The 42,205-nt window shown below is 47.8% G+C and carries 39 protein-coding genes; 22 read left to right on the top strand and 17 right to left on the bottom strand.

The window, feature by feature from the left end:
• Positions 1 to 757: IS66 family transposase (gene tnpC, locus H3001_RS11420; RefSeq protein WP_181214977.1), on the top strand; the 757-nt coding region annotated here is incomplete at its 5' end.
• Positions 758 to 1,136: 379 nt separating this feature from the next.
• Here tnpC and H3001_RS11415 read toward each other — a convergent pair.
• Positions 1,137 to 3,995 carry a TonB-dependent receptor gene (locus H3001_RS11415; RefSeq protein ID WP_178245534.1) on the bottom strand — a complete coding sequence of 953 codons (2,859 nt, stop codon included), beginning with the start codon at positions 3,993 to 3,995 and terminating at the stop codon, positions 1,137 to 1,139.
• A 266-nt stretch (positions 3,996 to 4,261) separates the two neighbouring features.
• Here H3001_RS11415 and H3001_RS11410 point away from each other — a divergent pair, with 266 nt between their 5' ends.
• The 3 genes from H3001_RS11410 (at position 4,262) to rny (ending at position 6,539) form a co-directional block, all read left to right on the top strand.
• Positions 4,262 to 4,555, top strand: coding sequence for a hypothetical protein (locus H3001_RS11410; RefSeq protein WP_178245536.1), 294 nt, complete (start codon positions 4,262 to 4,264; stop codon positions 4,553 to 4,555).
• 25 nt (positions 4,556 to 4,580) lie between these two features.
• Positions 4,581 to 4,883, top strand: coding sequence for a cell division protein ZapA (locus H3001_RS11405; protein ID WP_181214976.1), 303 nt, complete (start codon positions 4,581 to 4,583; stop codon positions 4,881 to 4,883).
• 120 nt (positions 4,884 to 5,003) lie between these two features.
• A complete protein-coding gene (gene rny / locus H3001_RS11400; protein WP_181214975.1) occupies positions 5,004 to 6,539 on the top strand; it encodes a ribonuclease Y in 1,536 nt (511 codons plus the stop codon).
• Positions 6,540 to 6,677: 138 nt separating this feature from the next.
• Here rny and H3001_RS11395 read toward each other — a convergent pair whose 3' ends face one another.
• The 3 genes from H3001_RS11395 to H3001_RS11385 all read right to left on the bottom strand — a co-directional run bounded on the left by H3001_RS11395 (position 6,678) and on the right by H3001_RS11385 (position 12,586).
• Positions 6,678 to 7,532: a patatin-like phospholipase family protein gene (locus H3001_RS11395; RefSeq protein ID WP_178245543.1), complete on the bottom strand. Its 855-nt coding sequence runs from the start codon at positions 7,530 to 7,532 to the stop codon at positions 6,678 to 6,680.
• 342 nt (positions 7,533 to 7,874) lie between these two features.
• Positions 7,875 to 9,503, bottom strand: coding sequence for a RagB/SusD family nutrient uptake outer membrane protein (locus H3001_RS11390; protein ID WP_178245545.1), 1,629 nt, complete (start codon positions 9,501 to 9,503; stop codon positions 7,875 to 7,877).
• Between the two features lie 38 nt (positions 9,504 to 9,541).
• Entirely contained in the window at positions 9,542 to 12,586 is a 3,045-nt protein-coding gene (locus H3001_RS11385; protein ID WP_178245547.1) for a SusC/RagA family TonB-linked outer membrane protein, read from the bottom strand.
• Positions 12,587 to 12,827: 241 nt separating this feature from the next.
• Between H3001_RS11385 and H3001_RS11380 the strand changes: the two genes are divergently transcribed.
• From H3001_RS11380 to H3001_RS11360, 5 genes are all read left to right on the top strand, one after another.
• On the top strand, positions 12,828 to 16,802 hold the full coding sequence (locus H3001_RS11380; RefSeq protein WP_181214974.1) for a response regulator: 3,975 nt from the start codon (positions 12,828 to 12,830) through the stop codon (positions 16,800 to 16,802).
• Positions 16,803 to 17,000: 198 nt separating this feature from the next.
• Positions 17,001 to 18,392, top strand: a complete 1,392-nt coding sequence (locus tag H3001_RS11375) for an aminopeptidase P family protein (protein WP_178245550.1) — start codon at positions 17,001 to 17,003, stop codon at positions 18,390 to 18,392.
• A gap of 42 nt (positions 18,393 to 18,434) precedes the next feature.
• A complete protein-coding gene (locus tag H3001_RS11370) occupies positions 18,435 to 19,628 on the top strand; it encodes a C1 family peptidase (protein ID WP_178245553.1) in 1,194 nt (397 codons plus the stop codon).
• 206 nt (positions 19,629 to 19,834) lie between these two features.
• A complete protein-coding gene (gene recJ, locus H3001_RS11365; RefSeq protein WP_178245555.1) occupies positions 19,835 to 21,556 on the top strand; it encodes a single-stranded-DNA-specific exonuclease RecJ in 1,722 nt (573 codons plus the stop codon).
• 42 nt (positions 21,557 to 21,598) lie between these two features.
• Positions 21,599 to 23,518 carry a RecQ family ATP-dependent DNA helicase gene (locus tag H3001_RS11360; RefSeq protein WP_178245557.1) on the top strand — a complete coding sequence of 640 codons (1,920 nt, stop codon included), beginning with the start codon at positions 21,599 to 21,601 and terminating at the stop codon, positions 23,516 to 23,518.
• Here the strand turns inward: H3001_RS11360 and H3001_RS11355 are convergent.
• The 5 genes from H3001_RS11355 to H3001_RS11335 form a co-directional block, all read right to left on the bottom strand.
• Positions 23,496 to 24,866: a HAMP domain-containing sensor histidine kinase gene (locus H3001_RS11355; protein WP_178245559.1), complete on the bottom strand. Its 1,371-nt coding sequence runs from the start codon at positions 24,864 to 24,866 to the stop codon at positions 23,496 to 23,498. The two genes, H3001_RS11360 and H3001_RS11355, sit on opposite strands and share 23 nt — an antisense overlap.
• Complete coding sequence (locus H3001_RS11350; protein WP_181214973.1) at positions 24,863 to 25,549, bottom strand: response regulator transcription factor; 687 nt, start codon at positions 25,547 to 25,549, stop codon at positions 24,863 to 24,865. Before H3001_RS11350 ends, H3001_RS11355 begins: the two co-directional genes overlap by 4 nt.
• Positions 25,550 to 25,630: 81 nt before the next feature.
• Positions 25,631 to 26,875: an ABC transporter permease gene (locus H3001_RS11345; protein ID WP_181214972.1), complete on the bottom strand. Its 1,245-nt coding sequence runs from the start codon at positions 26,873 to 26,875 to the stop codon at positions 25,631 to 25,633.
• A 2-nt stretch (positions 26,876 to 26,877) separates the two neighbouring features.
• A complete protein-coding gene (locus H3001_RS11340; RefSeq protein WP_178245566.1) occupies positions 26,878 to 28,128 on the bottom strand; it encodes an ABC transporter permease in 1,251 nt (416 codons plus the stop codon).
• Positions 28,129 to 28,138: 10 nt separating this feature from the next.
• Complete coding sequence (locus H3001_RS11335; RefSeq protein WP_178245568.1) at positions 28,139 to 28,858, bottom strand: ABC transporter ATP-binding protein; 720 nt, start codon at positions 28,856 to 28,858, stop codon at positions 28,139 to 28,141.
• Between the two features lie 169 nt (positions 28,859 to 29,027).
• Between H3001_RS11335 and H3001_RS11330 the strand changes: the two genes are divergently transcribed.
• The gene (locus H3001_RS11330) at positions 29,028 to 29,999 is read left to right on the top strand and encodes an ROK family protein (RefSeq protein WP_178245570.1); all 972 of its coding nucleotides are present in this window, start codon (positions 29,028 to 29,030) and stop codon (positions 29,997 to 29,999) included.
• A gap of 144 nt (positions 30,000 to 30,143) precedes the next feature.
• Here H3001_RS11330 and H3001_RS11325 read toward each other — a convergent pair whose 3' ends face one another.
• Both H3001_RS11325 and rsmI read right to left on the bottom strand, forming a co-directional pair.
• On the bottom strand, positions 30,144 to 30,998 hold the full coding sequence (locus H3001_RS11325; RefSeq protein WP_178245572.1) for a Cbp1 family collagen-binding glycoprotein adhesin: 855 nt from the start codon (positions 30,996 to 30,998) through the stop codon (positions 30,144 to 30,146).
• 27 nt (positions 30,999 to 31,025) lie between these two features.
• Positions 31,026 to 31,700: a 16S rRNA (cytidine(1402)-2'-O)-methyltransferase gene (rsmI, locus tag H3001_RS11320; RefSeq protein WP_178245574.1), complete on the bottom strand. Its 675-nt coding sequence runs from the start codon at positions 31,698 to 31,700 to the stop codon at positions 31,026 to 31,028.
• A gap of 199 nt (positions 31,701 to 31,899) precedes the next feature.
• Between rsmI and H3001_RS11315 the strand changes: the two genes are divergently transcribed.
• From H3001_RS11315 to H3001_RS11260, 12 genes are all read left to right on the top strand, one after another.
• Positions 31,900 to 32,499: a thymidine kinase gene (locus H3001_RS11315; RefSeq protein WP_178245576.1), complete on the top strand. Its 600-nt coding sequence runs from the start codon at positions 31,900 to 31,902 to the stop codon at positions 32,497 to 32,499.
• A 107-nt stretch (positions 32,500 to 32,606) separates the two neighbouring features.
• Positions 32,607 to 33,503, top strand: coding sequence for a class A beta-lactamase (gene bla / locus H3001_RS11310; RefSeq protein ID WP_181214971.1), 897 nt, complete (start codon positions 32,607 to 32,609; stop codon positions 33,501 to 33,503).
• A gap of 187 nt (positions 33,504 to 33,690) precedes the next feature.
• Positions 33,691 to 33,936: a hypothetical protein gene (locus H3001_RS11305; RefSeq protein ID WP_181214970.1), complete on the top strand. Its 246-nt coding sequence runs from the start codon at positions 33,691 to 33,693 to the stop codon at positions 33,934 to 33,936.
• A 675-nt stretch (positions 33,937 to 34,611) separates the two neighbouring features.
• Entirely contained in the window at positions 34,612 to 34,998 is a 387-nt protein-coding gene (locus tag H3001_RS11300) for a hypothetical protein (RefSeq protein WP_009126113.1), read from the top strand.
• A gap of 161 nt (positions 34,999 to 35,159) precedes the next feature.
• Positions 35,160 to 35,375: a hypothetical protein gene (locus tag H3001_RS11295; protein ID WP_004291535.1), complete on the top strand. Its 216-nt coding sequence runs from the start codon at positions 35,160 to 35,162 to the stop codon at positions 35,373 to 35,375.
• A gap of 11 nt (positions 35,376 to 35,386) precedes the next feature.
• Positions 35,387 to 35,608: a hypothetical protein gene (locus tag H3001_RS11290; protein ID WP_004291534.1), complete on the top strand. Its 222-nt coding sequence runs from the start codon at positions 35,387 to 35,389 to the stop codon at positions 35,606 to 35,608.
• 13 nt (positions 35,609 to 35,621) lie between these two features.
• Positions 35,622 to 36,038 (top strand): PcfK-like family protein, encoded by a 417-nt coding sequence (locus H3001_RS11285; protein ID WP_004291533.1) that lies wholly within the window; start codon positions 35,622 to 35,624, stop codon positions 36,036 to 36,038.
• Positions 36,035 to 37,366 (top strand): PcfJ domain-containing protein, encoded by a 1,332-nt coding sequence (locus tag H3001_RS11280; RefSeq protein ID WP_004291532.1) that lies wholly within the window; start codon positions 36,035 to 36,037, stop codon positions 37,364 to 37,366. The genes H3001_RS11285 and H3001_RS11280 overlap by 4 nt, the downstream gene beginning before the upstream one ends.
• A 24-nt stretch (positions 37,367 to 37,390) precedes the next feature.
• Positions 37,391 to 37,648: a hypothetical protein gene (locus H3001_RS11275; protein ID WP_004291531.1), complete on the top strand. Its 258-nt coding sequence runs from the start codon at positions 37,391 to 37,393 to the stop codon at positions 37,646 to 37,648.
• Between the two features lie 19 nt (positions 37,649 to 37,667).
• Positions 37,668 to 37,901 (top strand): DUF3873 domain-containing protein, encoded by a 234-nt coding sequence (locus tag H3001_RS11270; RefSeq protein WP_004304291.1) that lies wholly within the window; start codon positions 37,668 to 37,670, stop codon positions 37,899 to 37,901.
• On the top strand, positions 37,898 to 38,143 hold the full coding sequence (locus H3001_RS11265; RefSeq protein WP_004291529.1) for a DUF6956 domain-containing protein: 246 nt from the start codon (positions 37,898 to 37,900) through the stop codon (positions 38,141 to 38,143). Before H3001_RS11270 ends, H3001_RS11265 begins: the two co-directional genes overlap by 4 nt.
• A 53-nt stretch (positions 38,144 to 38,196) precedes the next feature.
• The gene (locus tag H3001_RS11260) at positions 38,197 to 38,505 is read left to right on the top strand and encodes a hypothetical protein (protein ID WP_004304290.1); all 309 of its coding nucleotides are present in this window, start codon (positions 38,197 to 38,199) and stop codon (positions 38,503 to 38,505) included.
• Between the two features lie 33 nt (positions 38,506 to 38,538).
• Here H3001_RS11260 and H3001_RS19695 read toward each other — a convergent pair whose 3' ends face one another.
• From H3001_RS19695 to traN, 6 genes are all read right to left on the bottom strand, one after another.
• Complete coding sequence (locus H3001_RS19695; protein WP_004291527.1) at positions 38,539 to 38,928, bottom strand: hypothetical protein; 390 nt, start codon at positions 38,926 to 38,928, stop codon at positions 38,539 to 38,541.
• A gap of 64 nt (positions 38,929 to 38,992) precedes the next feature.
• Positions 38,993 to 39,520, bottom strand: a complete 528-nt coding sequence (locus tag H3001_RS11250; protein ID WP_004291526.1) for a glycoside hydrolase family protein — start codon at positions 39,518 to 39,520, stop codon at positions 38,993 to 38,995.
• A complete protein-coding gene (locus tag H3001_RS11245) occupies positions 39,517 to 40,020 on the bottom strand; it encodes a DUF3872 domain-containing protein (protein WP_004291525.1) in 504 nt (167 codons plus the stop codon). The genes H3001_RS11250 and H3001_RS11245 overlap by 4 nt, the downstream gene beginning before the upstream one ends.
• The gene (locus H3001_RS11240) at positions 40,017 to 40,919 is read right to left on the bottom strand and encodes a toprim domain-containing protein (protein WP_004291524.1); all 903 of its coding nucleotides are present in this window, start codon (positions 40,917 to 40,919) and stop codon (positions 40,017 to 40,019) included. Before H3001_RS11240 ends, H3001_RS11245 begins: the two co-directional genes overlap by 4 nt.
• Before the next feature lie 7 nt (positions 40,920 to 40,926).
• Positions 40,927 to 41,502: a conjugal transfer protein TraO gene (locus H3001_RS11235; RefSeq protein WP_004291523.1), complete on the bottom strand. Its 576-nt coding sequence runs from the start codon at positions 41,500 to 41,502 to the stop codon at positions 40,927 to 40,929.
• A gap of 2 nt (positions 41,503 to 41,504) precedes the next feature.
• A partial coding sequence (gene traN, locus H3001_RS11230) for a conjugative transposon protein TraN (protein WP_246368565.1) occupies positions 41,505 to 42,205 on the bottom strand: 701 nt, incomplete at its 5' end.

Here is a 42,205-nt window from a genome sequence, read left to right as displayed (position 1 = left end):
ACTGGTCATCTTTCATTACGACGGAGGCTCACGGGCCGGAGCGGTCATCGAATCCCTGGCAAATCAATATAACTTCAAGGGATATCTTCAATGTGACGGTTTTGCAGGTTATGAAACAGCCTTCAAGACCAACCCCGACGTGCGGCTACTCAACTGCCTGGTGCATATACGCCGTCATTTTGAGCAGGCTTTGGATGAAAACAGGGAGATGGCCCAACATGCACTGACTCAGATACAGCATATCTATAAAATAGAACGCCAGTGTGACGAAGCCGGCCTGTCATATGATGAGCGCAGACAGACGCGTCAGGAACTGTCCAGGCCAATCATGGAGGCAATGAAGGTATGGATGGAGACAGAAGGGATTAAATACAGTCCAAGTTCTTTGACAGGCAAGGCCATTACATATGCCTATACCAAATGGGATAATATTATGAGATGCCTGGACGATGGCCGCCTGTACTGGGATAACAATCTGGCGGAAAACGTCCAACGGCCCATTACTTTAAGCCGAAAAAATTTTCTCTTCTGTGGTAATCACGAAGCAGCGGTTAACATGTCTGTCATATGTTCTCTGCTGGCCACATGTAAGGCACACGATGTAAATCCCAGGGTATACCTGAACGATGTGATCGCACAAATGCCTTATCACAAAAAGGCAACTCAAAAAGAACTTTTGAATCTACTTCCACACAAATGGAAGTTGAAACATCCGGAATGTATACTGACAAAACAAAAGGAGAAATCTTGTAACTAATACAAACTGTAACATATGGGGTTAACAAAACAATAGCGACTGATATACTATTAGGTTCATAGTGACAGTCGCTATTGTTGTATATAAAGGTTTAATACCTGTAGTTTGCCGAATGCTTACAAACATTCCGCCTCATTCATAGAAGAATTTCCCGTCCTGGGCTCTAATTTTCTTTGACCCTGATACGGAGGTTGTATGACCTCCGTATCAGGGTCAAACAACCCCGCCATGAGGGTCGGACGACCTGCGCTGGAAAGTTCAACCACCTAAAGGCAGACCGGCCCAATCCTCTGCTCGCCGGACAAAAAAATACGCTGTATGCTCCCAAAACCACAAGCATACAGCGTATTCTATTTTCTTCCAACAGTTCCAGGAAGACTTAGAAATGATGACGAGGCGGCATCATCGGGCCGTGTCCCATTCCCCGTCCAGGTCCAGGTCCCTTTCCTTTTCCGCCAAAGACATTCAGGCGATAGATGAAATGCACCATACAGTAACTGTAAATGGCATTATACTCTGTGTCCTGACGCATTGCCGAACTGATGGTACGGCTGATATTGCTCTGCTGCCGCAGGATATCATAGAACTGCACGCTGACCGTTGCCGCATTACCCTTCAGGAAATCCTGTGAAATCTGCGCATTCCATATCAGTTCATCGGTATTCATGGCACTTTCCACATATCCACGCCGCGAGTTCTGAGACAGGTCGGTCGAAATATTCATGTTCCATGGCAAGCGGACATTGGTACTGGCTCCGTACGAGAACTGGTAAGTATCCAGGTTATTCTGCTCCTGGAAATTATTTCTGGAGTGCGAATAGTCGAGCGAACCGTTCAAGGACAACTCCCACCAGTCATTACGGTAAGTTCCTCTGAGACGCTCTCCCAGCGAAAGACTCTTCGTCACGTTCTCTTCAGCATCGGCCTGTCCGCTGCTGATGTATCCCACCATATTCTGATAACGGCAGCGGGTAAACGTATTGATGGTATACTTCTTGTTGCGCAACGCCGTATTCGTTCCCACCATACCGAACAAATTCCAGTTGCCGTTGATGTTTTCCGGCATCGTCGTATATCCACCGGTATTTTCATCGTACGTTCTGCGGCTGCTCACACTGTTCAGTTCATTCTGATACTGGAAATGCGAGAACACTCCCCGCTGCGTCTCCGCATTGAAGCGGTTGAACATCATGCGCAGTTCGTTGGTGAACGAAGGCTTCAGTCCCGGGTTACCCTTCTTGATATTCAGCAAGTCCGTATCATCCGTAATAGGCAACAGGTCCAGCATGTCCGGCTGAGAACTTCTTCCCCGGTAAGTAAGACGCAACTGACTGGTTTTCGAGAAATTGTAACGGAAGTCCAGGGTCGGCGTAAAATTAAACACGTTTCTTACCGTATCGATATCATAATCGCCTTTCCGATAAGTCAGGTTCGAACGCTGCGGCTGCAGAGACACACCCGCATTCAGTCGCATTTTCTCACGGATCCAGCGGAAAGTCACGTCCACCTGATGGTTATAATACTTGTATACCGCCGTCTTGCTCAAATCCTTATTATAAACTCCCTGACTGCCGTCTCCCCATCCGTCACTGATGAGCCATCCTTCGGGCATGTCATAAGTCGAATTTTCGGTTGAAGAGTGCTTATACTGGAAGTTATAGCTGAACTGCAGGAACCCTCCTCTGAAAATCGGCTCACTGTAAGTCAGGCTGGCACTGTAGTCGCGCGTAGTCGTCGGAGTCGTGATGTAACGGTTCAGGATTTTCCAGCGTTCCTCCGGGGTTTTCTGGAAATATTCCGTCTCTGAGATAGAAGACTGTTCCGTATCCTGATTGGTATAATTGAACTTACCCCGGAAAGTGATGTTCCGTCCGGCGGTTCCCAGACGGCGGTTGGCAATCATCGAACCCCCTCCTTTCACTGTCTTTTTATGCGACAGCGAATTTTTCAGCACACGGTTCAGTACGTTTTCTTCCGGAACCAGCGAGGTAATATCCTCTGCCCAAAGCAGTTCGTCGGTTGCATATCCAGGGTCCTGACTGAAAGTGTACGACTTCTCGTCACTCAGGTTATCCGTCAGGCCGTAACTGACGCGCGGACGGAAAATAAAGGTAGTCATCGTGTCGGGTTTCCACTCCAGACGGAAATCGGCTACCAGGTTGGTATTCTCGTCATTGGCCCGTTTCATCAGGTTCTTGAACGAACTGCTTTCTGAAGAGACAAACGTTTCAGAAGACTGCTTGCTCACCTGGTCGGCATCCTTATAGTTAAAGTTCACACTACCTTCCGACTTAAATTTCTCGCTTTCTGTCGCAAAGTTCAGACCGCCCATCTTAATGGCTGTCAGTCCGTTGTCTTTCCGGCGGAATCCGCCGCCACCTCCCGGGAAGCTGTTGTCGTTGACGTTGTTGGCCGACCCGATGATGGTGAGCTGACTGCCGTCACGGAAATAATTGGCAAGTAACTTGCCGCTATAGCGGTTCTTCGAGCCACCGGCCACATCAGCATTACCGAACCAGCCTTTGTTCATGCCTGGCTTCACACTCAGGTCGAGCACCGTTTCTTCTTCTCCGTCGTCCACACCCGTCATACGTGCCATGTCCGACTGCTTGTCGTACGCCCTTACCTTATCAATGATATTTACCGGCAGGTTTTTCAATGCCACGTTTGGATCGTCGGCAAAGAACTCCTTACCGTCAATCATAATCTTTGAAATCGATTTTCCATTGATGGTTACCTTTCCATCATCGTCAATCTCCGCTCCCGGAAGTTTCTTCACCAATTCCTCCAGTGCCGAACCTTCAGGCAGACGATATGCCGAACTGCTGTAGACCAGCGTATCTGCCACAGCCGTCACCTCAGGAGCCTGAGCCACCACCACCGCTCCTTCCAGCATGATGGCATCCGATTCCAGAATTACCTGACCGACATTCACCCGACTGGGAGCCGGCTTTACCACCAGTTCCTTAAAATACGGAGTATATCCGACGTATGAAACCTTCAGCAAATATTTTCCCGGACGTACGGAAAGCTGGAAGTTACCGTTCATGTCAGACACGTTTCCTGCCACCATCGCACTGTCGGGCAAGGAAAGTATCTGCACCGTAGCCTGCATGATTGAGGACTTGTCCGCCCCATCTATCACACTTCCGGTAATCCTGTTCTTATTGTCCGCATTCCCCGAGAAAGCATCCGTAGCTGCCCAAACCAGCAGCATCCCCATAACCCATTTTTTCATTGTTTACTGTATCTTTCAAGCTAAAATCATTCGATTACGATTTGATGCCATACAAAGAAAAAGGTTTAATGAGACCCGCTGCTGATTTAACAGTTTATCACATTACAGGGGAAGAAATACTTAAAATCCAAACAATTTTAACACCCCGCGCTTTTTGAGGTACTTTCTTAAACAGAAAACGTTTACAAACCTATTAAAAAAATATTACCCGAAAATTTTCATGTTTATTTCTAATCCATTATATTTGTATAGAATTTTAGTATAAAATGACGGAAGAAGACAAAAAGTTACTCGACACCTTTGAAGGTAAATTGAGACACTTCATGTATTTGTACGAAAAGCTGAAGCAGGAAAATGCCTCTCTCCGGCAACTTCTTTCTGAAAAAGAGGACCAGTTGGAAGGCTGCAAGAACAGTTATAAAGAACTGGAAATCAAATATACGAATTTGAAAGCGGCTCGCATAATCAGTGTCAATGACAACGAACTCAGAGATACGAAACAACGGTTGGCGAAGCTAGTGCGTGAAGTCGACAAATGTATCGCTTTGCTGAATGAATGAATTTAATTTAAGTAAACGAATCATAATGGACGACAGCTTAAGAATACATCTGCTGATTGACAACAAACGGTATCCGCTCCACATCAAACGCGACGAGGAGCTGTTTTACCGGAATGCTGCCAAACAGATTGACAATAAACTGAACAAATACCGAGGTGCATTCCCCAATTTCTCCAACGAACAGTATTGGGCGATGGTTGCACTGGACCTGGCTTATGAAAATCAGCTTCTGAAGGACCGGAACGATACGCTCCCCTATCAGGAAAGGATCAAAAGGCTGCTGGAGGATGTAGAAGCCTGCATCGGACAGAAAGAGGAAATGGACTAGCTTCAGTCAGACCTGTCAATTTTTTAGATATATAAGAAAGTGGTTTTGCGCACAATTGGCATCAGGCGATTGCTTGATTTCCATTGTGCGTTTTTTATTTATATTAAAAATTAAATTATAATGTTGACAACAGTAATATTAACGGTTGTGGCCTTTCTGTTAGGAGGGGCACTCTCATATTACTTTTTCAAGTATGGCTTGAAATCGAAATATGACAAGATCATCAAAGAGGCGGAAGCAGAAGCCGAGGTAATGAAGAAAAACAAGTTGTTGGAAGTAAAGGAAAAATTCCTCAACAAAAAGGCGGACCTGGAAAAGGAAGTGGCCATACGCAACCAGAAAATCCAGCAGGCGGAGAACAAGCTGAAGCAGCGTGAAATGGTGCTGAGCCAGAAAAACGAGGAACTGCAGCGCAAACGCAACGAGAATGAGGCTATCAAGGAAAACCTGGATGCCCAGCTGGTAATCATCGAGAAGAAGAAGGAAGAACTGGATCAGTTGCAGTCGCAGGAACGCGAGAAGCTGGAGGCTTTGTCAGGCCTTTCGGCTGAAGAGGCTAAGGAACGTCTGGTGGAATCCCTGAAGGAAGAGGCCAAGACTCAGGCGCAGTCGTACATCAATGACATCATGGACGATGCGAAACTGACTGCCAACCGTGAAGCGAAACGAATCGTCATTCAGTCTATACAGCGTGTGGCTACTGAAACAGCCATTGAGAACTCGGTTACGGTATTCCACATTGAATCGGACGAAATCAAGGGCCGTATCATCGGACGCGAAGGCCGTAACATCCGTGCCCTGGAAGCTGCAACAGGAGTGGAAATCGTAGTAGATGATACTCCTGAAGCTATCGTACTCTCTGCATTCGACCCGGTACGCCGCGAAATCGCCCGTCTGGCATTGCACCAGCTGGTAACCGACGGACGTATCCATCCGGCCCGCATCGAAGAGGTGGTAGCCAAGGTACGCAAGCAGGTAGAAGACGAAATCATCGAAACCGGTAAACGTACTACCATCGACCTGGGTATCCATGGTCTGCATCCGGAACTGATCCGTATCATCGGTAAGATGAAATACCGTTCTTCATATGGTCAGAACTTGCTGCAGCATGCGCGTGAAACAGCCAATCTGTGTGCCGTGATGGCCTCTGAGCTGGGTCTGAACCCCAAAAAGGCAAAACGTGCCGGTCTGTTGCATGATATCGGTAAGGTGCCCGATGAAGAACCGGAATTGCCGCACGCACTGCTGGGTATGAAGCTGGCTGAGAAGTATAAGGAAAAAGCTGACATCTGCAACGCTATCGGTGCTCACCACGACGAAGTGGAAATGACCAGCTTGCTGGCTCCTATCGTACAGGTTTGTGACGCAATCTCAGGAGCCCGTCCGGGAGCTCGCCGCGAAATTGTAGAAGCCTACATCAAGCGTCTGAATGACCTGGAACAGTTGGCTATGTCTTATCCGGGAGTCACCAAGACGTATGCCATCCAGGCAGGCCGTGAGTTGCGTGTCATCGTAGGTGCCGACAAGATTGACGACAAGCAGACAGAAAGCCTGTCTACCGAAATCGCCAAGAAGATTCAGGATGAGATGACTTATCCGGGACAGGTGAAGATTACGGTAATCCGCGAAACCCGCGCAGTAAGCTTTGCAAAATAAGTTATGATACTATAAACGAAAAGGCCGTTCCAGCAGGAACGGCCTTTTTCATCAGGATATATCAACAATCGATATAAAAAACTTCCACATCAATTATGACCGCTTTCCACAAGCGTCACTCTGTCTATCCGCAATTTATCATTTGCTACCAAAAGCGGAAGTCATGACCTTCTCCGCACAGGCATATCCTTCCTCATACAGGGCTGTCAGCTTCTTCGTATCCCGTTCTATGCGGTCTACCTGAACCGGCTTCTCGGGTCTGATTGCAATGATCTTGCCCTCATCTTCCAAACGCTCCACCATTTCCAGCTGCTGGTTATATACCTTGCAGCGATTACTCAATACCACTCTCAGACGAGGATAGCGGGTATAGATGAAACGGGGCACCTTGATGTCCTTTTCCGATTTCCGGTATTCCCTGTTACGGGTCAGCACCACCACATTATGTTCATATCCCTGTTCCATGGCCCTCAAGACAGGAATGGAATCGATGATTCCACCGTCCAGCATCGGTTTACCGTCCACGTAAGTGATGGGACAGACATAAGGCAGACTGCTGGAAGCCTTGGCAATGGCCAGCAACCGGAACTTGTCTTTTTTCTCCTCCAGGTAGCAGGCACGTCCCGTCACACAGTTGGTGGTCACCATCTCGAAACGGGTAGGATTCCGGAAATAAGCCTCATAGTCATACGGAAGTATCTCTTCCGGGAAAAGTTCATACAGCAGACGCTGATCCAGAATACTGTGCTGATACCAAAGGTATTTCAGTCCGATATAATGGTATTTATCCAACAGATCGATGTTACTGTATTTGGCTCTGCCTTTCTGATGAGACAGATAAGAAAGTCCGTTACAAGCTCCGGCAGAAACGCCAATTGCATAAGGGAATTCGATCCCCTGTTCCATAAAGTAATCCAATACGCCACAGGTAAATACGCCACGCATACCTCCTCCTTCAAGGACCAAACCAGTGTTTTTAATATCCCAATCCATAGGCTACAAGAATTTAGACATGCAAAGATAACTTTTTAGTAAATTCATTTCAGAAATTATTCCATTTTATTTTCTTTTCCAATATAGCGATTTTCTTCATACCAAGAAAACAAAACTGAAGTTTGTTTTCTGACATGACTGTACAGCGTATTTTTCATGTGCTGCCGGTTGTTGAAAGTCAGAGGGAATCAACCGTTACACCTACGGCTACCCCGACAGACAAAAAAAAGAGCCGCATCATACATAAATGTAGATGCAGCTCTTTTGATAAGATGAGCACTAATTTCTATTTTCTATGAGTGTCCTTTTCAAGAGATGACCGGTGGACATTACCGGATTATATCAACGTCTCAAATTCGGATTTTTCTGTGAATCCGTATCCGGATAAGGCAAATACATCAGATCGTCGTTCCAGGTCTTATTGACAAGCAAGACTCCTTCGGTTGCAGTCACCCCGGAGACTATTTCCACAGGCGCATTCTCTGCACGTTCTGCGAATGTATTCTTCAACTCATTCATGCGGAACTGGTCGCTGCGACGGGTAACCAGTGCTACCCAGTAACCGGCCACTTCCCATCCATGTTCCTGATAAGCTGCATTGGCCAGCTGCTCGTTGGACATGTTATCGATGGCTACTCCATCTACCGTATTCACCTGGTCGGAATTGACTGCGCGGGCTCTTACACGCTTCAAGCATTGTTTAGCCATTGCCATGTCTCCCTTTCCACTACGTGCTGCAGCCTCAGCGTACCACAAAAGGACTTCAGAATAACGGATCAGGCGATGACGGTGTCCGTTACACATATTCTGGCTTTTAGGTAATTTATAATCATAAGGAGCATCGATGTTCTTTTTGGTTACCGGATCCCAGTTGACAGTAAATACGCTGAACATCGGATGATATTCATTGACATAAGGAGTGCCATCCGGCTTTTTGTCCCACCAGTTTACCAGTGTTCCGTCTGTCAACAGGATTTTCGGATCATAAGTGGCATCTTTACGAGGGCCTTCCGGGAAACGTTTCCAAAAACGGATTTCACCCCAGCCGTCTCCCCAGCCACCAAGAGACTCAAACACATTACAAGAAGTGAGCTGCGAGTCCTGAGACCAGTCTACAATCGGTGAGTAGTTAATTCCCAGAACCGTTTCTTTATTATAATTGTTACTCATGGCATACACATTCTTATAATCATTGTCCAGTTCCAGGCCGTATTCACTCTCTTTGCTGATAACCTCCAATGCTTTATCAGCAGCTTTTGCATAATATTCTGCCCCTTTGTTCAAAGGCCATCCTGCCATTGCCATGTATACCGCCGCCAGAGTCGACTTGACTGCCTGCTGTGTCACATACACATTGACTCCATTCATGAAACGGGGAGCAGCCGAATAAGATGACGGAAGACTTTCAGCAGCCTCCAGATCCTCCAGAATATACTTATAAACCGTTTCTACTGGTGAAAGTTCCAGCGTAAAATCATCATTTACGTTATCCATATTCATTGGCAGAGGTCCGAACAGGCGGACTAAGGTGAAATAAGCATAGGCTCTCCAATAGCGCGCCTGACCGATTGCCACATTCTTTTCCTCTTCCGTGGTCGGGGTTTTTCCACCATTGTTAATGATCATGTTGGCAGCCTTGATAATTTCATAATGACGGTTCCAGCAGTCCTTCACTCCTTTATTGGAATTAGTCGGAGCAAACCTATCCAATTCGGCAGCAGCCTGCTTGTTACTTCCCGGATTGGTAGTAATATCATCCCCCTGCCAGTGAGGATATTGCATATTCGTAAAAGTCTGCGAAGCGTTTACTTTATTATACAATGCATATACACTCATGTTCAATTCATCCTGAGTGGAGAAATAATTCTCAGGAATCAACATACCCTGAGGTTTTTCATCCAGAAAATCACTGCAGGAAGTAGACAAGACCGCTGCAGACAACAGACATCCTAACAATATATTATTTTTCATACTTCAACTATATAATAAGCTACAATTCGATTTATAAATTAGAAATTCATACGTACTCCAAACGTAAAGGTTCTTGGAGTAGGATAAGCTCCCATATCAATACCGGCATCCACATCGACATTCGAAGTCGAGAAGGTAGAACCGGCCGGATCCAATCCTTTATATCCGGTAATCGTGAACAGGTTCTGACAGCTGAACGACAAACGGATATCGGCAAACTTGGTCATTGAGCGGGGGAAGGTATACGACAGACTGATGTTTTCCAGACGGACGTAATCTGCATTTTCCATCCATTTGGTAGATACAGCCTGATAATTGTTGCCCGAACCGGTCAGACTCGGATATTCAGCACCCTGGCCGACCTTATCGAAACCGTTGAAATAAGCCTCTCTCAATGTCACGAAACGGGAGTCTCCCACCATGGAAGCCATGGTAAAACGAACCAGATTCAGGCGCTGTGCCCCAAACGATCCGTTCACAAATACATTCAGGTCCCAGTTCTTGTAAGTCAAGGTATTGTTCCATCCGAAAGTGAAGTCAGGCGTTGCCTTACCGATTACGGTACGGTCGGAACCATCAATGACTCCGTTGTTGTCACGGTCCAGATAAGTATCATTTCCGTTTTTATCCAGTCCGGTCCATTCATATCCGTAGAACGAACCGATTGCATATCCCGGTTTGATGATGGTCGCCTCATCCACCATTCCGGCAGCCGGTTTGGAACCGAAGAAGAAGTCGTTCTCACCTCCAGCCAGCTTTTCTACCTTGTTTTTAAGATAAGTTCCGTTCAATGTAGTCGACCAGCTGAAATTCTTATTCTGAATCAGGGCTGCATTGATAGAGATATCCACACCCTTATTACTGATTTCACCGTCGTTTACCCAATAAGTAGAGCCACCTTTATATCCCGGCACGGTTTTCTGCAGCAAGGCATCCGTAGTCCGTTTATTAAAATAATCCACACTTACATTCAGACGACGGTCAAACAGAGAGAAATCTACTCCCAAATCAAACTGGCGGGTCTTTTCCCAAGTCAGTTCTGGAGTCGCAATATCCGCAGCCCAATATCCGGTATAATCATTGGCAGTACCGAAATTGTATTTCAGTTTTGCCATCAATCCCAAAGTAGAATACGGGTTAATGGCCTGATTACCCACGATACCATAGCTGGAACGGATTTTCAAATCCTGTATCGCTGATACGTTTCTCATGAACTTCTCATTACTGATGGTCCATGCAGCAGCAATTGAAGGGAAATATCCCCATTTGTTTTTACTGAAGCGGGAAGAACCGTCGGCACGGAAAGTCGCAGTCAGCAAGTAACGCTCGTCGTAATTATACAATACACGTCCTACTCCAGACATCAATGCCCATTCCGTAATTCCGTTACTGGCCGAAATACTCTGTGACATATTGACATCCCACCATCCTACACTTTCCGTCAACAGGTTTTTGCCGGAAATTCCCATGGTACGTTCCTGGCGCTTTGTCACCTCATATACAGCCGTTGCGGTCAGAGAGTGCTTGTTCCACTGCCCCATGTAAGTAAGGTTGTTTGAACTCTGCAGCATCATACTGTACAGGTCGGTATTGCCCATTCCGTTACTTGGATTCACACGGGTAGAAGAAAATGAGTAAGATTTCGTATCGTTGTAATCCAGACCGTTTGTAGAAGTAAACGTCAGCCCTTTCAGCAGATTAAAACGAAGGTCAACATAACCGTTCAGGACATTCGCCATGGTTTCTCCTCCGTGCAGATTCAAAATACCCACCGGATTGCTGGCAATGGCATTATACTGGTCCTTATTGTAGTTGCCGTTGTCATCCATCATCGTCATGGTAGGCGAATAGTTCAGCGCAATCCAGATCGGATTTTCCTTACCGGTAGCAAAATTTCCTCCTTTGCGAAGACTGTGAGAGGCATTGATATCGGCTGCGACATGAAGCCATGGAGTCACATCGGAAGTCACATTCAGCTTAGCCTGATAACGTTCATTCTTAGAATTGATTACCACACCGGTCTGTCCCATGTAGTTACCGGAAATATAATACTGTGTCTTTTCATTACCGCTGCTCACTGACACTTTATAGTTCTGCGTAAGTCCTGAACGGAAGATTTCATCCTGCCAGTCGATACCGGATGTGCCGTCCTTATACGCATTCAGCTCTTTTTCAGAGAAATCAGTACCTTTTACTTCCTTCAGGGCCAAAGCATATTCATACGGACTCAAGACATCGTAGCGCTTATAGACATTCGAAACACCGAAAGAAGCATCAAGGGTTATCTGGGTTCTTCCGGCCTGACCGGTTTTTGTAGAAATCAACACCACTCCGTTCGAACCGCGGGAACCGTAAATAGCAGTAGAAGAGGCATCCTTCAGTACCTGCATCGACTTGATATCCTCCGGATTGATACCGTCCAAACCACTTTCTCGTACAATTCCATCCACTACATACAACGGGTCATTGCTCTTATTGACAGAACCGGATCCGCGCACACGGATTTTTACACTACCTCCGGGAACTCCGCTGCTTTCTACCTGCACACCGGCCACACGTCCCTGCAAGGCATCGGCCACACGTGTTACCGGCTGGTCCTTGAAGTTTTTATTATCAAGTACAGCAACCGATCCGGCCAGGTCAGCCTTCTTCACGGCACCGTATCCGATTACCACTACCTCTTCCAGTTTTTTGGTATCTTCCTGCAATACCACTTTCATGTCCTTTGCCTGTGAAGCAGGTACTTCAATGCTTTCATATCCGATATAAGAAAAAACCAGGACTGCCCCAGGAGCTACAGACAAGGAGAAATTACCGTCAAAGTCTGTAATCGTACCGTTGGAAGTCCCCTTTTCAAGCACATTCACTCCGATCAGTGACTCTCCGTTCGTACCTACCACATTACCTTTCACTGTTATGTTTTGTTGCTGAACAGATATCGTAGACGCATTACCGACAGCCGATACAGATGCCAGGTTTCCTACGGCCACCAGGCCACCTAATACTACAGGGAGCATTCTGCAACACTTCAAGTCGCGCAAGGTTGCACTTTTCCCGATGTTTGAAATGTTTTTATAATTCATAGATATTAAATAATTAAGGAATTAACAATAATCTCATGCGAGTATCTCTACTCGCGGCCAAAATTAGATTTTCAGACAATAAGGGACTTCCAAACTTGGCTAAATAACCTCCAAAAACAACTAATATTCAATTTTGGATGCATTATGAGCCATTTTTAGATGCGTCCCGCTTCTTTTTTCATTTAAGAATCATTAAATCAGATTATTTTACTATATTTGCTTATATAATAACACAAGAATTATGAATGGATTTATAAAACTAAAGATAGTTTTTATTTTATCTCTGACGCTTTCCTTATGCTTTTCGCTGAAGGGAGCCGACAATAAGAACTATAGTTTTAAGCAAATCAGCCTGCAAGATGGAATACCGCCCAAAATAAACTGCATACATTCGGAAGAAAATGGATTTATATGGGCAGGCACTCAAAACGGCATTATCAGATACGACGGAAAGGTTATCAGAACTTACAATGCGTTCAACCGGGAAGATTCATTGCCCAGCAACCGGATTATAGACATCATAGGAGACGATGAACAACAGGTATGGGTACTTACTGCTGAAGGCATCGCAAAATATTCCTTGAACTACGACCGTTTCTCGGTGCCTGCCTTCAACGGACATCCCTTAATCGCACAGTCAGCCTGCAAGGTCAAGGACGGAATTATTTTCGGAAGTTTCAGGAAAATCTATAAATATACTTATGAGACACACCGCTTTTCAGAAATTCTCACATTACCGGCAACCGAAAAATATCAGATACAATCCATACAGCTGTTGAATGACGAGGAAATAGTCTGCATCGACCGGCAGAAAGGTATGTACCGGGTAAATCTGCAGCACCGGAAAATCACCCCGATAAGGCTGTGTGAAGACGCTTACATCCTCGATATGAAAATAGACAGCAAGCAGAACTGCTGGCTCTCTCCTTACAACGAGGGACTGAAGTGTTATTCGAAAGACGGGCAACTGCTTGCGCATTATACCACAGAGAATTCCCGGCTCAACTGCAACGTCATTTTATACATTACCATAAGCGACGGACTGATATGGATGGGAACGGACGGAGGAGGGATCAACATCCTTAATCCGGAAACGGGAGAGATATCCGTGCTGGAACACATATCGGGAGACGAGCATTCTCTTCCGGTCAATACCATCCTGTGCCTGCATGAAGACCCGAACAACAAGGATATGTGGGCCGGAAGCAACCGGGGCGGCCTCATCAATATCCGGAAAGTCTCTATGAAAACCTATACGGGAGTCATTCTGGGATACAACAAAGGGCTGAGTGAAAATACCGTACTCTGCCTGTACGAAGATTCGGTAGAGAACAAAATCTGGATAGGTACAGACGGAGGAGGAATCAACAAACTGAATCCGGAAAATGAAACGTTTCAGCATTATCCCAATACATGGGGAGATAAAATAGTGTCCATCTGCGGATACAGCCAGGAAGAACTGATCATTTCCGTATTTTCCAAAGGTCTGTTTTTATTCAATAAGAAAACCGGCACTAAACGGCCGTTCCTGGACGACATCCCCAGTCTGAATAAAAGGCTGAAATACACCGGACTGTCGGTAAATGTATTCCAGGAGACCCCTCATTCGGTACTTATATTCAGCAATCCGGTATATCGCTACGACATCCGGAAAGATGAGTTGCAAGTCATCGAGAAACCGGACTCCATTGAACTGAATACAATGATCAGTACCATCAAACAGAACGAAAAAGGCATATACTTGCACGATTTAGATCACATTTACCGGATTAAAAGAGACAGCAAGGCGGTAGAAGTAATCTATCAGTTCAATGACGGAAATGAGATCAATGCAATCACGCAAGACCCCAAAGGAGTATTCTGGATCGGCTCTTCATCCGGACTGTCGGCCTATCATCCGCAAAGCAAACAGTATGAAAGTATACCGACTCCACTTTTTCACGAGGTCTACAGCGTTTTATGCGACAAAGATAACCGGATATGGATAGGCACGGAGAACAATCTGTTCACTTATCAGCCGGAAACCAGGCAGTTTGCCCTGTTCGACGAATCGGACGGAATTATCTCCAACGAATACATTTGCAAGGCACGCCTGCTTTCCCGCTCTGGAAAAATCTACCTGGGAGGTGTAAACGGATTGCTTTGTGCTGACCCTGAGGCTTTGCCCCGGAAGGTTTCCCCAGAACCGAACCTGCACCTGATCGGATTTGCCATAGGGGGAGAAAACCGGATGGACCGCATTGAGAAGATGCAGGTTCAGATACCGTGGAACAGCAAGAACATCAAAATCAGGATCATGCCATTTGGTGAAGATATTTTAAGAACTAAAATCTATAAATACCAAATAGGAAACAGTTCCATTGAAAGTTATTCTACAGAACTGGTTCTTCCTACATTATCGGTCGGTACCTATCCTATCTGGGTGAGCTACAATACTCAGGAGGGCACATGGACACAACCGCAAAAGGTTCTGACCCTGACCATTACCCCTCCCTGGTATCAGTCCGCATGGTTTACACTGACATGGGCAGCCACCGTCCTGGGGATACTCATTATGATACCCTTTTTCATTGTAAAGCGCCAAAAAAGCAAACTTGAAAAAGAGATAATCATTCACAAACAGAATGTGTATAAAGAGAAGGTACAGTTCCTGATAAATATCAGTCACGAACTGCGAACTCCCTTGACATTGATTTACACACCGCTCAACCGGCTGATAAAGAATCTGCCTCCCGACGATTCGAATTATTCTACCTTAAAACGCATCTACAAACAGACGCAGCGGATGAAGGACCTGATTAATCTGGTACTGGATATACGCAAGATGGAAGTGGGAGAAAGCAAATTTATCTTCGACAAATACCCTCTGAACCAGTGGATTCAAGAGACGGGGCAGGATTTCATGGATGAAGGCAATGAAAAACACATTCAGCTTTCGTTCCAGTTGGACCCTCATATCACCGAAGTCGTTTACGACCAGGACAAACTGATGATTGTGGTCAGCAATTTACTGATCAATGCACTGAAACATAGTCCTGAGCATAGCACTATCCGGGTGAGCACTCAGCTTTTCCCGTCAGAACAGTATGTCAAAATTTCTGTGTCCGACCAGGGCTGTGGAATCAAGGGACTTGACTCAGCCAAGTTGTTTACACGCTTCTATCAGGGGACCCCGAACAGAGAAGGAAACGGCATCGGACTGTCTTATGCCAAAATGTTGATTGAGCTGCATCATGGAGAGATCGGAGCCTATGACAATGACGAAGGAGGGGCTACCTTCTTCATCAAATTGCCTACCACCCTTACTCCCAGCGAAAAGACCTGCAAGCCGAAAGCCTACCTGAATGAATTAATGGGTGCGGATAAGATTGAAGAAAACAATCCCCCTACCCCCTCAATGGAAAAAGAAAAATTCCGTCAATGGAATATCCTGATAGCAGATGACAATCAGCACCTGACGGATTTTCTGCAGGAAGAACTGAAAGACCTATTCAAGTCCGTACATACCGCATCCGATGGAAAAGAGGCACTTGAGCTTCTGAAAAAAGAAAAAATTGACATCATCGTCAGCGACATAATGATGCCTTATATCAATGGATTTGAGCTGTGTAAGGCTGTCAAGGAAAATACTGAAATCAGTCATATTCCCATTATCCTGCTCACTGCCCAATGCAACGAAACGAGCAAATCGTATGGCTACAAACTTGGAGCCGATGCCTATCTGGAAAAACCATTCGAGATAGACCAGTTGACGGAAACGATATACAACCTGCTGTATTCCAGGGAGCAGATCAAGGCCCATTATCATAATGTGGGAGTGTTACCACAACCTTATGAAAGCACATTCAGCTCCGGAGACGAACAGTTTATGAAAAAGCTGAATCACAGTCTGGAGAAACACATCGCCAATGTAGAACTGGACATTCCTCTCTTGTGCAAGGAAATCGGTATCAGCAGGGCATCGCTTTACAATAAGTTGAAAGAAATTACCGGTATGGGAGCAAATGAGTACATCAACAAATACCGGCTGGAAAAGGCCATCCTGCTGATCAAGAACTCCTCATTGAATTTCAGTGAGATTGCAGACCAGACCGGATTTTCGACCGCCCGTTATTTCAGTACCCTGTTCAAACAGTATACCGGCAAGACTCCTACCCAGTATAAGGCCGAATACCTGGAAAAGACGGCACCTGCACCGGAACAGAATCAAAAATAATCCGGAGCACAAAGCTGAGGCGTTCCCGTCACTGCAGCTTGCAACTGAATATCCGCCGGAAGAAACCATGCACAAAGCCGATAATACTTCTGCCGCACTTCCTGCAGAAGTATTATTTTTCTTAAAATCATCAGTATTTGAGTGAATTTTCCTATTTTTGCAACAAATCCAATCAAAGAACGACAAAAAGATAGCATTATGTTCGAATCTTCAATCTACCAGAAAAGACGTCAGGCTTTAAGAGAAAAAATGAGCAGCGGCATTATATTGATTTTAGGAAACAATGAAGCCCCTGCCAACTATCCTGACAATACTTATAAATTCCGTCAAGACAGTTCTTTCTTGTATTTCTTCGGACATGCACATCCCGGATATGCCGGAATCATCGATATCGATGCCGGAGAAGAGTATTTCTTCGGAGACGATGTGACCATGGATGACATCATCTGGATGGGTCCCCAGCCCAGTGTCAAGGAATTGGCAGCCCGCGTGGGAGTAGAGAAGAGTTTTCCGTTCTCACAGTTGAGAACCATGGTGGGAAAAGCCATCTCACAAAGACGGAAAATCCATTTCCTGCCTCCTTACCGCTATGACAACATGCTGTTGCTGGAAGAACTGACCGGAGTACGTGCCTCAATGACCCGCCAGCATGCATCTGTAGAACTGATCAAGGCGGTAGTATCCCTGCGTTCGGTAAAAGAAGCGTGCGAAATTGCAGAAATCGACAAGGCCTGCAACATCGGATACGAGATGCACACGGCAGCCATGCGCCTGTGCAAGCCGGGAGTTTCCGAACAGTATATCGCAGGTGTCCTGGACGGTATTGCCTCTTCGTACGGTAACATGGTATCTTTTGCCACCATCCTTACACAGAACGGACAGACCCTGCACAATCATGACCACAGTCACATACTGGAGGCAGGACGGCTGATGCTGACCGATGCCGGTGCCGAAAGTACCACCAATTACTGTTCCGACCATACCCGTACCATTCCGGTAGGAGGCAAATTCACTTCCCGCCAAAGAGACGTTTACAGCGTCGTGCTGGCCTGCCATGACCGTGCCCTCGAACTGGCACGTCCGGGAGTGACTTATCAGTCCGTACACCTGGATGTATGCAAGGTACTGGCTCAGGGGCTGAAAGACCTGGGCATCATGAAGGGAGACGTGGAAGAAGCGGTTGCCGCAGGAGCACACGCACTGTTCATGCCACACGGACTGGGACACATGATGGGTATCGACGTACACGATATGGAAGACCTGGGACAGAACTATGTGGGATACGATGACGAAGTCCGTCCGTCGCAGCAATTCGGACTGGCCTCCCTGCGTATGGGACGACGCCTGGAAGAAGGTTTTGTCATTACCGACGAGCCGGGATGTTACTTCATTCCTGCCCTGATCGACAAATGGAGAGCCGAACATCTCCACACCGACTTCCTGAACTACGATGTCATCGAAACCTTCAAGGACTTCGGTGGAATCCGTCTGGAAGACGATATCCTGATTACTCCGGACGGATCAAGATTCACCGGAGAAAAACGGATTCCGATTACCCTTGAGGAAGTGGAACAGTTCATGAATGCATAATCATAATAATATTCATCATAACAAATAAAAACAACAAAAGAAATGAACAAATTTATTGCAGTTTTAGCCTTGGGAGTTTGTTTCAGCGGCGTATATGCCAAAGCTCCGAAAAAAGACAAAAAAGAAGAAGGTTTCATCTTCACTACAGTAAAGGAAAACCCGATTACTTCCATTAAAGACCAGAACCGCTCCAGCACATGCTGGTCATTCTCAGCCATCGGTTTCCTGGAAGCAGAATTGCTCCGTCAGGGAAAAGGTGAGTTTGACTTGTCTGAAATGTTTGTGGTACACAAGACAATGGAAGAACGTGCAGTAAATTATGTCCGCTACCACGGAGACGCTTCTTTCGCTCCGGGCGGAAGCTTTGAAGACATTGTAGTATGCTACGAAAAATACGGAATGGTTCCTCAGGAAGCTATGCCAGGCATTATGTACGGTGATTCTCTTCCTAACCACAACGAACTGGATGCCGTAGCTGAGGCTTATGTAAAGGCTATCGGTAAAGGCAACTACAAGAAACTGTCACCGGTATGGAAAAATGGCGTGACTGCGATCTATGACACTTACTTGGGAGAATGTCCGAAAGAATTCTCATACAAAGGAAAGACTTATACTCCGAGAAGCTTTGCCGACGAAGTACTGGGACTGAACATGAACGATTACGTGTCACTGACTTCTTATACACATCATCCGTTCTATACTCAGTTCAATGTAGAAGTACAGGACAACTGGCGCAACGCACTGTCATACAACCTGCCTATCGATGAACTGGTAGCGGTAATGGACAACGCCATCAAAACCGGTTATACATTTGCATGGGGTGCCGACGTAAGTGAACAGGGATTCACCCGTGACGGTATCGCTGTATGTCCGGATGCTGCAAGAGGTGCCGAACTGACCGGATCGGACATGGCTCACTGGTTGGGCATGAGCTCAGTGGACAAACGGAAAGAACTGACCAGCAAACCGCTTCCGGAAATCACTGTGACTCAGGAAATGAGACAGGAAGCTTTCGACAACTGGGAAACTACTGACGACCACGGTATGGTAATCTACGGTATCGCAAAAGACCAGAACGGAAAAGAATACTTCATGGTAAAGAACTCTTGGGGTACTGAAGGAAAATACAAAGGTGTATGGTATGCTTCTAAAGCATTCGCTGCCTACAAAACCATGAACATTCTGGTTCACAAAGATGCAATCCCGGCTGACATCGCTAAAAAATTGGGCTTGTAATTCGTTAATATAGAATAAATATAAATAAGGAAACGGCTGGTCCCTGAAAATTAATCACAGGGATTAGCCGTTTTTTCTTTCTTTTTTCCTAATTTTACAGATTGAATAGGCCTTCTTTTCAAGAGAAAGCCCGAGTGTTGTCAGGGCCGGATAAAGCAAGCTGCAAACACTCCTCATAAAACAGAAAAAAAGAAAAAATATATATAATGAATTACAAATGGAATTATCAACCTCCTACTCAAGAACAAAGAGAAGCAGCCAGGGCATTGGCTAAAGACATAGGGATCAGTCCGATTCTCTGCCGACTGCTGCAAGAGAGAGGAATCAATACTGCGGCCGAAGCCAAACGGTTCTTCCGGCCACAATTGAGTGAACTGCACGATCCGTTCCTGATGAAGGACATGGACCGGGCCGTGGAGCGCCTGAACCAGGCTATGGGACGGAAAGAGCGTATCCTGGTATACGGCGATTACGATGTGGACGGAACCACTGCCGTCACATTGGTATACAAGTTCCTGCAACAGTTCTATTCCAACATCGACTATTACATTCCCGACCGCTACAACGAAGGATATGGAGTCTCACAAAAGGGGGTAGACTATGCGTATGAAACGGGTGTGAAACTCGTAATCGTACTCGACTGCGGTATCAAGGCAGTGGAAGAAATAGGGTATGCCAAATCAAAAGGCATCGACTTCATTATCTGTGACCACCACGTACCCGATGAGGTGCTTCCTCCGGCCGTGGCGATTCTGAACCCGAAACGCTTTGACTCGACTTATCCTTACAGTCACCTTTCGGGATGTGGGGTCGGCTTTAAATTCATGCAGGCATTCGCCCTCAACAATGGAATCGATGTCAGTCAGCTGACACCTCTCCTGGACCTGGTAGCCGTGAGCATCGCTTCCGACATCGTACCGGTGATGGGAGAAAACCGTATCCTGGCTTACCATGGACTGCGGCAGCTCAACTCCAACCCGAGTGTCGGTCTGAAGGCCATCATTGATGTGTGCGGACTCTCGGAGCGGGAAATCAACATGAGTGACATCGTCTTTAAAATCGGACCGCGCATCAACGCTTCGGGACGCATACAGAACGGAAAGGAGGCAGTCGACCTGCTGATTGAAAAGGATTTCCAGACGGCCCTGGAGAAGAGTAATCTCATCAACAAATACAATGAAACCCGGAAGGACCTCGACAAAAACATGACGGAAGAGGCCAACCGCATTGTAGACAACCTGGAGAGCCTGGACCAGCAGCGTTCCATCGTCATTTACAACGAAGCCTGGCACAAGGGGGTCATCGGAATTGTCGCTTCCCGACTGACCGAGATTTATTACCGCCCCACCGTTGTACTGACACGGACCGAAAACATGGCTACCGGTTCGGCGCGTTCGGTTTCCGGATTCGACGTATACAAGGCCATTGAGCACTGCCGTGACCTGCTGGAGAACTTCGGAGGACACACCTATGCGGCCGGTCTGTCGATGAAGGTCGAAAACGTCGCTGAGTTTACCCGACGTTTCGAAGAATACGTCACCGAGCATATCCTGCCCGAACAGACAAATGCAACGATTGACATCAATGCCCAGCTGGACTTCCGGGACATTACGCCGAAGTTCTTCTTCGACCTGAAAAAATTCAGTCCTTTCGGTCCCGACAACCTGAAACCCATCTTCGCCACGCTGAACGTGTACGACTATGGTACGAGCAAGGTGGTAGGGCGTGACCAGGAGCACATCAAACTGGAACTGGTGGACAACAAGTCGAACAATGTCATGAACGGCATCGCCTTCGGACAAAGCTCCCAGGCAAGGTACATCAAGACCAAACAGTCGTTCAACATTTGTTATACCATTGAAGAAAATACCCACAAGCGTGGGGACATACAGTTGCAGATAGAAGATATCAAACCCAACCGTTATTAATGGCAAAGGCGGAGCACATCCGCCTTTTTTACTTTTCAAACTATGGATTATCAGCGCATATTGAAGCAATATTGGGGATACGATTCCTTCCGGGGCATCCAGGAGCAAATCATCGAAAGCATCGGAAGCGGAAAGGATACACTGGGACTGATGCCTACCGGAGGAGGAAAGTCCATCACGTTCCAGGTGCCCGCACTGGCACAGCCGGGACTGTGCCTGGTGGTTACCCCACTGATTGCCCTGATGAAAGACCAGGTACGCAACCTGAAGGAAAGGGGCATCAAGGCGACTGCCGTCTATTCCGGAATGAGCCGGGAAGAAATCGGCATTGCGCTGGACAACTGCATTTTCGGCGATTACAAGTTTCTGTACATCTCTCCCGAACGGCTTTCCACCGACCTGTTCCGCAACAAGTTGCGAAGCATGAAGGTATCGATGATTACGGTCGACGAGTCACACTGTATCTCCCAGTGGGGGTATGATTTCCGTCCTGCCTACCTGAAAATTGCCGAAATCCGGACCTGCCTGCCCGATGTACCGGTACTGGCCCTTACGGCAACGGCCACACCGGAGGTGGTGAAAGACATCCAGGAAAAACTTCAGTTCCGTGAACCCAACGTATTCAGGATGAGCTTCGAACGGCAGAATCTGGCTTATATCGTACGGAAAACCGAAAACAAGGCAGAGGAACTGATACACATTCTGCAGTACGTGGAGGGATCTGCCATCGTATATACCCGCAACCGGAAAGGAACGAAAGAGGTGGCCCAGTTGCTGAATTCACATCAGATTACGGCTACTTACTACCATGCCGGACTGACCAATGCCACGAAAGACGAGCGGCAGAAAAGCTGGCTTGCAGGTACCCACCGGGTAATGGTGGCCACCAACGCATTCGGTATGGGAATTGACAAGCCCGATGTCAGGATTGTGGTGCATCTGGATTTTCCGGATTCTCCGGAAGCCTATTTCCAGGAAGCCGGCCGGGCCGGACGAGACGGGGAAAAAGCGTATGCCGTACTACTGTATGCCCGCAGCGACAAGGCTGCCCTGCAGAAACGGATCTCGGATACCTTCCCCCCGAAGGAATACATTCTGAAAGTATACGAACACATCAACTACTATTACCAGATGGCAATGGGAGATGGCCTGGGCTGTACCTATGCCTTCAACATCGATGAGTTCTGCCGTAATTTCAAGCACTTCCCCATCCAGGTAGACAGTGCCCTGAAAATTCTGACTCAGGCCGGATACCTGGAGTACACCGATGAACAGGACAATGCATCGCGGGTGATATTCACCCTGCAGCGCGACGAGCTTTACCGCATCCATGAAGGAAGTGCCGAGGCAGAGAAACTGATCCGGGTATTGCTACGTTCATACACCGGACTTTTCAGCGAATATGCGTACATCAACGAAGATACCCTGGCACAACGGAGCGGACTTACTCGCCAGCAGGTGTACGACATCCTGATTTCACTGAGCCGGAAACGGATTCTTCATTACATACCCGGTAAAAAGACGCCATACATCATCTACAGTTGCGAGCGGAGGGATATCTCGCGCATCATCCTGCGGAAAGAAATCTACGAAGACCGGAAGGCCAGTTACGAAAAACGGATTCATGCCATGCTGGAATATGCAGACAGCAGCCTGCACTGCCGGAGCCGGATACTGCTCCGCTATTTCGGAGAAAAAAACGAACACAACTGCGGTCACTGCGATGTCTGTCTGGAGAAACATCGCTCCGGACTGCGGCAGGGCGAATTCGACAACCTGCGCGAGAAGATCTGCGGATTGCTGCAGGCTCAGCCTCTGTCCTATGCCGAGCTGATTGCCCGGACGGAAGCCGAACAGGAAAAAGCCGACCAAGTAGTCTCTTTCCTGCTTTCGGAAGAGCAGCTCTTGCAAAAAAACGGCAAGATATACCTTCCCGAGGCTACACGTGAGGAAGTTCAATGACGAAAGTCGTCCCCTTTCCCTGCTCGGAATGCACTCCGATCTTACCGGCGTGGAGGCGGATGATTTTCTGCGACAGCGCCATACCGATTCCGTGTCCCTCAATCGTCTTTTCCTGTTCTCCCCGATAAAATAAGGTAAAGAGGTTCTGCTTGTCGACTTCCGACATACCGATTCCGTCGTCCGACATACGGACAATGGTCCACTTGTCCCAATAGGAAATCTGTACGAACGAAGACTTGTCGGCCGAATACTTGCAGTTGTTTTCAATCAGATTGGAGAATGCGATATTCAACAGGTAGAGGTTGCCCATGACCGTAATCATGCGGTCGTCCTCCGCCGCCTCCTGCTCGAACAGCAATTCGATGTGATAATCTGGATGTGCCCTCAGAATGCACTCCCGGGTATCCAGCAGGAGTTCATCCAGACGAATCTCCTGCATCTTGATCTGCTCCTTCTGATAATCGGCCTTGGCAAGGTTCAGCAGTCCGTCAATCAGCCGGGTCATCCGCCGTGCATCCTGCAGTACATTCTCCATGGCTGTCCGGTACTGCTCCACGGTCCGCTCCTTCTGCAGTGCCAGATCCAGTTCGGCCATCAAGGCTGCCAGCGGCGTACGCAGTTCGTGTGAGACATTGCTGACAAACATCTTCTGGGAGTTGAAGGAAACCTCCAGCCGTTCCAGCAAGTCATTGAAGGCCGTACTCAGTTCCCCCAATTCATCCTTCTCATTCTTTACCGGCAAACGCTTTTCAATATGCTGGGCCGTCATGCTCTCTGCTTCGCGGACAATGTCACGGATCGGTTTCAGAGAAGCCCGTACCAGGAAATAACAGACCACAAACAGCAGGGTCAGGCCGATGATGAACAACACCAGCAAGGTTTTCCGCAATTCTCCCAGGTTATCATATCCGTACCCATCGTAGGCCGCAGCCGTGACCACATACGTTTTTCCCTCCCAGGAATAGAGCATTCCCACGCCCTGATAGTCGCCCACATAAAACTCGATTTCCCGATTCTTCAAGATGTCATCAATCATCTTCCGGTCTTCCTTCACGATGTCATTCTGAATCGCATCGTGATACAGCATCCGGAAATCGGTGGTATAGACAGCCACCTCCACCTCATTGATGAATTTACGGTTATTCAGATAAATGGACTGCATGGTAGGTGCGTCCACCTGCTCCTGAAGAAACAAATGCGCCTTGGTTACCGCCTCCTTCTTCAGGTCGTGAAAAAAAGTCCGGCTGCGCGTATGCTCGCTCACCAGATAAATCAATACCATACACAACAGGAATACCGTAGCAATCACTCCGGTATTCTGCAAAGTCAATCGGGTTTTTATCTTCATAACTTATCCGAGAATATGAAACCGACTCCGGGCTTCGTATGAATCAGTTTTGTATCAAACTCCTTGTCTATCTTCTTTCTCAGGTAATTGATATATACGTCAATAAAATTGGTTCCGGTGTCAAAATGCGTGTTCCATACCTTTTCGGCAATTTCCACACGACTGATTACCTTTTCGGCATTCTCCACCATGTACAACAGGAGGTTGTATTCTTTCGGAGACAACTTAACCAGAATGTCCTTCCGTCTCACTTCCTGCAGTTTCAGGTTGATGGAAAGGTCTGCATAGACAATCTGGTCCGGCTGTACCGCCACCGTCTCCGCACTCCGCCTCAACAGTACTTTCACGCGGGCTATCAGCTCCCTGAAATCAAATGGCTTTACCATGTAATCGTCGGCTCCGGCATCAAAGCCATCCAACTTGTCATCGGCCGATCCCAATGCCGTCAGCATCAGTACCGGAATCTTTTCGTTCAGCTTGCGTATCTCCCGACACAACTCAAAGCCGTCCAGTTTCGGAAGAATGATATCGGATATGACCAGCTGAAACACATTCGACTGAAACAGGCGAAGTCCCATGGCTCCGTCATAGGCCACCATGGTCTGATAGCCATTCTCCTCCAGTCCGATTTTCAACAAATCGGCCACCCTCTTCTCGTCTTCCACAATCAGAATTGTCTGCATGTCTTATTCAAAGTTTAATATGAGTCCGTTTCAAGTATTCAAGTCTCCAGTTTCTGTTTTTGTGCCTTTTTCATTCGTTTCTCACTCATCCCGGATAGCCTCTATGGGCTTGATTGCCATGGCCCGGTACGCCGGAGCAAGTCCGGCCAGGCCGCCCAGCACCAGCAAAAGCACACAGGCACCGATGGCTCCCCAGAAACTGATCTGAAAATGATTAATGGCTCCCGGAGAGGAAGTTGCCTGTTCCACAGCATTCAACAAGAATACCGCAAAACTGATGCCTCCCATTCCGGCCAGCACCGTCAGTACCATGCTTTCCGAAAGAATCTGATACAGAATATCGTTCGGACGGGCTCCGATTGCCCGGCGGATACCGATTTCCGAAGTTCTTTCCTTCACCGTTACCATCATAATATTGCTGACCCCGATTGCTCCGGCCAGCAACGTACCCAGTCCTACCAGCCATCCCAGAATACGGATTCCCGTAAACAGGTCGTCCATCATGCCAAACATGACTTCCGCATTCACACAGATCAATGCCTGTTCGTCTTCCGGATGAATGTAATGCGCCTGCTTCACTACCTGCTCAATCTGCTTCTGCACCTCACTGATGGTATATCCCTTCTTGGCGGTATAGCACAACATATTGACCCGCGTACCCCAGTTGTAATTCTGCTGCATGGTAGAAAAAGGAATGACCACCGAAGTCTCCGCCTGTCCGTTGATGGACATGTTTCCCACAGCCGCGTTCACTCCGACTACCTGATAATATATACCGTTGATCTCCACATATTTTCCGCAAGGATTTCCCTTCTCCGGGAAAAGCGTCTCATAAATCCGTTTACCGATGACACACACCTTGCGCAACTGTTGCACATCGATGTCATTCAGCGTACGCCCCCAGATGATGTTGGGTTCTTCGATACAGTCATAAATGGGATAATGCCCCTTAAAGGTACCCGATATCTTATTCTTCTCATACACGATATTCACTCCCCAGTTGTCTACCGTAGCCGTTACCACCTCCACTCCCGGAACCATTTGCCGGATGCGGTCCACATCCTTGTTTTCCAGGCTCCAGCTTCTTCCCTGCTGAAATCCCCGGTAAGGCTTACTGGTGTTCATGGCTCCCATAAAACCGGAGTTTGTGGCAAAGCCCTCGAAGTTGCGGGCCATCATGTCCTGCATGCCCTGTGCCCCTCCCATCAGGGCCACCAGCATGAAAATGCCCCAGAAGATTCCGAATGCCGTAAGCACACTGCGAGTCTTGTTGCGGGTAATCGTCACCCATATCTCTTCCCAAGTATCCCAATCCAGTTTTTTCATAATCAATCTGCTCTTAATGCCTCAATTGGCCTGATTTTAACTGCCTTCCGTGCCGGGAAAAGTCCCGCCAGCGTACCGGCTATCACCAAGGTCAGCGTAGCCTGTATGGCAATGCTGACATCGACCGTAGGATTCTCAAATACCGTCACACTGAAGGCGCCGGCATTGACCGTATGACTTCCTGCCACCTGATTCATGTACTCGGTAGCCAGGATGCCCAACACCATTCCGATATATCCGAAGAAGGTGGTAATCACCACACTTTCTGAAATAATCAGCCAGAGAATCGAAGCCGGCTTGGCTCCCAATGCCTTGCGTATACCAAACTCATGTGTCCGTTCGCGCACGGTAATCAGCATGATGTTGCTGACCCCTACAATGCCGCTCAGCAAGGTAAAGAGTCCGATTACCCAGATGGCAATATTCAGAAGTTTGGCTGCCGACTGCTGCTGCAGGTACTGCGTGAAACGGTTCCATATCCAGATAGCCCCCTCGTCGGACGCATCAAACTGCTTATGTCCGCCCAGCGTTCTCCGGAAGTCCACCTCAAAGGCCTCGTTTTTCACCATATCCGTCAGCCCTTGCGTAGTAAATGTCAGATTATCGATACTGTCTCCCTTTCCATATACCAGCTGAACCGTAGTAAACGGCACCAGGGCTGCCGGAGAGAAACTGTTCTGGTCCGTATAGATACCTACTACCTGGTAAACCACTCCCCGTGCATTCAGCAATTTTCCGACCGGATTTCCTTCAGGGAACAGAATACGGGCACTCTTCTCATGCAACACGATTACCTTTCTTCTTTCCTTCATGTCTTTCGGGTTGATAAAGCGCCCCTCTTTTAAAGAAATCGCCTCCAGTTCCGGATAATTCGGAAACACACCCTCCACCGAGATACTCAAATTCTCCTTCCCGTGTGTCAGGACAATGGAACCCGCTCCCACGGTAGCCCCCACGGTGATGACCCTTTCGGGAAAAGCCTTAGCCGTCAGTTTCCGGTCACTGTCATCCAGGGAGATCCTCCGTCCCTCCTGCAATCCCTGATAAGGCATCGAAGTTACTCCCGGATAAATCTTCACCGAGTTCATGATCATCCTTCCGCTCTGCCTTTCAAAAGCATGAATCAGACCGTTTCCGGCCCCCAGCAGCACAATCAGCATGAAGATTCCCCATGCCACGGCAAATCCGGTCAAGGCAGTACGCATCTTGTTCCGCTTGATCGTTCCGTAAATCTCCTGTATCAGATCAACCATAGTATTCGCGTTATTTCATAAAACCATCCCTGCCGAACGGAGAGGCATTGTGGTCGATATTGTCTTCTATCCGTTCAATGATACCATCCTTGATATGAATGATCTTATTCGTCTGATTCGCCACTCCACTTTCGTGAGTCACGATTACAATCGTCAGTTTTTCTTTCTCATGCAGCTCCTTCAGAATATCCATTACCTCCACCGACGTCTTGCTGTCGAGCGCTCCGGTTGGCTCATCGGCCAGAATAATCTGCGGCTTCGAAATCAAAGCCCGGGCAATGGCCACACGCTGCTTCTGCCCTCCCGACAACTCGTTCGGCATATGATGCGCCCACTCCTTCAGTCCCAGCCTGTCGAGATACTCCAGGGCAAGGGCGTTTCTTTTCTTCCGTCCCACCCCCTGATAAAAGAGCGGCAAGGCCACATTCTCCATGGCATTCTTGAAAGAAATCAGATTGAAAGACTGGAAAATAAAGCCAATCATCCGGTTACGGTACTCCGCCGCACGCGTCTCGCTCAAATCCTTTATCAGCACATCGTTCAAAAAATAATTTCCGGAGTCATAATTATCCAAGATACCCAAGATATTCAGCAACGTAGATTTTCCGGAGCCAGACGCCCCCATGATAGAGACAAATTCACCTTTATCTATTTCAAGATCAATTCCTTTCAGTACATGAAGAGGGGCTCCGTTATGATAGGTTTTATTAATTCCTTCCAGACGTATCATACCACTTTCAGTTTATACACTTATGAGTTATGGTTTCTAGTTTCATATCAAGAGTGCTAAGATATAAAAAGGAGGCGATTAGGTATAAATAAATCTGAAAAAATTTGTTCTATTTTTAATGTTTATATAATTTTGCCAATATAATTAACCCTTTAAACAAAATAATATCATGACTGTAAATATGGAAAAGCCCTATGTTGTGGGAATGGATATTGGCGGAACAAACACTGTATTCGGTGTAGTAGATTCTCGCGGTAACGTATTGGCATCTGACTCTGTAAAGACTCAGCAATATACTCAGATTGAAGAATATGTAGATGCAGTATGCAAGAAACTCCTCCCGCTCATCCAGCAGTTTGGTGGAGCTGAAAAAATCAAAGGTATGGGAGTAGGTGCTCCTAACGGTAACTATTACAGCGGAACAATTGAATTTGCCCCGAACTTGCCATGGAGAGGTATCATTCCTCTGGCTGCCATGTTTGAAGACAAATTGGGTATCCCGACTGCACTTACCAACGATGCCAACGCTGCAGCTATCGGAGAAATGACTTACGGTGCAGCACGCGGTCTGAAAGATTTCATCATGATCACATTGGGTACAGGTGTAGGTAGCGGTATCGTAATCAACGGTCAGCTGGTATACGGACACGACGGATTTGCCGGAGAACTGGGTCACGTGATTGTTAATCCGGAAGGACGTGTTTGCGGATGCGGCCGAAAAGGCTGTCTGGAAACTTACTGCTCGGCTACAGGTGTGGCACGTACAGCACGTGAATTCCTGGTAGCACGCTCAGAACCAAGTTTGCTGAGAAACGTTCCGGTAGAAGACATCCAGTCAAAAGACGTATACGATGCAGCAGTGAAAGGTGACAAACTGGCTCAGGAAATCTTCGAATATACAGGTAAGATCCTGGGAGAAGCACTGGCTAACTTCGTTGCATTCTCAAGTCCGGAAGCCATCATCCTGTTCGGAGGTTTGGCTAAATCAGGTGACTACATCACTAAACCTATCCAGAAAGCTTTGGAAGACAATGTTTTGAACATCTACAAAGGCAAGACTAAATTGTTGCTTTCACAGTTGAAAGACGCTGATGCTGCCGTATTGGGTGCCAGCGCACTGGGATGGGAAGTTAGAGAATAACTTTTTTCTGATAAGCATAAGGCACTCCCCGCTTTCCGAAGCGCGGGAGTGCTTTTTTTATGTACTTTCCACAAAAAATCCCTCTCAGCAGTTCCATAAGGAGACTCCTGAGAGGGATAAAAAATTTAAAAACAGTTTAAGTGATTATCTTACCTGGATCACCAGATAACGTGAAACACTCCAGAAAGTGTTCGGATTAGTAATTTTCAGCGTCAACTGTCCTTTGTCATCCTTCACAAACTCATAAGAACCTTCCGGATGAGTAGTCAACAGTTCGGCACGTTTTGAATACAACTTCACTTCCTTATCCTTACGGATATCGATTTCAGTAAAGTAATCCTTGTTGAATTCGTTGTTCTTTAGTACGTCTCCACGCTGCAGGATCTTCTGATCTTTCAGTTCCGACTTCGTACCGAATACATACCAGGCAGTATTCAATGCCTTATCCTGTACAGCTACTGTCTGAGCCTTTGCTTCATTTTCAGCAGCCAGTTCATCTACGTTCTGGTTCAAAGCAGATACCGCCTCATCCAATTCTGCAATACGGATATTCTTTGCAGCCAGTTCACTCTGCAAAGTCTCAATCTGCTGCTGCTTGGCATTCAGTTCGGCATTCAGGTTCTGGATAGCCTTCTTCAGCTGAGCCGACTGGTAATTGCTGTTCTTCAACTTAGCCTCCAACTGTGCAATCTGCTCACGGTTTGATTTCAGTTTTTCACTGATAAATCGAATGTCATCCTTAATCTTGTTGGCATTCGACTGTCCCTCGATGGCATCCCCGTTCAGGTCCACACGATTTTCCGCTTCATTAATCTCACGGAATCCTTCCTGGATCGCATTGAACGAACCCATAATCTCGTCAAGTTCAGCATCACGGTTCGACAACTCAATCATCAGAGAGTCATTCTGAGCCTGCAGCGCATCCTGATTTTTACCCGTATTCACACAGGAAGCCAGTGCGGCTGCTGTACATAATGAAAACAAAACAATTTTTTTCATATTCATTTTCAGTTTAGAGTTTATATTTTAGTTTTCCTTTCCTCCTAATACAATTACAATCTCACCGCGGGGCTCCACTTCCGTAAAATGTGCCACGACCTCCTGCAACGTACCTCTCACACTTTCTTCGTGTACCTTTGAAATCTCCCGGCATACAGATACCGGACGCTCCGGACCGAAGAACTCCATGAACTGCGTCAGCGTTTTCACCAGACGGTAAGGAGATTCGTAGAAAATCATCGTGCGGGTTTCCTCCTGCAGCGCCGTCAGCCGGGTCATACGTCCCTTTTTCTGAGGCAGAAAGCCTTCGAAGCAAAAGCGCTCATCGGGCAAGCCGGAAGATACCAGTGCAGGCACAAAGGCCGTAGCCCCGGGAAGACACTGTACCTCGATTCCGTTCCGGACACATTCTCTGACTACCAGAAAACCGGGATCGGAAATTCCGGGAGTTCCGGCATCCGAAATCAATGCCACGGTTTCTCCCGCCTTCAACCGGTTGACCACGCTCTCCACGGTCTTATGCTCATTAAACTTATGGTGCGACTGCATCGCATTCTTTATCTCGAAATGCTTCAGCAGGATTCCGGAAGTACGTGTATCTTCAGCCAGAATCAGGTCGGCTTCCTTCAGAATACGGATCGCACGGAAGGTCATATCTTCCAAATTTCCTACCGGAGTAGGAACCACATATAATTTTCCCATACAATTATCCAATGTAATGGAGGCAAAGGTAAAAAGTTTTTGTTTCCGTAAATGAATTTCTGCCAATATTTAACAGATGTTGTATATTCATTCGTCTTTTCCGTACAAATTCGGCAGAATCATGCCCGGATATTGCCCAAACAATTGTATTTTTGCATTCACAACCTATAAAAAACAGAATCGCTAATTCATAGAATATATGGTTTTATTTTCAGAAGATCATACGCTGGAGACCTGCCGCAGGGGCAGAATCGAAGTTATCTGCGGATCCATGTTTTCCGGAAAGACAGAAGAGTTGATACGCCGTCTGAAGCGCGCCAGCTTTGCCAAACAGCGGGTGGAAATTTTCAAACCCGCCATCGATACGCGCTATTCGAACGATGAGGTCATCTCGCACGACAGAAACTCCATCCAGTCGACTCCCATCGACTCTTCGGCCAGCATCCTGCTTTTCAGTTCGGAAATCGACGTGGTAGGCATCGACGAGGCACAGTTCTTCGACGAAGGCCTGGTGAATGTCTGCAACGAACTGGCCAACCGGGGCATACGGGTCATCATTGCCGGACTGGACATGGACTTCAAGGGAATACCGTTCGGCCCCATGCCTGCCCTCTGTGCCATAGCCGATGAGGTAACCAAGGTACATGCCATCTGTGTAAGATGCGGTGACCTGGCCTATATCTCTCACCGTATTATTGCCAGCGACAAACGGGTGCTGCTGGGCGAGAAAGAGGAATACGAACCGCTGTGCCGCTGCTGCTACCAGAAAGCCATCAAACAGGCTGAAGGATCCCGCTGACATATTGGCAACCGGAGTCTCTGTCCGGTTGCTTTCCTGCTCCATTTTTATCTGATACTACGATTATCCTGTTATCTCGCAATACTTATTTAATCTTGATTATCCCAATGAAAATATTCTTTCTGCTACTGACCACGCTGTGTTCCTTTCTGACCGTCTGCGGACAATCACCCAAGGAACGGCTTAAAGCCTCTTTGGAAGAACTGCTGAAGACACAAAAGGTACAGGCCGGAATCGCCCTTATTATTGACGGGGAGGACACTCTGGCCCTCCACAACGAGGTACACTATCCCATGATGAGTGTGTTCAAGTTCCATCAGGCACTGGCGGTAGCCGACTGCCTCCAGCGGCAAGGAATTTCCCTGGATACAACACTGTGCATCCGGAAAGAGGAATTAAAAGAAAACACATACAGTCCACTGCGTGACCGGTATCCGGAAGGAAATGTCGTACTGTCGGTAGCCGACCTGCTCACCTATACCCTGCAATGGAGCGACAACAATGCCTGCGACATCCTCTTCGACCGGATTATCGGAACAAAGGAAACCGAGGCATATATCCGCTCGCTGGGAATCGAAGACTTCCGGATTACAGCCAACGAAGACGATATGCACCGTGAATGGAAATTGTGCTACGAAAACTGGTCCACTCCTTTAGCGGCTGCGCGACTGCTGGAACTGTTTATTACTGAAAAGACAGTGACCGGACCTTATTATACCTTCATCCGCCGCACCATGACCGGTTGTACTACCGGAAAAGACCGGCTGCCGGCAGCAATTACGGACTCCCGGACCATCATCGGTCACAAGACAGGAACCGGCGACCGGAATCCGCAGGGAGAACTCATCGGAATCAATGATATCGGCTTCATTTTTCCGGCCGAAGGTCCCCGGTATACCTTGGCTGTTTTTCTCAAGGATTCGAAAGAGAGCGATGCTGATACAGCAGCCCTCATCGGAAAGATATCAAAAGTGGTGCTTGAATATGTCACCCAACAGAATTAATCACTTAAATAACTAGATTTATGAAACAGTTTGCTTTATTAATGATGTTGGACTTTGTGCCTGTACAGGAAACCAGAAATCCGGTAATGCGCAGGACGGAAATGCCACAGATTCTGTCCGCATAGAAGCAGCGACTCCTGCCGGCACGGAAAATTTACAGGAAGACAGCCTTGTCACTCTTTCAGGAATGGTACGCCTCGGACATGAAGTCCGCTCGTTCCAGCCGGAAAACAGCGACAAAGAATTCTGGATTGTAGACAAGAGCGGTCAGCTGGAGGAAAAATACAACAAACTGACAGGAGGAAACAAGAACGGAAAACCTGTCAAGGCTACGCTCAAGTTGAAATACGACGGACAATGGGAAGACGGATTTGCAGCCGAATATGACGGAGTGTATCTGGTCAGTGAAGTCATTCAGCTCGAAAAGCCTTAACATACATCCTGTTACTACTCTCTAAAAGGATATTACATAAACCGGCCGGACAAATATTTGCCGGCTGAGTTCCCTGTTTCACCGGCAGGCAGTCCATTTTCTACGTGGTTGCTGTCTGCCGGTGATGTACATTCTGCAGTCAGACATCGTTATCAGAAGAAAAAAGGCCGGTATCCCCCGACGTATGAAAAGAAATTTGTAAGTTTGCATACTGAAGTTACGAAAAGAGTGTAATTTATTGGAAATGAGCGTAGGTTAATTGCTCTTGATAGTAATAGGTTACGATTTAGTTAGTTATCTACTGCATTATCCTTCTGCGCGTTGCGTAACCTTCGAAGAACTCTTCGTATGCAAAAGTAGCTATTTAATTCGAGATTTTGATATAAACTCCCGTTTTTTATCCCCTCATTCATAAGAATTTTCCGTAAAAGCGGTATTGTCCGTCGGCACACCATTGCCCAAAACGAGTTTGGAACAAACGTGTGCCGACTACCGCATAGCTGGAGAAAAGGGCATTGCCTCACGCCTAAACGATGTTTAGACAGATGAAGCAATGCCCCTTTCTTTTGCGCCTATGCCAAGAGGTGCTTTTACGGGTTTTCAAATGATTTTTCTTTTTTCGCTGTCTCTTTTGCCGGAAGCGGAAAGTGAATGCAGAGTGTGTCAGCCTGCCCCATGAATGAAACAGGCGCCCACACACAGCCGGACAAACCGGGAAGAATGATTGTTGCCACCCGGCTGAACAAGTTCCGTCGGATCGGAAACAATCATACTTCCTTTGTTGTGGTTTGCCCTTTTCACGCTTCCGGTGATGTCTTTTTCCTTTTGGTGATTCTTTTTTTTACGGATTTTCCCCTGAAGTTTTTTTCTACACAATCTGCCTCTGTTTTCGTTTACCTCCATTTTGCGCCTTTCAGTAAGCCGCATCAGTCAGTCATTTTCGTTCTGGGCGCAAAGGTAATTCCGGGATTGGACGGGAAAGCAAGGTCAAGCCTCCTGTTTTCGGTAAAAATCTCCAGCCCTGCGGGTAGTATTTTGACCGAAAAACCTTGCATTCCCTAATCCCTACCTTTTCAAGCACCCGAAACGAAAACGACCGATGCGACAGAAAGACGCATAAAAAAAATGTCGGATAAACGAGAGGCAGATAAGATAGTTTGAAACTCAACTCCCTCAGCTCTTGAATCCGCATTAAAAACAAAAAAATCAAAAACAGCGAAGATATGACGGCAACGGCAAATTTCAGACAAATGGCGCAACACATCGGGTTGGCGATATGCGGCTTGATGATGCGCACCGCCTTCGGGGTGTTCGGCATCCTTTGGGGCATCATCAGAGAGATTGTAAACGGAGTGTTCCGAGTGGCGATAGGTGTAATCGTGGCTATCCTTTCCACCATTGCCTTCTTTGGCTTCATCCTTTGGTTATTCACCCTTTAACCCTTACCGACATGGCAAAAAGAAACAGCAAGACGGCAGCGCAGCAGTGCAGATATTACGAGGTGGACAACATCTTCGTGTATATGGTGGAAACGTACATCAACGGCAATTTTGAAACTTTCCGAAGATTGTACCACGAACTGAACAAGGACGCACGGAGGGATTTCATGGACTTCCTTCTCAGCGAGGTAGAGCCGACCTATTGGAGAGAGATACTGAAACAGATAATCTAAAAATGACAGCGATATGAAAGGAACAGACCATTTCAAGAGAACGATATATATGTACTTGGAACAGCGTGCGGAGGAAGATGCGCTATTTGCAAAGAAGTACCGCAACCCTGCCAAGAACATGGACGAGTGCGTGACCCACATTCTGAACTATGTGCAGAAAAGCGGTTGCAACGGTTTCACGGACGGAGAGATATTCGGGCAAGCCATCCACTACTATGAGGAAAACGAGATAGAGGTGGGCAAACCGATGGACTGCCAAGTGGTTGTGAACCACGTTGTGAAACTCACGGCAGAGGAAAAGGCGGAGGCACGTCAGAACGCTGTCCGCAAATACCAAGAGGAGGAACTCCGCAAGTTGCAGAACCGCCACAGACCGTCAGCGAGAAAAGAAAACCAACCCCAACCCTCATTATTTGATTTAGGCTTATGAAACCGAAGACCAAGATACAGAAAGAGGTGGCAAGACTTTCCGCCAACCTTCGCCCCATATCAGCGACACAAATAGATTGGGCATACCGCCACTGCGTTGAGCATATCGGCTACCGCACCAAGAAAGGGAACATCACCTGTTCCGACTGCGGTCACGAGTGGCACAGCGACAGCGGACTATGCGACACCCTTGAAGGCTGCACCTGCCCCAAATGCCATGCCGAACTCAAAGTGCAGGACACACGCAGACGCATCTACAAGGAAACGCAGAATTTCAGCGTGATAACCACCTGCAAAGGGTATCAGGTAATCCGCGTGGCGCAGGTCAGATGCGAGAGCAGGAAAGGCGAACCGATGCGTTTCTACTGCCACGAGGTCGTGCAGCGTTGGATTTCACCCGACGGCAAGGTTACGGACATGGCGTTGCTCCGTGGCTTCCTTTTCTGCTATTGCGATGTGTGGGCATTAGGCAGCGATATGGAGGTAAGACCGCACAACAGCCTATACGATGATGTGGTGGCAAGAAGCTGTGCATATCCAAAGATGAGGATATTGCCCCAACTCAGACGTAACGGCTTCAAGGGCGATTTCCACGGCATCTCCCCCGTGCGTCTTTTCAAAGCCTTGCTTTCAGACCCAAGAATTGAAACCCTTATGAAAGGCGGTGAGATTGAGGTCATGAAACACTTTCTTTTCAATACCCGTACTGCCGATGAATGTTGGGCATCATATCTGATTGCCAAGCGTCACAAGTATCAGATAGACAACCTCTCAATGTGGTGCGACTATCTGCGTATGCTCAAAAAACTCGGTCAAGACCTCCGTAACCCGAAGAACATCTGTCCCGAAGATTTCATGGCGGCACACGACAACGCAACCCGAAAAATTGAAGCCATACACGAGAAGGAAAGAGCCGCAGAGCAACGCCGTTGGGAGATTGAAAGGCGTGAGCGTGAGCAACAGCGACAACTCCAACGAAAGAAAGATGCGGAGGATTTCATCGCCAACAAATCCAAATTCTTCGGCTTGGTAATCACGGACGAGGAAATAATCGTCAAGGTGCTTGAAAGCATAGACGAGTATTACAACGAGGGCAAGACGCAGGGCATCTGCGTGTTTGGCAGTGGATACTACAAGAAAGCCGACACCCTCATACTATCGGCAAGGATTGGCGATGAGATTATTGAAACCGTAGAGGTGGACTTGCGAACCCTCGAAGTGGTGCAGTGCCACGGCAAGCACAACCAGGACACCGAATATCACGAGCGCATCATAGACCTTGTGAACAAGAACGCCAACCTTATCCGTGAGCGGATGAAAGCGGCATAGCATAACCCCTAAAACAACATTGATATGGAAGTAAGAATTGAAAGTATGATTTGTGTGTGGGATGATGCAATCCCCACGATGTTCCTTGAATTTGTGAACCTCCTCACTCTCACAACGAGTGAGGGGGAATTGAGAAAGAGCGTAAAGGAGTTTGCCGAGAAGCACGAACTTGACAAGTTTTTCCTTTACGGCTTCGGCTCACACCATTTCTACCTGCACCAACGCTACACAAGCAACCCCGAAATGGTGATGAAGAACAGAGTTCTGTCAGTACATTTTTAACCATCTAAAAAGCAACATTATGACAACACGAATGACCATCAACGGAGTAAGCACCTGCGCGGAAGCAGGTACGGAGAAATACGAGCGTTTCCAATCGGGTATCGGAAGACGCAGGCGGACACTTGTGCAGTACGACTACCGCCACCCCATAGACAGAGAATTGTTCTCTTGTGTCAAACCCACGTTGGACGAGTGCCGAGCCGCACGGGACAAGTGGCTGAACGCAAAGAAGGGAAAGGAGGACAGACTATGAACACGACCTATCAAACGCTGATAGTCAAGTTCAGCGAACCTATCACGGCATTGGACGGTATCTTTGACGATACCGGAGCGTGGGGAACGGACACCCTCAAGGGGTGGATAGATGATTACGAAAGCACACGTTTCACCGCCACCGACAGCCATACGGCAGTCATCACGAGCGAGTACAATATGGAATGTGTGAAAGAGTGGCTACAACGGCAGACCCCCATTTCCGAAATGCGAGAATTTTGAACGGGATGGCGGTGTCCGCACCGCCAATACTTAAAACCCTAAAAACAAAAGATATGATAGCCAAGACGATATTACAGCAGATAGGCGGAAAACGCTTCACCGCCATGACAGGTAGCCGTGATTTCATAGATATGGGCAACGGCTTACGGATGAGCCTTGCAAGGAACAAAACAAGTGCCAACCGCCTTGACATCATCTATGACGAAGGGGCAGACCTCTACAATATGCGCTTCTACCGCAGGACGTTCAGCAAAAAGACCTTTGAGTGCAAGACAAAGGACATTGCCGTACACGAGGGTATCTATTTTGATATGCTGGAGGAAATGTTCACGATGGTGACGGGACTTTACACACGCTTTTGAGTGGCGGGGCGGCGAGAGCCGCCCTACTTTCTTTCAGTGAGCATGATGGCGGACAAAGAAAGTAGCAAAGAAACCTTTGTCCAATCTGCGATAACTAAAAAATCCGCAAGTAAAACTTGCGGAGGCTATATATTGGGTCGTTATTTTTTGGTGGAGGGGAATGATAATCTCGAACCGTTGAACTACACATTTCTGCTTCGTCTCCATTTCCCCCAACGATTTGATACGTTCAATCATTTTTGTTGTTCCTTTCTGAATTTTCCTAAATACTTTCTTCATAATTTCGCTATACTTTTTATGGTTAATAACTATGTTTTGTATTGCTCTCACAACACTTACAACTTGAAGTGTTATTTGGAAACCGATAGGCAAAAATGGCTCAACGATGTCAATTAACGAGAAAATCCTACGATAATCTATCAAGTGATAGAGCAAAAGACGTGCCAAGTTAAATATGGCACGTCTTTTGCCAGTTTTGTCAGTCCTTTTATGGGATATACAACAGCGCAAACTCCGCCTTTCTCCGTTTGAGCAGCATGGCGTGGCGTTTTCCTTTGTAGTTGCAGAAGGCTATATACTCACGGTAGATGTTCCTGTCACCAGCTTCCAGCTTCTTGATTAAGGTGCTTTTGGGGATTGTTTTGCTGCCTAACAGCTTCGCCGGTCCCACATTGTAAGCTAACGTGCCAAGCAAAATCGAATCAACCCCGAATTTACGGAACATGGCGACAAATTTGCGCAGGTCTTTCCGCAAAAGTTCATCCGCATCCCGTTTTGTCATGGTTCGTGCCGAATACTTCTCGTTTGGCAAAAGTTTGTGACCCCAACCGACGTATGGGTAGTGTTTTTCTGAGTGCCAGCCTTCAAAGTAGCGGCAGCATAAAAAAGCACGTTCCATAAGCGGCAGTCGGTAGATTGCCGCCTGCCCGTCCGTTCCCTCTTGGCGGCTGATCTGCGCGGACACAGAACAGACCGTCAGAAGTGAACAGAGCATTGTCATGAATACACGCATCATTTCAACAAGGGGCTGAAGTTGCCGATGGGAACGATGGTAAGATCGTCGTCCTTTACATTCCTGTTGTTGAAGTCAAATTCCAGTTCGTAGGAGTTGCTAAAGTTATCCTCCACCACCACGATGAAATTATGCGCCTCATCACCCGCCGCCGTGTAGTACAGGCGGAATTTTTCGTTCTCCAGCAGGTAGCGGTCGTTAGGCAGGAAGGTGATGCCGTTATCCATTTTGAGCGAGCCTTCCCCCTCGAACTGGAAATAGCGGATGGTATAGAGCGTACCCGAAAAGTCGCCCTCCTTTTTCAGTTCACAGCGGATTTCCACTGTCTGCCCCTTTACTACCTTGTTCGGCACGGGCATGACCTCCACCGTGAAGGGATAGGACTGCTGGATGTCCATGTCATCGTCACATGACACGAGGGTGAATGACATGGCGGCTATCAGGCATAACGCCACTGCCTTGAATATTGATGTTCTCTTGTTTCTGTTGTTCAGTATGTTCATTGTTCTTCGATTTTTAGATGGTTGTTTTTCTGTTTTTTCGTTGTCAGTTGCAGGTACTCGTTCAAGTCCTTGCAACCGTCATAGAGGGAGGAACGGTCGGTGACACGTTCCCCGTATCGCATGGTAAGTGCGGCAAGCGTCCGCCGTCCGGCTTCGTCACGGTCGAGGAAGCAGCCGATGCGCCCGTATCCGTCCAGCAATCCCGCCGCCTTCTCCACGTTGGCGACTGAGTTCAGCACAAGACAGTCAGCGTTACCGGTTACACCAAGCGTCACGGCAGAGAGAAAGTCCATGAAGCCCTCGAACACGAGGCACTCGTCAGCCGGGATGTCATTCGCCTTTACCAGTGATACAGACTTCGGAGGTATGCAACCCTTGAAATATCGGCTTCTGACTTCATAGCCACCTGCCATGTTCGGAAAGCCAACGGCAAAATACCGTTTCCCACGCACACCGTAGTTCAAGCGGCAGCAGTGACGGGATGCGATGGCGTAAGGGATGCCCCGTTCCTCTAAATACTCCGTCAGCAGTGAGCGGAGCAGCGGAGCGACCTCCACATCCTCAAAAACGGATTCGGTCGGCTTCGAGAGATAGACGGGCTTTTCCCATCCGGCAACCGTCATATTGGCGGCTTCCGCTATGAACTTCGCTTGCTTCATGAAGTCATCGCTTTGCAGAAACTCCCCGGCAAGCGTGAAGATGTCGCCGCCCTTGCCCAAACCGAAGTCGTACCAGAGCTGTTTCGCCACGTTCACACGGAAAGAGGATGTGCGCTCGCCCCTGTACGGGGCAAGATACCACAGCTCGTTACCGCTCCTTCTGACAGGCTCATGCCCCAGCCGTGCGAGAAAATCCGCAAGCGGCATCCTTCTGACAGCATCTATTTCCGTCCTTTCCATGCCCGTGTCAGTTGATGATGAACTTGATACCGACCCCGAACTGCGTGTGGAACTTCCGTGTGTCGCCACCCCAAAGGCAACGCTCCCGCAGGTTGGCAAGCAGGGCGATACGGTCTGCCACGTAACACTCCACATCGAGCGTCAGCGCACCGCCGTAGATGAAGGCGTCCCGGTCGTGCAGCGTGGAGCCGTCATGCAGCACCTTCTTCCCCCAATTTACCGCCTCATATCCGGCGAGAGCCGAAGCCCCGGCATAGACGAAAACAATCTTTCGGGCGTCCGACAGTATCTTGAAGTAATAGCCGCCCTCCGCCGTGAACTGCGCCACGGGTATCTTGGTGTCCTTGTAGGGATTGTTCTTCAACAGGTATTCGCCACCGAACACCCACTTGTTCCCCTTCTTCGTGTAGGTGGAGAGAGCCGCCCCGAAGCTGTACCCGCCGTCCTTGCCGCCGAGATTGAAGCCGTCCGCCATGTCCGCCCTCACCTCGATGCCCTGCATCTTCGGCAGACACCGCTGGGCGTGCGCCTGCCCTGTAAAAAGGGCAAGCGACGCGATGATTATTGCGATGTACTTTCTCATGGTCAGCGTACTTGAAGTTCGTTGATGGTACCCGCGCGTACCAAATCCTCGTTCTCAATCACGAAGGACTGGTGACGGCCGCCGTTCTTCTCGTTCAATTCCACCACGAGGCACTTGTCATCGGGGATGGTGAACTTCGCCATCGTGAAGACCGTGCGCTCGCTCTTTTTGCCCGGCACGAGGGTGGCGTAGTTCTGCGCGCGGAGCGGCAGAATAATCTGCTCCTGCACGGCAGTACGCTTCGCAACCTTCTTGTCCACGATTTTCCAAGTGATGTAGTCCACATCGAAAGGCACGTTGCTCTGGTTCTTTATCTCCGTGTGGAAATAAAGCAAGCCGTTGTGCGTGTAGATGCCTTTCAACAGGTATTGGATGCCGAAACGCTTGCAGCCGATATGCTTCACCTCGCGCTTGTTCTGTTTGTGGATGGACTTCATGATAAGGCGCACCAGCATCGGGCTTTCGCTGCCCAGCTCTTTCAGATAGATTTCCTGCGCGTTGTTCGGGCGGTTCACCGTGCTGCCGTCATGGATGAAGTCGCACATCTCCACGTTGAGCAACAGCGGTTCGGCGGCGTACTTCACGTGTAGGCTCGGTAATGGACGCCTTGCCACCTTTCGGTGGTAGGTTTCCCATAACCTGCCCCCGAACCGTACGTGCAGGTCTCCCTGCATACGGCTCTCCACTGGTAATATCAGTTTAT

This window comes from Phocaeicola faecicola, assembly GCF_013618865.1.
Lineage (GTDB): Bacteria > Bacteroidota > Bacteroidia > Bacteroidales > Bacteroidaceae > Phocaeicola > Phocaeicola faecicola.
Note: the sequence above shows the minus strand (reverse complement) of the source record. Positions and strands in the feature narration are given on the sequence as shown.

Coding starts and splice junctions, on each gene's coding strand:
- H3001_RS11270 (WP_004304291.1), top strand. CDS start 37,668: ATGACAACACGAATGACCATCAACGGAGTAAGCACCTGCGCGGAAGCA.
- H3001_RS11240 (WP_004291524.1), bottom strand. CDS start 40,919: ATGGAAAGGACGGAAATAGATGCTGTCAGAAGGATGCCGCTTGCGGAT.
- rsmI (WP_178245574.1), bottom strand. CDS start 31,700: ATGGGAAAATTATATGTGGTTCCTACTCCGGTAGGAAATTTGGAAGAT.
- H3001_RS11375 (WP_178245550.1), top strand. CDS start 17,001: ATGTTCGAATCTTCAATCTACCAGAAAAGACGTCAGGCTTTAAGAGAA.
- H3001_RS11300 (WP_009126113.1), top strand. CDS start 34,612: ATGAATGAAACAGGCGCCCACACACAGCCGGACAAACCGGGAAGAATG.
- H3001_RS11305 (WP_181214970.1), top strand. CDS start 33,691: ATGGTACGCCTCGGACATGAAGTCCGCTCGTTCCAGCCGGAAAACAGC.
- H3001_RS11415 (WP_178245534.1), bottom strand. CDS start 3,995: ATGAAAAAATGGGTTATGGGGATGCTGCTGGTTTGGGCAGCTACGGAT.
- H3001_RS11330 (WP_178245570.1), top strand. CDS start 29,028: ATGACTGTAAATATGGAAAAGCCCTATGTTGTGGGAATGGATATTGGC.
- H3001_RS11250 (WP_004291526.1), bottom strand. CDS start 39,520: ATGATGCGTGTATTCATGACAATGCTCTGTTCACTTCTGACGGTCTGT.
- H3001_RS11350 (WP_181214973.1), bottom strand. CDS start 25,549: ATGCAGACAATTCTGATTGTGGAAGACGAGAAGAGGGTGGCCGATTTG.
- H3001_RS11345 (WP_181214972.1), bottom strand. CDS start 26,875: ATGAAAAAACTGGATTGGGATACTTGGGAAGAGATATGGGTGACGATT.
- H3001_RS11410 (WP_178245536.1), top strand. CDS start 4,262: ATGACGGAAGAAGACAAAAAGTTACTCGACACCTTTGAAGGTAAATTG.
- bla (WP_181214971.1), top strand. CDS start 32,607: ATGAAAATATTCTTTCTGCTACTGACCACGCTGTGTTCCTTTCTGACC.
- H3001_RS11235 (WP_004291523.1), bottom strand. CDS start 41,502: ATGAGAAAGTACATCGCAATAATCATCGCGTCGCTTGCCCTTTTTACA.
- H3001_RS11380 (WP_181214974.1), top strand. CDS start 12,828: ATGAATGGATTTATAAAACTAAAGATAGTTTTTATTTTATCTCTGACG.
- H3001_RS11260 (WP_004304290.1), top strand. CDS start 38,197: ATGATAGCCAAGACGATATTACAGCAGATAGGCGGAAAACGCTTCACC.
- H3001_RS11295 (WP_004291535.1), top strand. CDS start 35,160: ATGACGGCAACGGCAAATTTCAGACAAATGGCGCAACACATCGGGTTG.
- H3001_RS11265 (WP_004291529.1), top strand. CDS start 37,898: ATGAACACGACCTATCAAACGCTGATAGTCAAGTTCAGCGAACCTATC.
- H3001_RS11315 (WP_178245576.1), top strand. CDS start 31,900: ATGGTTTTATTTTCAGAAGATCATACGCTGGAGACCTGCCGCAGGGGC.
- H3001_RS11390 (WP_178245545.1), bottom strand. CDS start 9,503: ATGAAAAATAATATATTGTTAGGATGTCTGTTGTCTGCAGCGGTCTTG.
- H3001_RS11290 (WP_004291534.1), top strand. CDS start 35,387: ATGGCAAAAAGAAACAGCAAGACGGCAGCGCAGCAGTGCAGATATTAC.
- H3001_RS11280 (WP_004291532.1), top strand. CDS start 36,035: ATGAAACCGAAGACCAAGATACAGAAAGAGGTGGCAAGACTTTCCGCC.
- H3001_RS11370 (WP_178245553.1), top strand. CDS start 18,435: ATGAACAAATTTATTGCAGTTTTAGCCTTGGGAGTTTGTTTCAGCGGC.
- H3001_RS11355 (WP_178245559.1), bottom strand. CDS start 24,866: ATGAAGATAAAAACCCGATTGACTTTGCAGAATACCGGAGTGATTGCT.
- H3001_RS11405 (WP_181214976.1), top strand. CDS start 4,581: ATGGACGACAGCTTAAGAATACATCTGCTGATTGACAACAAACGGTAT.
- H3001_RS11395 (WP_178245543.1), bottom strand. CDS start 7,532: ATGGATTGGGATATTAAAAACACTGGTTTGGTCCTTGAAGGAGGAGGT.
- H3001_RS11285 (WP_004291533.1), top strand. CDS start 35,622: ATGAAAGGAACAGACCATTTCAAGAGAACGATATATATGTACTTGGAA.
- H3001_RS11385 (WP_178245547.1), bottom strand. CDS start 12,586: ATGAATTATAAAAACATTTCAAACATCGGGAAAAGTGCAACCTTGCGC.
- H3001_RS11335 (WP_178245568.1), bottom strand. CDS start 28,858: ATGATACGTCTGGAAGGAATTAATAAAACCTATCATAACGGAGCCCCT.
- recJ (WP_178245555.1), top strand. CDS start 19,835: ATGAATTACAAATGGAATTATCAACCTCCTACTCAAGAACAAAGAGAA.
- H3001_RS11245 (WP_004291525.1), bottom strand. CDS start 40,020: ATGAACATACTGAACAACAGAAACAAGAGAACATCAATATTCAAGGCA.
- H3001_RS11325 (WP_178245572.1), bottom strand. CDS start 30,998: ATGAAAAAAATTGTTTTGTTTTCATTATGTACAGCAGCCGCACTGGCT.
- H3001_RS11360 (WP_178245557.1), top strand. CDS start 21,599: ATGGATTATCAGCGCATATTGAAGCAATATTGGGGATACGATTCCTTC.
- H3001_RS11275 (WP_004291531.1), top strand. CDS start 37,391: ATGGAAGTAAGAATTGAAAGTATGATTTGTGTGTGGGATGATGCAATC.
- rny (WP_181214975.1), top strand. CDS start 5,004: ATGTTGACAACAGTAATATTAACGGTTGTGGCCTTTCTGTTAGGAGGG.
- H3001_RS11340 (WP_178245566.1), bottom strand. CDS start 28,128: ATGGTTGATCTGATACAGGAGATTTACGGAACGATCAAGCGGAACAAG.